We start from the raw sequence: 57,671 nt of genomic DNA on the forward strand, positions 1-57,671 counted from the left end.
ACCGCAATCGCAGGAGCCACCTCCAACCAGTCCTACAGCGCCACGCTGAGCGCTACCGGAGGAACCGCACCCTACACCTGGTCGGTCACCGGGCTCCCCACAGGACTCAGCCTCGGCGGCAACGGCGTCATCTCAGGAACCCCAACCGCAACCGGCAACTTCTCTGTCGCCGTTAATGTCACCGATAGTCAGAGCCCGGCCAAGACCGCATCGGCCAATCTCCCACTCTCGGTTACTGCGGCCATCGCGCCTCTCACCATCACCACCGCCACAATCGCAGGAGCCACCTCCAACCAGTCCTACAGCGCCACGCTGAGCGCTACCGGGGGAACCTCCCCCTACACCTGGTCGGTCACCGGGCTCCCCACAGGACTCAGCCTCGGCGGCAACGGCGTCATCTCAGGAACCCCAACCGCAACCGGCAACTTCTCTGTCGCCGTTACTGTCACCGATAGTCAGAGCCCAGCCAAGACCTCGTCCGCCACAATACCACTGGTCGTTACGGTTCCCGCGCTCACGATCACCTCATCCTCTCTGCCCTCAGGCACCGATGGCTCGACCTATTCAGCCGCTCTGCAGGCAAGTGGAGGAACACCTGCCTACACCTGGTCGATCAGTATCGGCAGTCTGCCCGCCGGACTCACTCTTGCGGCAACCACCGGCGTGATCTCCGGTACGCCCTCGGTAACCGGTACGACAAGCTTCACCGCAACCGTAAGCGACAACGGCAATCCCGTCCAGACTAAGTCAGTCTCGGTATCGATCAAGCTGAGTGCAGCGCAGCCGCCGCCTGGCCCGGGTACAACGTGGTACATCCGCCCCGACGGCGGGACCAACACGCAGTGCACTGGCAAGACCAACGCACCGTATCCCGGCTCCGGTTCAGGTCAGGCGTGTGCCTTCAACCATCCTTACCAGATGCTGAACTCCTCGGGCAATTGGACCAGCTTCGCGAGCGGTGACACGATCCAGTTCGTCAACACTTCTGGAACCTCAGATACCTATTTCATGGGTGAGAAGAACAGTGGTGTAGGTACAGACTGGAGCGCACAGATCTCACTCTGCGCTACGGGTGCGAATAACGCGACTGGCTGCATTCTCCCAGCCCCTCCCTCTGGCACTGCCAGCCAGCACACCCGGATTCTCGGGCAGAATGCGGGCAACTGCCACGACTCAGCTCACACCCATCTGGTCAATCCCACCGTGCTTAGCGGAATCGATAATGCCTTCGCGGTTCTCGATACCCGGGGAACCAACTACGTGGATATCTCCTGCATCGAGATAACCCAGCCCGACACCTGCACCGTCATCGAAGGTCCAGGCCAATGCTCTGACGCCAAAAACTATGTGAAGTATGGCGGTATTATTCTTAACTACCTGACCGAGCAAGGCCCCTCCAATCTGACCCTGCAGGATGTCGCCGTCGTCGGTGTAGCAGGAAGCGGCATTCTGGGAAGCCATCTCAACAAAACCAGCAGCGATATCTTTAGCGCAACCGATGTCTATGTGATCGGCAACGGAGAGGCGGGCTGGAATGGAGACGGCGGGGGCTGCGGCACATCCTGCGAGACCGTGGGAACCATGAATCTCTCCCACGTAATGATTGACTGGAATGGCTGTGTCGCGGTCAAGCCCTACGACATGACCAAGCCCGATACGCAGAACGCCTTCAACTACTGCTACGGACAGGAATCTGGAGGCTACGGCGACGGCTTCGTCCAGGTCGCTGCCGGCAACATGACCCTGAATGTGGATCACAGCTTCTTCCGCTGGAACACGCAGGACGGATTCGACTCGCTCCATCTCAGTGACGACATCAAGACTTCCCCGGCGATCCATATCTCCACCTCCTGGTCAGAGGGCAACGCCGGTCAAACCTTCAAACTCGGAGCAGGATCCGCCTCGTCTGCAATCAATAACGTCTCCATCAGCAACTGCCGCGTGCTGGCCACTGCGTCGAACTTCCCTAATAACCCCTCGGGCTGGGCTCTGGACAACGGCGACACCTGCCGCGCCGCCGGCAATCACTGGGCCTTCCAGCTGAACAACAACACCGTCATCACGCTCGAGAACAACACCTCGGTCGGATACGGCACCACGATGTACGACGTTGAATGTGCTCCTCTGGCTCCCAACTGCGCGGCCAGCGGCGCGACATTTATCTTCAGAAACAACATCAGCAAAGGCTATCCCGATCCCGGTGACGACAACAGGCTCGCATCTGGCATCTACCTTGGTGCCGGAAATATCTTCGCTAATGCCGGATCGGTGATCGATCACAACCTGTGGAGCACGATGAATACGGGATGCCCGGACGTCTCCGTTGGCGGCAGCTATGAGAAGATCTACACCTGCGGCGATCCCGATCTGGTGGGAGAGTCCAACATTAACGCGATCAACCCCAACATCACCTCCTCCAGCGCGGCGATCAACTCCGGTATCGCGATCTCCGGCATCACCACCGACTACAACGGAAATACCAGAGCCAACCCGCCAGCCATCGGCGCCATGGAACCATAAACCAACAAAACAAAGAAAAGCCGGTCGCGTCACTCCACGCGGCCGGCCTTTTTTTCCCCTCTAGTTAGCTATCGAAGCGACGGCTATCCCGAAAAGCAATCGATCTCGATCCCGAGCGACGGCCTCCCCTAGCAACGAACGATCTTCTCCGACTTGATCCCCTTCGTCGCATTCCGCGAGTCCACCACCAGCCGCGACTTGCTCACAATATCCTTGTAGTCGTAATCCGTATGGTCCGTCATGATCAACACGCAGTCATACTGCCCCAGGTCATCGAGCGGCGTACACGTCATATTCAGGTTGTAGTGGCGCCCCCTGCCTACTGTCGGGAAGTAAGGATCGTTGTACTGCACCTCCGCCCCCTGCTCACGCAACAACTCAATCACAGTCAGCGAAGGCGACTCCCGCAGGTCATCGATGTCCTTCTTGTACGCCATCCCCAGCATCAGAATCCGCGCCCCATTCACAGCCTTCTTATTCTGGTTCAATCCTTTCGCGACGTACTGCACCACATGCGCAGGCATCGCCTCATTCACCTCGCCCGCCAGTTCGATGAAGCGCGTATTGAAGTCGTACTCCTTCGCCTTCCAGCTCAAATAGAACGGGTCAATCGGAATGCAGTGGCCACCCAGCCCTGGCCCGGGATAGAACGGATGAAACCCGAACGGCTTCGTCGCCGCAGCATCGATCACCTCCCAGATATCCATCCCCATCTTCAGAGCCAGCACCTTTAGCTCATTCACCAGCGCAATATTCACGCAGCGATAGATATTCTCAAGCAGCTTCGTCATCTCAGCCGCGCGCGTCGACGAGACCCGCACCGAGCGAGTAAAGATGCCCTCATACATCACCGCCGCGAGTTCCGTCGCAATCTCTTCATGACCGCCCACAACCTTCGGAATGTCACGCCGCGCCACCGTTGTATTGCCCGGGTCCTCGCGTTCCGGCGAGAACGCCACATAAAACACTCCCTGCTCAGCGGCAGTCCCTTTGCTCTGCACCTTCAGTCCGTTGCGGTTCTCCGCCTCGAGGATCGGGATCATCAGATCCTCCGTTGTACCCGGATACGTCGTGCTCTCGAGCACCACCAGCTGCCCCTCCTGCAGCCATGGAGCGGCCGCCTTCGCCGTATTCTCCACGTAGCTCAGGTCCGGCTCACGATGCTCCGTCAGCGGCGTCGGCACGCACATGATGATGGCGTCCTGATCCGAAAGCCCGGCAAAGTCCGCCGTGGCCTTGAAACCCTGCGCGCGTGCGCTCTGAATCTCCTCCGCGGGAATGCGAAAGATATAAGACCGCCCAGCTTCAAGATCTGTAACCTTTTTAGTGTCAATATCAAATCCCGTCACCTTGAAACCCGCTTCAGACAGAAGCAGAGACAACGGCAACCCCACGTACCCAAGGCCGATCACTCCGATCTTCGCGGTACGGTTCTCCAGACGCGTCATGCGCACCTGTGCAATCTTCGGTAAAGCAACCTGACTCAATGTCGACATAGTCTCGATTATCGCATCCACCCTTCTGTGCTTCCATCTTCCGAAACTCGACAAAAACGATCGAATTCCCGAGAAATTATTCTGTCTGCCAACTCCATCCTCTTCGGCACTCAAACCGCGTGAAACAATACGGCATTCCCTTTGGAAAAGAGGCTTCAAGAAGACGCTACTCTCTTTCTATTCCATCTCCCTGCGAACCATCAGCCCTCTTCCGTCATCCGCGTCGCACAAAAGTCGCATTGACTTGAATCTTCCCGGTCGCCAAAGTTAAATAACGTGTCCAATCCGCGACCTGCACTCACTTTCATCCTGCGATCCCTGATAATAAGAGAAGCTCCCAGGCGCGACACACTTTTGAACATCCCAGCACGGTACGTCTGGGCGGAGGAAAGATGGCTCGTTACCTCATCACCGGAATCGCAGGCTTTATCGGCTCGTCACTGGCCCATGCACTCGTCGAACAGGGCCACGACGTACGCGGCATCGACAATCTCTCCACAGGAGATCTCGACAATCTCGCCGACATCCGCCGCTCCATCGACTTTCAGGAGATGGACCTTCAGGATGTTGCCGGAATGAAATCCGCCTGCGAAGGCATCGACTACATCCTCCATCAGGGCGCCCTCGCCTCGGTCCCGCGCTCGGTCAAGGACCCCCTCACCTCGCACGAGTCCAACATCAACGGCACCCTGAACCTCCTCATCGCAGCGCGCGATGCCAAGGTTCGCCGCATCGTCTACGCGGCCTCATCGTCGGCCTACGGAGATCAGCCCACCCAGCCCAAGCAGGAAGACATGCTCCCCCGGCCGCTCTCACCCTATGCCGTCCAGAAGCTCACCTGCGAGTACTACATCCAGTCCTTCTATCGCGCCTACGGCCTCGAAGGTGTATGCCTGCGCTACTTCAACATCTTCGGCCCGCGTCAGGCAGCCGACTCGCCTTACTCCGGCGTCATCGCTCAGTTCACCTTCAAGATGATGGAAGGAATCACCCCCACCATCTTCGGCGACGGCGTCACCAGCCGAGACTTCAACTACATCGACAACGCCGTCAGCGCCAATCTCCTCGCCTGCCTCGCGCCCAGCGAAGTAGCCACTGGCCGTGTCTTCAACGTCGGCACCGGAAAAAGCCACACACTCAACGAGGTCTACGCCGCCATCGCCGGCCAGCTCGGCTTCACAGCCAAGCCGCTCTACGGCCCTCCAAGAGCAGGCGACATTCAACACTCCCTCGCCGACATAACCCGCGCCACCCAGGAGCTCTCCTACCAACCCAGGGCCCACTTCCACGAAGGCCTGAAGAAGACCGTCGCCTGGTATCTGGAAGAAAAACAGAAAAAGGAAGCGCTAGCACTCAAGGCCTGACGAAGCGGCGCCCACCGGACGATCCAGCCACAGTCAAATCGACGTACTCTGACGGACCCATTGGGTTCGCTGACCGGCCCCTCCGATCGGCTGGCCTTACCAATAAATTTTTGTTATATCAACAACTTAGAAAGAAGACCGAAGACCTGGCGGCAGTCATTGCGTGGTGAATCTGTCAAAATGACAGGCTTTCTCCTTCGCCCGACTCATGCTGGCAGTCGGAGAGCTTCGCGATGGCCGCACCCAATCCGGCAAAGATCCCCATGGGCCTTTTCCAGGAGTTCTCCAACAACACCCTCTACCGGCGCCAGATAGCCCGACTTCACTAGCCGCCGCGCACTCCGTTTGTCGAAATTCAACACTGAATCACCCTCAACGTGTACCTTTAACCAATCGCACCAATCCCACGCTTCCAGAAACCATCCCAGGCGTGCAACTTTAAACGAGCACCATTACCAATGCAGTTCAATTCAGAAAGTCATCACAAAGGGTTCTCATCAGCATGCGTATTGCATCCGTCGGCACCGCCTATCCACCTCATCGCTACTCCCAGGCACAAATCTCAGAAGCACTTACGGCGCGCTGGCAAGACCGCATGGAAGAGCCTCGCCTCATCAACCGGCTCTTCGTCAACTGCGGGGTCGACTTCCGCAATCTCGTCTTCCCCCTCGACGTCTATGAGAATCTCTCCGGCTTCGGCCCAACCAACGACGCCTGGATCGTAGCCGCCGTCGAGCTCGGCGAAAAGGCCATCGACACCGCCCTCGCCCGCGTAGGCCTCACCCCGGCCGACATCTCCGCCATCTTCTTCGCCTCGGTCACCGGCATCGCCAGCCCCACCATCGACGCGCGCCTCATCAACCGGATGCCCTTCCCCACCAGCATCAAGCGCACGCCCATCTTCGGCCTTGGCTGCGTCGCCGGTGCCGCCGGCATCTCCCGCGCCTCCGACTACGTCCGCGCCTTCCCCAACCAGTACGCGCTGCTCCTCTCCGTCGAGCTCTGCTCCCTCACCTGGCAGGACAACGACCAGTCCATCGCCAACCTCATCTCCTGCGGCCTCTTCGGCGACGGCGCCGCCGCCGTCGTCATCGCAGGCTCCGAAACCGCCCTCGCCAAGCGCACCTGCGCCACCTGCATCTCCGGCCCCAGGATCCTCGACACCCGCTCCACCTTCTACCGACACACCGAGCACATCATGGGCTGGGACATCGGTGACATGGGCTTCAAAATCGTCCTCTCCCCCGACGTCCCCAAGGTCGTCAACGAGCATCTTCGTGGCAACGTCGAGTCCTTCCTCACCGACAACGGCCTGTCCCTCGGCGACATTTCGAGCTACATCTTCCACTCCGGCGGCCCCAAGGTCCTCGAAGCGATGGAAAACACCCTCAGCCTCCCGGAAAACGCCCTCGAGGCCTCCTGGCGCAGCCTCCGCGAGGTTGGCAATCTCTCCGCCGCCTCCGTCCTCGCCGTCCTCGAAGACGTCCTCGTCAACGCCCCCGGCAAGCCCGGCACCTACAGCATCCTCGCTGCCATGGGCCCGGCCTTCTGTTCCGAACTCGTTCTTCTGCAGTGGTAGCAGCCAGCCAGAGCCTCACCTTCAAAACCCACGGCTGAATCCACCCAGGATTCAGCCGTCTTCCTTTCTACGCCGCAACTCAAGGCACACTGCAACCAAACACCTTCCGTCACTCTCTCGTCCCGATTTCGTCATTTGCTTGTAAACCCAGCGTCCTCTTCATCCCAGCGACGTCCTATCTTCAGAGGACTCCGCTTTTCCATGCCATTGAGCAGCTTCACAACGCAACCTGATGTCCTCATCGTTGGCGCAGGCCCGGCCGGCCTCGCTGCCGCCATCGCCTCTGCAAACAAAGGCCTCCACGTCGAAGTCGTCGACGCCATGCAGCCCCCCATCGACAAGGCCTGCGGCGAAGGTCTCATGCCCGACGCCATGCGCTCTCTAGCCCACCTCGGCTTCAACCTCAACATCGATCTCCGCAAAGTCGAAAACCATCTCCTCCGCGGCATCCGCTTCCTCAACCAACAGGCGACCACCTCCGCCGAAGCCAGCTTCCCAGCAAGCCCCGGCCGAGGCATCCGCCGCATCGTCCTCCACCAGCTTCTGCTCGACCGCGCCCTCGCTCTCGGCGTCCGCTTCCACTGGCAGAACTCCGTCCAAAGCATCGAGCCCACCTCCACCGGCCATCTCATCCGCACCAATCGCCAAACCCTCCGCACCCGCTACCTCATCGGCGCCGACGGCCACCAATCCCGCATCGCCGCCTGGGCCGGCCTCTCCAAGGCCACCATCCACTCCCGCCGCATCGGTCTCCGCCAGCACTACGCCATCGCCCCCTGGACCAACTACGTCGAAGTCTATTGGAGCGATCACGGCCAGGCCTACGTCACCCCAACCTCCGCCAACGAGGTCTGCGTCGCCTTTGTCTCCAACAAAAAATTCCCCACTGTCGACCACGCCCTCACCCACTTCCCCGCTCTTCAACGCCAGCTAGCCTCTGCAACACTCAGCGGCTCCGCTCGTGGATCCATCACACTAGGCCGCACTCTCCCCCGCGTCACAACAAACAACATCGCCCTCATCGGCGACGCCTCCGGATCAGTCGACGCCATCACCGGCTCCGGCCTCGGCCTCTGCTTCCATCAAGCCATCGCGCTCGCCAACTCTCTCCACACCGAAAACCTCGCCCTCTATCAATGCGCCCACCGCCGCATCCAGCGCCCTTCCCGCATCATGTCCCGCAGCCTGCTCCTCATGGACCGCTTCCCCCACCTCCGCGCCCTCACCCTCACCGCCTTCCAGCGCCGCCCTCTTCTCCTCGAATATCTCCTCCATATCCACATCGGCTACCGACCTTGCTCTTTTGGTGTATTGACGAACCGCTTGCAGCCGGATTACACCTGCTGACAAGCTAAAGTTAATCAGGGTGGCGCCCATAACCTTTACAGCGGCCCTCGCATCCCTGTAAGTTGGGGCTATCCCAGGACGCCGGAGCAACATGAACGACATCGCCACACGCTGCATCGACATCATCGCCAAATCAAAGAGCATTCCTGCGGACACCATCTCCCTGGCCAGCACCTTCGACGAACTCAACATCGACTCCCTCGACAAGATCAACATCTCCTTCGAGGTCGAGGAAGCCTTCAACATCGAGATTCCCGACGAAGCCCTCAGTACCCTCCGCACCGTAGGCGACATGGTCGAAGGCGTAACAAAGCTCACCGCCACAACCCCATCCACCATCACCACCCACTAGCAAATTCCTCACCTGAGCCTAAAAAAGCTCGTCATCTCGACCGAAGTCACGCAAGTCTCATCGCGCGACGCAGCGGAGAGACCCCCGCATTTTCGCTTTTGCAGTTACAGTTGCCTCTGTCTTTCTTGTTGTCATCCCCGCAGGGGATCTGCTGTTTCCACCTTCTTCAACCTCATCAATACTCGAATGCCGGCCGCCCCGCCCACCCGTGTATCATTCGCTCGTATGTACGTAGGCGACCCCCAAATAACCGCCGGTCAGGTCCTACGGACCTTTCAACACGACGAACTCTACCTCTTCCTCGGCGCAGCCTTCACCTCCGTCGGCCTCGTCTCTATGGCATTCGCCTTCCTCAGTCGTAAATTTGACGCAGTACTCTTCTGGCTCGCCGTCTTCGCAATCTTTTATGGAACGCGCTTATGGCTCAATGCGGGATTTTTTCGTCTGCTCATGCCACACGAAGCCTTCTTCTACCGGCTGCCGAACGTTGCCAATTATCTAGTCCCCATCCCTGCCTTCTTTTACTTCGCAGAGGCAGGATTCCTGGGTCCGAGCGGACGCAAAATCGCTATCGCCCTTACGCTTCCGTTTCTCTGCATCAGCATTGGAAACCTCTGGTTAGGTAACTCGCTGGTCTTCGTCTACATCAATAATGCGATCGTAATCATCATGCTCGCCGCCCTGACCATTGAATCGATCCGACGCAAGCAAGTCGACAAAGACTTCACCATCGTCAGGGTAGGCATCATGGTCTTCGTTGCATTTGCGCTCTACGACAATATCGCCGGAGTCTTCGGACGTTTCCCGCAAAAAGAGCCCATCGGTTTTGCCTTCTTCCTCGCTGCTCTTGGCTACGTCGCCGCAAAACGCAGCCTCCATCGCGACCAACAGTTCAACGACCTGCAAAAAGAACTGGAGATTGCACGCCGCATCCAGACCTCGATCCTCCCGTCCGCTTATCCACAATCCGCCCACTTCCACGTCGTCGCCCGGTACGTCCCCATGACCGCCGTAGCCGGAGACTTCTACGACTTCCTCATCGCCAATGAAACTGAAGCAGGCCTCCTCATCGCCGATGTCTCCGGCCACGGCGTCCCCGCTGCTCTCATCGCCTCCATGGTCAAACTCGCCGCTACCTCCCAGCGAACCAACGCCGCCGATCCCGCCCTGCTCCTCTCGGGAATGAACTCCGTCCTCTGCGGCAACACGCAGGATCAGTTCGTCACCGCCGCCTATGTCTACCTCGACGCCGCGTCCTCCACCCTGCGCTACTCCGCCGCCGCTCATCCACCCATGATGTTGTTCCGCGCCGGAGACGTCATCGAACTTACCGAAAATGGCCTCATGCTCGCAGCTTTCTCCTTCGCGACGTACACCACAGCCGAGTACGCACTTCAACCCGGCGACCGGCTCCTCCTTTACACCGACGGCATCCTCGAAGCCACCAACCCCCAGGGCGAAGAGTTCGGATCGACCCGTCTCCACACCCTCCTCAAAGACGCCGCCCATCTCAGCGCCGAAGATTCAGCCGACAGGATCATCTCCTCCCTCGAACAATGGTCCTCCAGCGCCCGAAACGACGATCTGACGCTCCTCATCTGCGACTACCAAAGCAACGCCAACACCCTCCAAACAACCAACTGAATCCTTATCACTGTTGCTATTGCCGTCGCCGTTGCCGCTGCTGTTGTTGTTGCCCTTGCTGTTGCCGTTGCCCTTGTTGTTGCCGTTGCAGTTCTGGTTGTCATCCCCGAAGGGGATCTGCGGTTGCCGTGCGGTTGCCTCTCTTGCGGTTGCCTTTCTTGTTGTCATTCCGAAGGGAACCTGTTGTTGCCCTTGCCTTAGCTCTGACCATTCACCAAACCTGTCAAGCCCCAAACCACCCAAACCCCGCGCCAATCCAACAGACTCGCGTGGCGTATGAGTTTCACCCACCCAGCTATAATGAAATAAGACACCCGAAAGGCCCCTGCCACTAACAGGGGCCTTACTTATTCTGGCAGCTCTAACCCATTTAGATTGAATATTTTGCAAGCAACCCCTTTCAATACAATATTTTACAGACATACGCCACCCGCAAACTCATCAAAATAAATAACTTACCCACAAAATACCCCGAGGGGAGGGGGGAGGGGGTAAGCTTGTCCTCCGAGAGAATCTACAATCACCAGAGCACTACCAGGGAGAAGAAGTGAATCGTGTCGTAGTCACCGGCCTCGGATGTATCACCCCAATTGGCAACACCGTCGCAGAGTTCCGCACCTCCCTCTTCGCCGGGTCGACCGGCATCGCCCCCTTCCCCCCCTACCCCGAAGCCCCGCCCCGCGAAGCTCATGACAAGACCCAGGGCCTCCGCTTCACCCGGACCGCCGCCGTCAAAAACTTTGACGCCAGCCAGCACCTTGACTCAGGCGTCATCACCGCCACCGACCGCACCGTGCACTTTGCCGTCGTGGCCGCCCGCCAGGCCGCCGCGGAGTCCCAGCTAACCAACCACTACGCGCCGGACAAGATCGCCATCGTCGTCGGCTGCGCCTGCGGTGGCCGCCAGGCCGAAGAGACTGAGACCAACAAGCTCTATACCCGCGATGCCCGCGTCCATCCCCTCACCGTCGTCCGCACCATGGCCTCAGCCGGCGCCAGCAACATATCCATCGACCAGAAGATCACCGGCCCCTCCTTCAACATCTCCACTGCCTGCGCCTCCGGAGCCCACGCCATCGGCCACGCCTTCCAGATGATCCGCGCCGGAATGATCGACGCCGCCATCGCCGGAGGCCACGAAGCCCCCCTCACCTTCGGCTTCCTCCGCGCCTGGGACTCCATGCGCGTCGTCTCCCCCACCCAATGCCGCCCCTTCTCTGCCGACCGCGACGGCATGACGCTCGGCGAAGGCGCCGCCATGTTCACCCTCGAAACCCTCGACTCCGCCCGCGCGCGCAACGCCCACATCTACGCCGAGATCGTCGGCACAGGCTCCTCCGCCGACGCCAGTCACGTCACCCAGCCTCACCCCGACGGCGCTGCCGCCGCCATGCGCAACGCACTCCGCGACGCCAGCGCCTCCCCCAACGAGGTCGGCTACATCAGCGCCCACGGCACCGGCACCCAGGTCAACGACACGACCGAATCCGGCGCCATCTATCAAGTCTTCGGTCCCAATGCCGCCAAGATCCCCGTCAGCTCCACCAAAGCCCTCCACGGCCACTCCATCGGAGCCAGCGGCGCCCTCGAAGCCCTGGCCACCATCCTCGCCCTGGCAGGGGGTCGCCTCCCAGCCAACGCCGGCGTCACCGAAATCGACCCCGCCATCAAATTGGACATCATCCTGGGCTCCCCCCGCGACATTACCCCCCGACTCGCGCTCTCAAACTCCCTCGCCTTCGGAGGCCTCAACGCCGTCCTGGCCTTCCGCCCCGCCAAGTAATTTCTCCACACCGGATGCCGCACACAAAAAAGCTCAGCTAACTCGCTGCGGCTTCGCCTTCGATTCAATCAATGCCGCCGCACTCAACGAACTTGCCACCGAAAGTCCCACCGCAATCCACAACACCACCCCATAAGCCCCAACAAACGACTCGCCGATCAGCCGCTGCACCCGCACATCCTCGCTCCGCGCAGCCGCCAGCTTCGCCCTCTGAGCCTCAACCCCCTGCCGCTCCGCCGCAGGCAGACCCAACCCGTCCAGCCCCCGCTCCAGCCGCCCATAAAAGACAGTCGAAAACACCAGCCCCATCGCCGCAATCGCCAGCAATCCTGCCACGCGCGACACCGCATTATTGATCCCCGACGCCACACCCGCCCGGCTCTGATCGATCGAATTCATCACCGTAGTCGTCAGCGGCGCAACACTGACCGCCATCCCCAGCCCCAGCACAATCACAGCCGGAAACACCGTCACCCAGTAAGATCCGCCCACCCCACCCCGGCCAAGCAAGCCAAACCCCACCCCAGCAATCAACGGGCCCACAATAAGCGGCAGCCTGGCACCATACTTCGCAACCAACCCACCCGACCACCGCGACAATATGAAGACCAGCAAAATAAGCGGGAGCAAAGCCCCACCAGCCTCCGTAGCCGAGTAGTGCTGAACCTGGATAAGATTCAACGGCAAAAAGAACAGCACCCCACTCAGCGCACCATACAAAAACAAAGTCATCAGATTCGCACCGCTGAACGTCCGCGAGCGAAACAGACCCAGCGGCAACATCGGCGCCTCAGATCGCGACTCCACCACAAAGAACAACCCAAGCGCCACCACGCCAACTACACCAGCAACGAGCGCCCGCTCCCCACCCCGCCCAGCCTCGATAAGGCCAAATATAACCCCGCACAGTCCCACGGTAGCCAGCACCGCGCCCCAACCATCCAGCCTCTGAACCATCTTCCCGTCGCGGCTCTCCGGCACCCTCGCCAAGGAAATCAACACCACCAGACCAGCCAGCGGTAGGTTGATAAAGAACGCCCATCGCCACGAAAGACGATCGATCAACCACCCGCCCAGCACCGGCCCCACAGCCATCGTTATCGCCGTAAACCCAGACCAGGTCCCTATGGCTCGCCCGCGCTCCTCTTCGCAGAACGATGAACTGATCAACGCCAGGCTTCCCGGCACGAGCAATGCCCCACCCACTCCCTGCAGACCACGAGCCACAATCAACGCACGGATGTCAGAAGCAAATCCACACCACGCCGAAGCCGCTGCAAATATCGCCACCCCAATGATAAAAATCTTCCGGCGCCCATAAAGATCACCCAGCGATCCGCCTACGAGCAGGAGTGCCGCCAAAAACAGCGCATAGGCCTCCACCACCCACTGCACATCAGTCACCGTAGCATTCAGAGCACGTTGCAACGCCGACAGCGCGACGTTCACCGCAGTCCCATCGATAAACACCATGCTCGACCCAAGGATCGTAGCGGCGAGAACCCACTTCCCTCTGCGCGTTTGAGCCGGTGCTTGGGCCATATTGCGGATCGCGCCTTCTTCACAGGGCAAATTCGGCATGGTCCTTCCCCCCACCGCCGCCGATCATACCAGCAGTCAGCAACGAAGCCGGCTGGCGCAGAATCGTTTCTGCCACTTAAGTGAAGGTCTAAAAATACTTACGGCGGGCTATACTGCTCGCAACGGAATTGGTTTGTAGGCTTCCGGATGGGCCCTCGTTACATGGAGCAGCAGATGCCTCTAAAGCAGATCGCACTGAAGTACCTTCCCGATGCTGTCCTGAAGCCAGTTCGTACCCGTCACTACCAGGATCAGTTGAAGCACTACGATCTCAACGCTGAGCCCGATCTCCTTGGTTGTAAAGCACTCCTGCGTGCCGGTGATATTGTATTCGACATCGGCGCCAACATCGGTGTCTACACCCGTTTCTGTTCGGAGTTTGTCGGCCCAACCGGACAGATTCACTCGCTCGAACCCGTCCCCGAGACCTTCTCTTACCTCACCTCGAACGTCCGCGCGCTCGACCTCTCCAACGTCACCTGCTACAACCTTGCCGCCTCGGACCGTGACCAGGACCACGCCGCAATGAGCATGCCGCAGTACGCCGCCGGAGGCGCAAATATCTACGAGTCCACCCTCTCTGATACTGGCGACATTCCCGTTAAGGTCACGCGGCTCGACACCCTCTTTCCGACTCTCAACCCGCGGCTCATCAAGTGCGATGTCGAGGGGCACGAGATCCCATGCATCAACGGCGCGCTCGAATTGATCGCTCGTTCCCGTCCCATATGGGTAGTTGAAGTCTCCAGCGCTCGCACGTTCGAACTCTTCGCCTCGCTCGCCTACGATGCGTATATCTACGAACACGGTACCTTCCGGATCGCGACTCCCGCCGACAAGACCCCAAACTACTTCTTCCTTCCTCACGAGCAAAGCTCTTTGGTGAGCAATCCCGCCTAGGGCTGAGCAAATGTGATATCGGCTGCTGCCCCGCCTCGGTATTTTTGAGGCAGAGCCGCAGCGCGCGAACGGGACGACTCCTCAGCTCCCCCGCATCCGAACATCCTCCATGGCCACTTCATCGGCGTCGCGGGGAGCGGAACTCCCTCCCTAAACTCAACTCCTGACGAGCTTGCTCATACATCGACCAAAGTCCGTTACTTGTGCAGCATAAAGACTTACAGCTACCGTTACATTATGGACTGCAAAAAGATATTCCTCCCTTTCGCTCTATTCACGGCTCTCTCTTCCATTCTCCACGCGCAGGCAAAACTCGCGATCTACGGAACAGTAGGCGGCGAGAAGACTGAGGTCGCAAACGAGGGCTGGACCACCGCCGGAACCTTTGGCCTCTACTACGGACTCTTCAAAGCCGGTCCCATCAGGATCTCCGTCGATGCCCGCGGAGATCTCTCCGACAACATCAACAGCGGTCTCTTCGGCCCACGCGTCGCCCTTCAGCTTCCGCTATTCCCGCTCAAACCCTACGTCGAAGTGCTCGGCGGATTCTCCTCCTACAGCAGCACCAACAACGGCGCCAAAGACACCACTAGCGCAAACTACCGCTGGGTAGGCGGCGTCGATACGACCATCCTCCCCCATCTCGACTGGCGCATCGCAGACTACAGCTACAGCGCCGCCGGCATCTCTCAACAAGGCGTCACCCGTCACCCACAAAGCCTCACTACCGGGCTCGTAATTCGCTTCTAGTCCTAACCGGAGATCGTCGCGATACCATACCCGATAGATGATCTCCGTTCTCATCCTCACCCGCAACGAGCAGCGCGATCTCCCCGACTGCCTCTCTTCGGTCTCCTGGTCCGACGACATTCACGTCTTCGATTCACACTCCACCGACAACACGGTAGAGATCGCCAAAGCAGCAGGCGCCCATGTCCACACGCGCACCTTCGACGACTACGCCACTCACCGTAACGCCGCCCTCGCCACTATCCCCTTCAAACACCCTTGGGTCTTCCTCCCTGACGCCGACGAGCGCCCCACCCCGGATCTTGTCCGCGAGATGCAGCAGATCGCTCTTGCTGCCCCTGACCAGACCGCAGCATTTCGTGTACGCCGCCGCGACTTCCTCTTCAACACCTGGCTCCAGCACGCCCAGATCTCGCCTTTCTACATCCGCCTCGTCCGACCCGAACGCGCCCGCTACGCCCGCGCCATCAACGAGATCCTCGAGATCGACGGCCCCGTCGCCGAACTCAGTTATCCGCTCGATCACTTCCCATTCTCCAAAGGCATCGCTCGCTGGGTCGAGAAGCACAATCTCTACTCAACCATGGAGGCCGAGTTGATCGTCCGCAACCAGGGCCTGCAAAATCCATCTCTCGTCACAGCCCTCCGCGACCCAGACTTCCACACCCGCCGCCTCCACCAGAAGGCCATCTTCTACCGCCTTCCCGGCCGTCCTCTCATCAAGTGGCTCTACATGGTCTTCCTTCGCGGCGCGATCCTCGATGGCGCTGCCGGCCTCACTTACGCTACTCTCCAAGCCTTCTACGAGTACCTCATCGTCCTCAAGACCAAAGAGCTTCGTCGCGGCGGCGCATAGTTTCACACATCAGGATGATGGACCCGAAAGATCAGCGAAGCATTCGTTCCACCAAAGCCGAACGAGTTCGACATCGCATACTCCATCGGCGCACTGATCGCTCGATCCCTGACCAATCCAAACTGACACACCTCATCAAGATCTTCGATGTTCGTTGTTGGCGGAGCGATCTGGTCTCTCAATGCCAACACGGTAATCCCAGCCTCAAGGCTGCCCGCCCCACCTAGGAGGTGCCCCGTCATCGACTTCGTGGAACTCACCAAAAGATCCTTCGCATGAGCGCCAAACGTCTCCGCGATCGCCCTTGCCTCAGCCCTGTCACCCAGCGGTGTAGACGTAGCATGCGCATTCAAATACTGAATCGCACTTGGCTCAAGGCCGGCATCTTTCAGCGCCAGCTGCATCACTCGGCGAACTCCACGCCCATCCTCCGGCGGAGCATTCGTATGAAACGCATCTGAGTTCGCCGCATACCCCACGATCTCAGCCAGTATTGTGGCTCCCCGCTTCAGCGCGTGCTCTCGCTCCTCAAGCACAAGAATTCCCGCGCCCTCGCCCACAACAAACCCATCGCGCCCGCGATCCCAGGGCCGCGAAGCCCGCGCAGGATCCTCATTCCGTGTTGACAGAGCCCGCATCGCGCTAAACCCACCCACCGACAGCGGCGTAACAGCTGCTTCGCTCCCGCCACAGATCATCGCATCCGCATCGCCCCGTTGAATAATGCGAAACGCTTCGCCCACTCCATGCGCGCCCGTCGTGCACGCAGTCGCACAAGTTAAATTCGGCCCTGTAGTCCCATAACGTATCGCGATCTGTCCGGCCGCCAGATTCGCGATCGTCGCCGTAATAAAGAACGGCGAGATCTTATCCGGCCCGCTGCTCTCAAGTTTCGTGTGCTCGCGCTCGATCACCTCGAATGCGCCAATCCCACTCCCTACATACACGCCGACGCGCTCCGCATCTTCCGCAGACATATCCAGCCTCGACTGCTCCATCGCGAACTGCGCCGCCGCCATCGCAAACTGGATGAAGCGTCCCATCTTCTTTACATCTTTGCGATCAACAAAGTTCTCTGGCGCGAATCCCTTCACCTCACCGGCAAACTGGCAGCTGTATTTCTCTGCATTAAAGAGTGAAATCCTGTCGATGCCCGAATCCCCCCTCTGGAGCGCGACCCAGCTCTCCTCAGTGCCAATTCCCACCGGGCTCACTAGTCCAACCCCCGTCACGACAACGCGAAACTGTTCTCTCATCTTTGTCTTCGAAGTCACGTAACTCCCTCTTTTTGCTGAGACCAGCGGTCCCCTCACTTCGTCCTCAGTCGACAAACCGATGCAGCCGACTTTTTTATTTACATGACAATCATAATTTATTTACGTAAAGCATCGTTCTCTAAACCCCAAAGCAAGATGGCTCAGCCAACTCTCTGACCTCAGCACACGAGGAGACTCATTAAAACCTCCCGAAGTTACAAATCTCCGGCTGACACGTGATACCCAATCCTGAAATCCGCTCAATCTCATTGCGTAATATCTCAAAAAAATTCTTGCAATATTCGTGAAAGCCATTTACGGTTGGCTCACTCTTTCTTAATTTGCCGTTTTCGCCACACTTCTAGCAGCCGTTTGGCCCTTGGAACACAGTGACGTACTCGTAGCATTCCGCTGCGACGCAGGCTTGTTTTTTAAAACGACCTCAAAAAAAATCGCTTCGAGCGATCAAGGAGATTCTTTGTCTTTTTTCGGAGGTTCTATGCGTAGGTTATCGGTAACGCCCTTACAGGCTGTCCTCTACAGTCTCGCCGCCATTCTGCTAACCATCCTCGGAACATCGTTTGCGAACGCTCAGACCTACCGCGGCGGAATCAATGGCACAGTGACTGACCACACCGGCGCCGCCATAGCCAACGCAACAGTCTCTGCGATCGATACCGCAACCAACCAGACCTACACGACCGTATCCACCAGTGCCGGCGACTTCAGCTTCACCAACCTCCCCATTAGCAGCTACACCGTCACCATCTCGTTCAGCGGCTTCTCCACCGCCAAGTACGACAAGGTCCAAATCGAGGCCGGCAGCAGCTACGTTATCTCCGCGAAGCTGGACCTTTCTTCTACCAGTCAGACCGTTGAAATCACCGCAGCGGCAATCACACTCGACACCGCCTCCGACGTCCAGACCACGGTCCTGCCTGAAGTCGTTGTGCAGAACATCCCTAACAGCGGTCGCGACTTCACCCAACTCATCGCCCAGACCACCGGATTCGCCGGCCTCAACACTGGTGGTGGCGGAGGCGACTCCAGCGTCAACGGAACCCGGTCGAACTCCGTCAACTGGCAGATCGAAGGAACCGACAACAACGACTTCTGGTGGAACATTCCCGCCGTCAACCAAGGCGGTGTCTCGGCCATCGCCGGCGTCATCTTTCCCATCGATGCCATCGAAAGCTTCAACTTCGTCACGACAGGCTCCACGTCGCTCGGACGCAACCCAGGCGGCACCGCAAACCTCATCATCAAATCAGGAACCAACTCCCTCCACGGGTCCGCCTACTACTTCAACCACAACGAGTTCTTCGAGCGCCAAAACCCCTTCTCCGACGTCAAGCCCGCATCCAGGCTTCAGGACTACGGCTTCTCCGTAGGCGCGCCTATCATCCACGACAAGTTCTTCTTCTTTCTCGCCGGAGAACATCAGAACTTCCTCATCGGCGCTCTCAACCACGCCACTGAGCCCTCGGCCGCATACCAGACCGCTGCTTACTCGGTCCTCGACTACTACGGCGTTCCTCATAGCACCGTAGCCGCCAACCTTCTCAATGGAAACGGAACCCTTCCCGGCCTCTGGCCCGCAGAGGCACTCACCGGAGGAGCGGACCCGGAGAACTATCAGGCCACTGGAAACCTGACCGGACACAGCTTCAACGGACTTATCAAACTGGACTACAAACTCTCCGACAAAGACCACATCTCCGCGCGCTGGTTCGTCGCACAAGGCACCCAGACCGCGCCAACCTCCTCTGACCTCACTCCGTACTTCGAAAACGCTCCTATCCACGTCCAGAACTACTCCATCATCTACAACCGCATCATCAGCCCAACGATCGCGAACCAGTTGTCCGCAGGCGTCAGCTACTTCAACCAGGTCTTCGCCGACTCTGATACTGGCTTCGATCCCATCGGCCTTGGTCTGAACACCGGCGTCACCGATCCCGCTCTCCCCGGTTCGCCTCACCTCATCATCGGGCCCACCGGCAGCGGCTCCGGCCTCACTGCCGGGAACACCGGCTTTGACCCACTCGGCCCCACCGCACCTTCAGGTAGAAACGACATCACCGGCCACCTCGACGACGACCTCACCTGGACCAAGGGCGCTCACCAGCTTCACTTCGGCGGCGAATTCCGCCAGGCGCAGGTCGATGACTTCTACCAGACCGGACAGCGTGGCACCATCTACTTCGATGGCTCCCAGGGCCCGTGGCAAACCGCGAACTTCGCGCCCGGAACGCTTGCGGCGCAGACGCCATGCGCTGCTCTGGCAACCAAAAACCAGGGAGTAGCCGCCCCCGACGGAACTCCATCGAACGTCCTGTTCCTCGCAGACTTCCTCGCAGGATGCATCAACCCATCGGCATCCAGCATCATCCTCGGGAATCCAAAGCGCCAGGTCTTCGGGAACTCCTGGGCCCTCTATGCGCAGGACGGTTGGCAGATCAACAAAAAGTTCAACTTGAACTACGGCGTGCGATACGACTACGCTGGCCCTGTCCACTCCAACTATCCCAACCTCTCCATCTTTGATCCCACTCAACCCTCCGGCCTCGCCGTCGCCGGGCAAGACGTCTCCAACATCTATCCCAAGTTCTGGGGCGGCGTCAGCCCTCGCGTCGGCTTCGCCTATCAACTCGATGACACCGGCAACACTGTCCTTCGTGGAGGCTACGGCTACTACTACGACTCGGTCTATGTAAAGTCCATCCTCCAGAACAACGGAATCCAGAACATCTCCGTCTTCGGCCCCGGTCTCAATCCAGCAGGCAGCAATCTGGTCGTCAACGCTCAGGGACTCAATCAGGCAATCCAGCCAGGCGTTGACATCTATCCCACCATCGACGTCGCCAGCCAGAACCCCTCGCCCGGCAGCCAGAGCATCTCCACCTTTGACAAACACTTCAGACCCTCCGACACCCAGATCTGGGACCTCAACCTCCAACACAGCATCACAAACTCCGTCATCATGCAGATTGGCTACGTGGGCTCCAAGGGCACACACCTGATGGGCATGTTTGATATCAACGCCGCCTCTCTCGGCAGCGCCTACATTCCTTGCCCGCCCGCTGAATCCAACGCTGACGGCTCCTGCAACATCAACACCCAGCAGGAGACCCGCCCGTTCAATGCGCAGTTTCCGAACTTCGGTGTCATCGACCAGGCCCGAAGCAATCTGGGCTCCATCTATCACTCCCTCCAGACCACCCTCCGCGTGCAGAACTGGCACGGCCTCACCTCGCAGCTCAACTACACCTGGTCTCATGCGCTCGACTATGAGACCGGCCTCCTTCCCTACCTTCCACAAGACCCAACGAACGAGAGAGCTGAGTACGGCAACTCGGACTTCGACGTCCGCAACACCTTCACCGGTTACTTCAGCTACGCCGTTCCCGTCTTCCGCGGGCCCGAACGCCTCACCCACGGCTGGGAGCTGACCTCCGGCTTCTCCTTCCATGGCGGGACCCCCTACACCGTCGTCGCCAGCTCCAACGTCAGCGGCAACGGCGAAGGTGCCGACCGCGCAGTCCAGGTCCTCGCAAACCCCAATAACGTCTCCCACTCCATCGTCAGCGGCTCTGTTCAGTGGTTTGATCCGAACGCCTTTGTCGATCCCGCAATCGGAACCTACTCACCCACACGTCGTGGCCAGAACCACAACCCCGGCTACCAGGACTTCGACCTGGCCGCCTCAAAAACGACTGCAATCACCGAGAGAGTGCAGATCAAGTTCACAGCCAACATGTACAACCTCGTCAATCACACCAACCTTGCGCCAGTCGGATTCCCCTCGACTGGCGAAGGTGGAACCATCGGCTCAACTCTTGGGCCCTACCTCGGCAACCCAACCATCGGACCCGGCGAACCCTTCAACACAGAGTTTGCGTTGAAAGTTCTCTTCTAACCAACCACCAACCGAAACAAAAGCCCCATCCGCAGAACATCGTCGGATGGGGCTTTTGCATGCCAGATGCTTCAATCTACAAAGGCCATCTCCACTCCCGAATCTCCTTGCTGTCGATGCCGTTCTCATGCGCATAGTTCACCGCTTCAATGATCTGTCCCTTCAACCACTCCTTCGTATGCGCCGCCGTCAACTGTAGTCGCGGCACTCGATCGATCACGTCGATAGCCAAATCGAATCGGTCAATCTGATTCAAAATCGCGAGCTCAAGTGGAGTGTTGATATTCCCCTTCTCCTTGTATCCACGCACATGAAAGTTCTCATGGTTCGTCCGCTTGTAAGTCAACTTATGGACCAACGAAGCGTACGCATGAAAATTAAAGATCACCGGCTTATTCGTCGTAAACAGGCTATCGAACTCTTTCTCCGAAAGCCCATGCGGATGCTCGGTCTCTGGCATCAACCGGAACAGATCCACCACATTCACAAACCGAATCTTCACATCCGAACAACGCTCTCGCAGAATCGCCACCGCCGCCAGCGCTTCCTCTGTCGGAATATCTCCCGCGCAAGCCATCACCACATCCGGCTCATCTCCCGCATCGTTACTCGCGAAATCCCATATACCAATCCCCTTCGTGCAATGCTTCACCGCATCATCCATGTTGAGATATTGCATGTGCGGCGCTTTATCCGCGACGATCACATTCACATAGTTCGAACTCCGCAAGCAATGGTCACCAACGCTCAACAAACAGTTGGCGTCCGGTGGCAGATAGATCCTCGTTATCTCCGGGCTCTTATTCGTCACCACATCCAGAAACCCCGGATCCTGATGCGTAAATCCGTTGTGATCCTGCCGCCACACCAGCGAAGTAATCAGCAGATTGATCGACGAAATCGGCGCCCGCCACCTCAGCTCCAGCTTGCTCTTTTCCAACCACTTCGCATGCTGGTTGAACATCGAATCGATGATGTGCACAAACGATTCATACGACGAGAAGAATCCGTGCCGCCCCGTCAGCACATAGCCTTCGAACCATCCCTCCAGCGTGTGCTCGCTCAAAATCTCCATCACGCGGCCATCGCGTGCGAGATCTCCGCCATCCGCATCCTCTGGCAGCAGCTTTGCCATCCACGTCTTTCCGCTGGCCTCATAAATAGCCTGCAGCTTGTTCGAAGCCGTCTCATCCGGCCCGAAGACACGAAAGCTCGTCATATTCATCTTCATCGCATCGCGCAAAAAGTGCGCCAGCACATCAGTCGGCGAAACCTCGATCTGCCCAGGCTTCTCCACCTTCACCGCATAATCGCGAAAGTCCGGCAGCTCCATAGGCTTCCTCAGCAAACCTCCATTCGCATGTGGATTCGCAGTAATCCTCCGTTTTCCTACCGGCGCCATCTCTCTCAACTCAGCGATCAGCTTGCCCGATTCATCAAACAACTCCTCAGGCTTATAACTCTTCATCCACTTCTCAACCAGCTTCAAGTGTTTCGGATTGGTAACGGGATCTAAAACCGGCATCTGATGCGCGCGCCACGACCCCTCCAGCTTGTGTCCATCAATCTCCTTCGGGCAAGTCCATCCCTTCGGCGAGCGCAGAACAATCATCGGCCATCGGGGCCGCTCCGGCTCAGTTCCCTTAGGAGCACTCCGCGCCTTCTTCTGAATCGCGCGAATCTCCGTCACGCATTGCTCCATCACTCCCGCCATCAGCTGATGCATCGTCGCCGGATCATCTCCTTCGACAACATGCGGCTCCCAGCCATATCCCTTGAACATCCACTCCAACTCTTCCGGCGAAATGCGCGCCAGAATCGTAGGATTCGCTATTTTGTAACCGTTAAGGTGCAGTATCGGAAGCACAGCCCCATCCCGCACCGGGTTCAGAAACTTATTCGAGTGCCACGAGGTCGCCAACGGTCCCGTCTCAGCTTCTCCATCCCCAACCACCACCGTAACAATCAGGTCCGGATTATCAAACGCAGCACCAAATCCATGCGACAAGCTATATCCCAACTCGCCGCCCTCATGAATTGATCCCGGCGTTTCAGGCGTGCAGTGACTACCGATCCCCCCGGGAAATGAGAACTGCTTGAAGAACTTCTGCATCCCCAAAACGTCTTCGCTCTTATCCGGGTACACCTCCGAATAAACGCCCTCCAGGTAGCTGTTCGACAACGTAGCCGGCGCCCCGTGGCCCGGCCCCGACAGATAGATCAAATCCAAATCGTACTTCTTGATCAGACGATTTAAGTGCACCCACACAAACGTCTGCCCCGGATCGGACCCCCAATGCCCCAGCAGCCGATTCTTGATATGCTCGGCCTTCAACGGCTCACGCAGCAGAGGATTCGCCCGCAAATACAACATCCCAACACAAAGGTAGTTACACGCCCGCCAGTAAGCGTCCATCTTCCGTAGTTCGTCAGCCGAAAGCGGCTTACCACCCTGGCTCTTATCTTTAGCCAATTCTTTAGTCGCGCTGCTCATAAAAGCTCCTTGAGTCGAAATCAACAAATTGGAAAAGAGAAAATCAAAATTTGTAACTTTAAAAGATCTAATTAACGGGCCCCGCCATTTGGCGCACGTGGATCGCGATCATCCAATCCTCTTTCGTCGGAACGACAAGCACCGCCGTTAAGGAGTCTGATGCACTGACGGCCCGCACAGCGTCGCCCCCGCCTTCGTTCAGCTCAGAATTCATCGAGATCCCTAAGCCCTCCATCCCCGCAACAATCTCTTCCCTCGACCGCGCATCATGCTCCCCGATGCCACCCGCAAATACAACTGCATCAATTCCGCCCATTAACGCAATAAAGCCACCCAGCGCCTTCTTTACACTTCGAGTAAAGATCGCGGTAGCTAGGCTCGCCCGCTTATCGCCCTTCGCCGCAGCCTCACGAACAGCCTTCATATCGTTCGGCATCCCCGAAAGAGCCACCATCCCAGCGTCATGATTCAGCATCTTCTCCAGCGCATCCACCTGATTGCCCTTCTTCTCCCGCAGCAGATAGAGCACTAGCCCCGGATCGAGATCTCCCGGCCGGGTCCCCATCACCACGCCCCCCGTCGGTGTCAGCCCCATCGTCGTATCGATCGAACAGCCATCCACCAATGCCGTCACGCTGCATCCACTCCCCAAGTGTGCAATCACCATTCGCTTCGGAAACGAAATCGTCTCCTCCGCTCGCAGCCTGTGCACAATCGACTCACAACTCAGGCCATGAAACCCGTACCGGCGAACGCCCCGCTCCCGATATTCAATCGGAATCGGATACGTCGTCGCCTCCTCCGGCATCGTCTGGTGAAACACCGTATCAAAGCAAGCGTAGTGCGGCACACTCGGAAACTTCGCCATCATATCTTTGATCACTTCAATCACCGCAGGGTCATGCAGCGGCGCAAAAACCACTGCCTCCTCAAGATCCTTCAGCACCTCGTCGGTGATCCTCTGATGTCGGTCCAGCTTCGCCCCTGGATGCACCACCCGATATCCAACCGCATCCACCCGCGGCAGACCCTCCCCACTCACAGCCCCAACCACCAGCCCGATCGCCTGAAGCGGCGTCTTCGCCTCCACCTCGCTACGCCCACCGCTCAAATCCCGCCCACCCGCATCCCGAAATTTGAAGGCCCCCTTCGTTCCGCCTATCCCGGTCACCTCTCCCTCAAACATCGAGCGAGCCCCATCTCCCCCCGCTTCAAACAGGGAAAACTTTATCGACGAAGACCCGCTATTGATGACGAGTATGTGCACAGCACCTCACTCTATTGCTACGGTACACCGAGAACCGCAACCACCCGTAAATTCCCCGTAAAACCCTATTCCTCCTATCGATGCTTCTCAACGTCGCGAACACTTCGAGCGATCAGACCACCGGCATGAATCGTTGCAAATCGTTGACAAGATACTGACAAAACAGCACAGCAGCCGACGTAGGGTTGATATATCGGAGGTTCGGCATGATGCTCCCAGCCCGGCATGATGCCCCGTCTATCTGATGGTAGAGAGGATTTCATCAACAGAGACCTCTGACGATGCCTTGCATCTAAGCCGCCCTACGCCCATTTACAGAATCCTGTTCTTTCTTCTTCTTTCGGGGCCACCTAAGTTTCGGTTGCGAGACGCCACTGACTCCCTGTCGTACACCCTTGATTGGGTCATCCTGCTGCAGGTGCTCGTCTGGGGAATAGCAGGTTGCTGGTTATTTCTCGATACGTCGTATCACCCCGAAGCTGACTCGGCAGATCGGTTCCGCCTTTCCAATCTGCAGATACTAACCATCATCTTGATTGGCCTGTTGGGAGTGTCCATATTCTTCTCCGAGTCGATGGGCTTTTCAGCGTTCAAAGTCTATCAACTCGGCGTAATGATCGCATTCATCATGCGTTTTACTGGCAGATTCGGAATCGCGGAGACTCTGAACAATCTCTTCCTCGGATGCGGCATTTTGGCGATTGCGGACGTAGTCGCTGCATTTCTAATGCCTGACCTGGTCTTCGTTCCAACCGAACTAAGAACGCTGCGTTTTCGAGGCGATCTGATCGCACAAACCGGGACCGTTTCCGTTATCGGACTGATCCTGTTACTGACTATCAAGAGCGACTTGCCTCGAAAGAAATTCTTCTTTTGGGCGGTCACCTTTGGTGGTGTTCTTGTCTTTTCTTTGGCGAGAACAAGCTACTTAATATTGCTGGCATTCCTAATACTTGCGGTTCTCAAACGACCGCCAATACCAGTCCTTCGAAAGGTCGCTACGCTGGCTCTTTTAACTGTGCCTTTTGCAGCTGATAGCCTCATCACGGCATTGAACGCTCAACGCAAGGTCGAGGACATCTTAACCATTAGCGGACGTCTTGAGCTCTGGACACACTTGATCGAAACAACCCTCGCCAAAGGACCATGGTTCGGATTGGGATACGCCGCTGCGTCCAGGATCTACGGGCCCGAGATCAATCCGGAGTTGGGCACTGCACACTCAGCCTTTGTCGAAATATATGCCGGCGGCGGTCTTGTGAGTCTAGTAGCGTTTCTGTTGATCTGGGCGGTTCTAGGTTGGGCAATACTGAAGTTATATCTCAGCCGTCCTGGAAAAACGGGCTTCGCGATCGTTGGCTTATTCTGTGCCTCACTGTTTCTCAATGCGGTCGGAGGCGAGCTCCAGGCCGAACCCACAGGCGTCTGCTTTTGGTGTGTCGTGGCGGCAGTCGTATATCTCCCATTTGAGAATTTGTCTCCAATTGCTGCGACTCTCCGTTCTCCGCTTTTAACAACGGCCGCCCAACGACCTCAAGAATCGTAGGAGTCATTCTTATTCAAACCATTCCACACTTCGCCAACCTATCCGGCCCATCGAGACAGTAATGCCATAGGAGTCCGCACGTTGTTCAACTTTCGCAACCGCCCTCCTCGAGACAACAACATCATGACGCACTCCATAAGACACTCCATCCGCTCCGTCGTCGAAGCCACCGGCCATCAGATTCGGAAGACTGACGTCTACAGCTCACAAAAACTCCGTTACCGCCGCCTCTTCTCTCTTCTCAACCTCAACCTAATCCTCGACGTAGGCGCCAACGCCGGCCAATTCGCACAGCTCTGCCGCACCGTCGACTACCGCGGCAAAATCCTCTCCTTCGAACCCAGCAGCAGCGCCTATCAGAGACTCCAAACCGCCGCCGCATCCGATCCCCTCTGGACAGTAGCCGGCATCGCCCTGGGAGCCACCACCGGCGAGACCGAGATCAACGTCTCTGCCGACTCCTTCTGCAGCTCCATCCTCCCCATGCTCGACTCGCACCTCTCCGCCGCGCCTCGCTCTGGCTACCTCCGCAAGGAAAAAGTCCTCATCCGCCGCCTAGACGACGTCCTCCCTCCCCCCGCCTTCAAAAGCCGCACCCTCCTCAAGCTCGACGTCCAGGGCTTCGAGCTTCAGGTCCTCACCGGAGCCCCCAGAATCCTCTCCCAGGCCCTCGCCGTGCAGTTGGAGATGTCCCTCCTGCCTCTCTACCAAGGCGAAACCCTCATGCCCGAGATGTCCGCCGCTATGTCCGGTCACGGCTTCCATCTCTGGGACCTCGAGCCCTCCTTCCGCGACCCCACCACCGGCAGGCTCCTCCAGGTCGACGCCATCTTCGTCCGCAACTCAGCCCTCGCAGAACCCCTCCCCCAAAAGTCCCAGCCCCTCCCTGAGGCAGAATCGGTCGTCGCCATCTAAACTCATTCCATGTGTGGAATCGTTGGATACATCGGCCCTCAGTCTGTCGTCCCCGTCATTATTGAAGGCCTTCGCCGCCTCGAGTACCGCGGGTACGACTCCGCTGGCATCGCCGTAGCCGGAGGCCCCAAAGGCCTCGAGCTCCGCCGCGCCCCCGGCAAGCTCCGCAACCTCGAAACCGTCATCCACGACTCCCCCATCGACGGCTCCTTCGGCATCGGCCACACCCGCTGGGCCACCCACGGCCGCCCCACTGAAGAGAACGCCCACCCTCACCGCGACGGCTCCGGCACCCTCGTCGTCGTCCACAACGGCATCGTCGAAAACTATCTCTCCCTCAAGAGCGCTCTCATCGCCAAGGGCCACAAGTTCGTCTCCGAAACCGACACCGAGATCATCGCCCACCTCATCGAAGACGAGCTCGAAATGGCCGGTGGACATGCTCACGTCGTCCGCTCTCAATCTGCAAATGAGTCCGAAGCAGTCGTCTCCGATGGGACCTCCCCGACGCGCGAGACGCGCGAAGCGCTTACGCCCGTGCGGCCAGCACTCCCCCTCGAAGAAGCCGTCCGCCGCGCCGTCAAGCGCATCACCGGAGCCTTCGCCATCGGTGTCCTCTCCGCGCACGAGCCCAACAAGCTTGTCGCCGCCCGCATGGGCCCACCCGCCGTCATCGGCATCGGCGACGGCGAGTTCTTCCTCGCCTCCGACGTCCCCGGCATCCTCCACCACACCCGCAACATCCACTTCCTCGCCGACGGCGAAGTCGCCATCCTAACCAAAGAAGGCGTTCACCTCACCGACTTCGACTCCAACCCGCTGCCATTAAAAGTCCAGCGCATCACCTGGGACCCCATCCAGGCAGAAAAGTCCGGCTACAAGCACTTCATGCTCAAAGAAATCAACGAGCAGCCCCGCGCCATCCGCGACACCACCCTCGGCCGCGTCTCCCTCGACACCGGCAAAGTCCATCTCCCCGAGATGCAGTTCTCCGAAGCCGACTTCCGCAACGCCAGCCAGATCACCATCGCCGCCTGCGGCACCTCCTGGCACGCTGGCCTCGCCGGCAAGTTCATGATCGAGCGCCTCGCCCGCCTCCCCGTCGAGGTCGACTACGCCAGCGAGTACCGCTACCGCGACCCCATCGCCGACCCACGCGCCATCGGCCTCCTCATCACCCAATCCGGCGAAACCGCCGACACCCTCGCCGCCCAGGCCGAGCTCGCCGCCAAAGGCTCCAAAACCCTCGCCATCTGCAACGTCGTCGGCGCCGCCATCACCCGCAAAGCCCAGGGCACCCTCACCACCAACGCCGGCCCCGAGATCGGCGTCGCCTCCACCAAGGCCTTCACCGCCCAGCTCACCGCCCTCTTCGTCCTCGCCCTCCATCTCGCGCAGGTCCGCGGCACCATCTCCGACGAAGAATCCCTCCACCTCGTCACCGAGCTCTCCAAACTCCCCACCAAGCTCGCCTCCCTGCTCAACATCAACTCACCCGACGCCCCCGGCTCCTCCGAAGGCGTCGCCGCCCCCATCCGCCCCTCCACTCCCGACCGCCGCTCCACCACCCGCCAGCCACTCTCCGTCCAGTGCGAAGAGCTCGCCCGCCTCTTCCACACAGCCGACGACTTCCTCTTCCTCGGCCGCGGCATCCACTACCCCATCGCCCTCGAAGGCGCACTCAAGCTCAAGGAGATCTCCTACATCCACGCCGAAGGCTACCCCGCCGGCGAGATGAAGCACGGCCCCAACGCCCTCATCGACGAATCCCTCCCCGTCGTCTGCATCGCCACCAAGGACCCCAACGATCCCTCCAGCGTCCTCAAGTACGAAAAAACCCTCAGCAACATACAAGAGGTCACTGCCCGCTCTGGCCGCGTCATCGCCATCGCCATCGAAGGCGACACCGAGATCAGCCAGCTCGTCGAGCAGACCATCTACATCCCCCAGGCCCCCGAACTACTCCTACCCATCCTCGAAGTAGTCCCCCTCCAACTCCTCGCCTACCACATAGCCGTACGCCGAGGCTGCGACGTAGACCAACCCAGAAACCTAGCAAAAAGCGTCACCGTCGAATAGCTTATGCAAAACTCCGGTCCAGAGCAGTTTTTCGATCTAGTTCTTCAGCTAGCGGAGTACATGGTTGAATACATAAGACAACAGGCTTTAGCGGAGAAATCCTTCGCAAAGCGCAAAGACTTTCCTGAAATAGCGTTCCGAGACAATGGGATGCCGCAGCTGAATGTTTTGCACGAAGGGCCCATTGATTACGGAAAGCTATTCGAGCGTAGCTCTTGGGGATCAATATATTCGGCTCTCGGCGGTGCGCAAGAAGAATCAGCTCAGATCGAAAGTCGACATGAATTCAAGGCTCTGCAATCATTTTTTAGAGAGAACTACTGGAGCAAATTCTTAGCATCGCAGGTTGGTGAAGAGGATGATTTTAGTATCAGGATGTTTGAAATCGAGGTGCGGTTATTCATTGCCGACTTGATTGACATGTATGTCAGTCGTCACGGTTATAACGAAATCGATACTGCAGAATTACGGAAAATATTCGAGCCAAAACACAGGGCATATTCCTTGGATCATGTCCCTGTGGCTATTTGGGTACCTTTTCTTTTTCTACCCTGCGATTTTGATCAGTGCTCGTTAGATGAAGCAATCTCCCTGAAAAAAATCCCCGATGAATTGCAGCTTAGCCGTAGTTCAACAAAATCGACCGCCGCCGCTGTACACGATAAAGTACTCGAGTCAGCAAGTCACGCCCTAGTGCTAGAAAATTACACTGTTAAAAATATAAAAAATGGTGATATGTGGGAATCAGCATCCCAACCCACGGCATTTCCGCTCGACACCATTGATACTTTAATCGGTTTATTGAGAGTCGCAAGTGGCATCCAAACAGGTTACGCGCAACTGCTAATCGAACCCGTAGATACCGTTACGAAATATGGCGGTATAGGCCGCCAAGTGATAGGAACATCAGTTCGAAAGTACCCAAACTATTTTGAAAACTATTATTGGGACGAGAACAGTTTTAAAAAGCTGAGCTACGCGGAGGCCTCACATGTTCGAGACCTCTGGCATTCGTTCTCCGCTCTTTCCGAAAGCAACAAGAACAGAGTTGCTCTTGCGCTCAGAAGGCTCAATCAGAGTTATCTTCGTGAATCACAGGAAGATTCAATATTGGATCTAACAATGGCATTTGAGGTGCTGTTAGTACCGAATGAAACGCAAGAATTGACCTACAAACTTAGTATGAGATTAGCTGGGTTGCTGGGCAAGTACGACAAAACTCTGTCTGTAAAAACCGTGTTCTCACAAATGAAGCAGATTTACAAGCATCGATCCAACGTGATCCACGGAAACATTGGTCAGGTTTCCAAATCGCGGGAAATAAAGGTTGATGAATCCACTTCAGTACCGACCGTTGATCTCGCGATCAAGTATCTTAGAAAGGCGGTAGACATTCTAATTCAATCGCCTGAACTTCTTAACGCTTCCTTGATAGATACCGAAATCTTACTCAATCATCAAAACCCTGGCCAACCTTAAGGAGTGGGTGAGGCAGGCGGGTGGCCCATACATAAAACCTTGGGTGCCCCATTCATGCAGTCTCACCGCATGAGTGGGCATTTGTGCGAACGCGCGAACCGCCTTCCCTCCCCAACCGATAAAATCCGACTTACAAAGGTGTCCATGCTAATCTTGCCTGAAAGTAAATCAAAGAGGCACAGCCATGGCGCAGAGTCTCAGCCTATCCTCAGCTGTTAGTGTCTTCCCTTGCCCGAACTGCAAAGAGACTATCAACACCTCGATGCAGGAATGCTCCTTCTGCCACACTCCTATCGACCGAACCGCCGCGGAAGAGTCCGCCGCTGCAACAAGCAAGATCAGTCAGGCCTGTAGCGACGCAAGCTATCTGAAGATTATGGCTGGCTCCGCCTTAACCTTCTTCCTAATTGGGTTCATACCAATCTTGGGCTCGGTCGGCAGCTTGGGCTTTCTGTTCCTCGAATTCGCCATCCCGATAATGACGATTCGCTGGTGGATAAAATTCGGCAAGATCAAGACCGACGACCTCGAATTTGCCCGCGCAAAACAGACCGCGATGTTCGTAGGAATCGGCGCCATAATATTCTTTATCGCCATCTCGATTCCCAAACTGCTTCTGCTGTAGCTAGAGCCGGGTGCCCCATATCTCGATTCTGAGATGTGGGTATTCGTGCGAAAGCACGAACCGCATCTAACCCACCATCTGCACTCCCAAAGGTGGGCCACATGGTAGAAGCCGTCCTCTCCGACATCGACGGAACCCTCGTCGAAAGCAACTGGCTCCACGCTGCCGCATGGAGAGACGCCTTCGCCGTCATCGACATCCCCCTCGACATCGAAACCCTCCGCAAACAGATCGGCAAAGGCGGCGACCAGCTCATCCCCGTCTTCGTCCCCTGGTGGAAACGCCCCATGGTTTAGACGGAGAATTCGAATCGTCTTTCGGGTTTGCGTCACAGCTTCGCTATGAGATTCACTCGAAGAGGGAGATGGCGACACGTAGGTCGTCGGCAAGGCGCCGATATAACTCCTGTATCGTCCGTAGCGCGAGTAGCTGGTCGGATGTGTCCAGCGGCTCCGAGTTGATCAGTCGGTCGATGGCGTCAATGTCGACCGCGACAGCGTCCAGCTTCTCGGTCAGCAGGGTTGTGGCACCGTGTGGCATGGCAGAACAGTCTACCATTTGGCCAGCGTGCCCCATATCTCGATTCTGAGATGTGGGCCTCCGTGCGAAAGCACGAACCGCCGATCAGCGAACTCGTGTGATGTCCTGCACCCAGTTTGTCTCCCAGGTCTTGCCCTCGTCTGGCGAGTCCGCTTGCTCCCAGTGGCCCGATGTCGGAGTGATGTTGGACCAGAGGAAGCGCGCCCGAACTCGCTTTCCCTTGACCGTATCCTCCCCATAGAAAGTGCCGACGCCATTGTGGAAGCCTCCAACCATGGGCGGATCCAATGGGTCGGATGGCGTCCTGCTGTCGAGCCACCAGATTGACCACTGCTGGGTCTTCGGGTCGAAGGAGCGCAGAGCGACACCGCGATAGGGAGCACCGGGAACGCCGAGCACTGTATCGTCCGTATTGCTGTAGCTCCCCATAAGCGGTTGATTCAACAACGTGCCTTCGAATTCAATCCACTCGTGATTATTGGCGAGTCGCTGCTTCAGCTTTCGATGATGGGCCTGCCATTGACCAACCAGGAAGTCGAAGTCGTGAAGACCGGAAAGACCGGGGACTGCACCGTCTGTCTGATTCATCCCCGGGCCTGAATCCTGGTGAGATCGTGCTGCCAACTGTCCAGGCGCTGCCAGACACAGACTTAGCAATGCGATCATGACTGAAGGGTGATGAATACTCACAATGCCCCCTTTTGAACTGCGGCGGTAGTCAATTCTCACCAATGCTTGAACTCCTCTTCGCCGATACGCGTTCATCGTCCCCTCCGGAATCAGCCTGAACTAACGCCACCCTTTGAGATTGACTCAGCTTGTGGCATTTGTGCATACCCACTTTCAATGGAACTCTAGATACCACTTTCGAAGCCACACGAGTGGGCATTCGTGCCAAAGCACAAACCGCATCTAACCCACCATCTGCACTCCCAAAGGTGGGTCACATGGTAGAAGCCATCCTCTCCGACATCGACGGAACCCTAGTCGAAAGCAACTGGCTCCACGCCGCCGCATGGAGAGACGCCTTCGCCGTCATCGACATCCCCCTCGACATCGAAACCCTCCGCAAACAGATCGGCAAAGGCGGTGACCAGCTCATCCCCGTCTTCGTCCCCTGGTGGAAACGCCCCATGGTCGAGGAGCCCCTCAAAACCTACCGCAGCTTCCTCTTCCATCAGGACTACTTCGCGCAGGTCAAACCCTTCCCCCGCGTCCGCGACCTCTTCCTCCGCTTCAAACAATCCGGAATCCGCACCGCCCTTGCCTCCTCCACCGACAAAGCCGACCTCGACACCTACATGAAGATCGCCAACATCTCCGACCTCATCGACGAGACCACCTCAGCCGACGACGCCGCCCGCTCCAAGCCCCACCCCGACATCTTCTCCGCCTCCCTCCATAAGCTCCACGCCAAACCCACCAGCGTCCTAGCCCTCGGCGACACCCCCTACGACGCCGAGTCCGCCGGCAAAGCAGGCATCCGCACCATCGGCGTCACCACCGGCGGCTGGTCCCGCCAGGAACTCCTCGACGCCGGCTGCATCGAGGTCTACCAGGACGTAGCCGAACTCCTCGAACGCTTCGACCAGAGCGCCCTCACCCACTACGGCCCTCGCTAAACACCTTCCTGACCACACTCATTCCCAAAACAGGAAGCCCCAGAAAATAAATCTCAAAAATCTGGCGCATTTTTCCACCCCGAAAAAGTGACTGCCAAAACACCACGTTTACCACGCATTCCACCACGTTCTCACCATCAAAAAACCACCACAAAAACACCCTTTTTCGCAAAATCCCCCACAAAAACACCACAACTCCCCATCCAAAAAAAATTGCACGAATAACCCATCCATAAACCCATCGTCGAACTCCAATTGTCGTGATGGATGCCTGTCTCACAAACGATCGCAAACTCACACAAGCACATTCACCCCTTCGTGCAGTGGCCTCAACAACTTGGAGGTATTTGTGCTATGTTGAGCAAACTAAGGTCGCTCAGGAGGTGCTATGTTCCGCTTCCCACTAACCAAAAAACCACAAACTTCTCGGAAACCGTTCAGCGTAGAAACGCTTGCGAAGAATTCGCGGCTGCGCGGCGCCAATGTCACCCAGGGCATCTGTCCTTACTGCGCCGTCGGCTGCGGGCAACTCATCTACAGCAAGGGCGGCGAACTCATCGACATTGAGGGCGATCCTGATAGCCCCATCAGCACGGGCCACCTGTGCCCCAAAGGCGCCAACGCCTACCAACTCTCCGTCAATTCACATCGCGTCCGCGATGTCCTCTACCGTGCCCCCTACTCCGATCAATGGGAAACGAAGACGCTGGAGTGGGCGTTGGATCAAATTGCCCAGCGCGTCAAGACGACCCGCGACGCCGATTTCGCGACTCGCGACGAGCAGGGCCGTCTGCTCAACTCGGTGCGCAGCATCGGCTCGCTAGGCGGGGCAACGATTGACAACGAGGAGAACTACCTCATTAAGAAGCTGCTCGGCGGCGGGTTGGGAGTGGTGTCGATCGAAAACCAGGCGCGAATATGACATAGTGCCTCGGTGCCCGGTCTGGGCGCCTCGTTCGGCCGCGGCGCGGCCACAAATTATCAGCAGGACATGGCCAACAGCGATTGCATCCTGTTTATGGGATCGAACATGGCTGAGGCTCAACCTGTCGGCTTCCGCTGGCCCATGGAGGGCAAGCTGAAAGGCGCGACGCTGATCCATGTCGATCCGCGCTTCACCCGCATGTCGGCCGTGTGCGATCTCTACGTCGGCATCCGCTCCGGGAGCGACATTGCCTTCCTCGGCGGCCTGGTGAATTACGTCTTAACGAACGACCGCTGGTTTCATGAATACGTCCTGGCTTACACCAATGCTTCGACCATCATCGACGAAGGTTTCCGGGATACCGAAGATCTGGCAGGGATGTTTAGCGGCTTCGATCAGCAGCACGACTCCTATGATTCCAAGAAGGGCCATTGGGGCTACGAGGAATCCAGGCCCGGCAACGCGGAGCAGGACGGTTCGAAGCATACGCCTGAGGTGGAGTCCGCAAAAGACCCGCACGTTCCTCAGGGCTACAGCAGGATGGGCAGCAGCGAACCATATACCTCGCCGTACGAGGACATAATAAACGCACCGCGCGACCCGACCTTGCAGCATCCTCGTTGCGTTATGCAGATTCTGCGCCGGCACTTCGCCCGCTACACCCCTGAGGCCGTTTCCCAGGTGTGCGGCTGCAAGCCGGAAGAGTTTATACGTGTTGCGGAGTTGCTCTGCACCAACTCCGGACGCGAGCGGACCACTTGCATTGCCTACGCGCTGGGCTGGACGCAACACACCACCGGCGTGCAGATCATACGCACTGCAGGCATCCTGCAACTGTTGCTCGGCAACATGGGCCGGCCAGGCGGCGGCATCATGGCCCTGCGCGGCCACTCTACCATCCAGGGCGCGACCGATATCGCGACTTTGTACGACTCACTTCCCGGCTACCTGCCGCAACCCGCTGTACACGACCCCGAGCACGAGGATTTGAGTTGGTATATCGAGTATGGAAGGATGCCCACCGGCTACTGGGCGAACTTTAGCAAATTCATCGTCAGCCTGCTCAAGGCCTGGTACGGCGACGCAGCAACGCCGGACAACGACTTCGGGTTCTCCTGGGTGCCGCGCGTCGATGGCGACTATTCTCAGCTGGCCTACTTCGATCGCATGTCAAAGGGTGGGGTAAAGGGCTACTTCCTGGCTGGTCAGAACCCTGGCGGCGGCGGACCCAACGCCGGTCTGCACCGTGCTGGTCTGCGCAACCTCGAGTGGCTGGTGGTTCTCGACTGGTTCGAGACGGAAAGCGCCGTCTTCTGGAAGAATGACCCGAATGCGCCGCCGCCCTCCGAGATTGGGACAGAGGTCTTCTTTATCCCCGCGGCAGCCGCGCAGGAGAAGGAGGGCAGCTTAACCCAGACGCAGAGGCTCATCCAATGGCACAAGAAAGCCATCGATCCGTCCGGCGATTGCCGTTCCGACGCATGGTTTTTTTACAACCTGGGTAAGCGCCTCAAGCAGCTCTACGCCGGCTCCACCGATCCCAGGGATCAGGGGTTGCTGAACCTCACCTGGGACTACGACTTCGACGAGCAGCCGCGTCTGCCCGATGGAACGCTCAGCCGTATTGAAGGGGAACCGGACCTGGAGAAGGTTCTCATGGAGATAAACGGTCACAGGCTGAATGAAATCGACCCGCGCACCGGGGAGCCTCATCTAGTAAGCGGCTACTCGGAGTTGAAGGACGACGGCACGACGGCATGCGGCTGCTGGGTCTACAGTGGCGTCTTCCCCGAGCCGGGTCGCAACCGTGCGGACGAACGCAAGCTCTCGGATAATCCCATCCAACCGGAATGGGGCTTCGCCTGGCCAAACAACGTCCGCGTCCTGTACAACCGGGCCTCGGCCGACCCCGAAGGACGGCCCTGGTCGGAGCGTAAGAAATTGGTCTGGTGGGACTCGGAGAAGCGGAGTTGGGTCGGACTCGACAAACCGGACTTCGAGCTGACCAAACCGCCTGATTACCAACCGCCCCTTGGCGCGACGGGCATGGACGCCATCGCCGGCACACACCCCTTCATCACCAAGGCCGACGGACTCGGCTGGCTGTACTCCCCCGGCATTAAAGATGGGCCTCTTCCGACGCACTACGAGCCGGTCGAGTCGCCGTTTGGCAACCTGCTCTATCCCAAACACAGTACCAACCCAACGGTACGCCTTTTCCCAGGACCGCTGAACCACATCGCCCACATGCCGACAGCCGAGTATCCCGTGGTGGCCACGACGTTCCGTCTTACCGAGCATTACCTCAGTGGTCCGATGAGCCGCTTCAACAGCTGGCTTAATGAATTGCAACCGGAGATGTTCGCCGAGCTGAGTTTCGAGCTGGCCGCCGAGCGCGGTATTGTTCACGGCGGCTGGATGACGATCCACACCCCGCGTGGTCAAATCGAGGCTCGTGCGATGGTGACCCGGCGGCTGCGACCTTTTGTCGTCGAGGGACGCGTGGTCCACCAGATCGGCCTCCCGTTCCACTGGGCCTTCGCCGGAGAGGTTGTCGGCGGCAACGCCAACGACCTGACCGCGCTCGTGGCCGACCCGAACGTGAGCATGCACGAAAGCAAAGCGTTCACCTGCCAGGTCCAAGCCGGCCGGCTCGAAGGCCAGGCTCTGCACCCGACAGCGCCCACAGCGCACTGGCCGACCCTCGATCCCATCCCGGACACGCCGGCCAGTGCTCAACCAGAAGGAAGGATCGGACATGGCAAGTAGAGAACACGAACTGTCCGCTTTGCCCCAGACCAGCGATCCGCCGCGCGGCCGGCTGTCACAGCTGCTGGCACGCTTGATCTCTCCGTACCTGCATGGTGAACCGCGCGGCCCGGTGCCGGAGGTGCTTGGACGGCTAATCTATCCGTTCGTGCGTGGCGAAGCGCCTAAGCCCCAACAGGCTACTGGTTTTTACACCGACACCACCGTCTGCATCGGTTGCAAGGCTTGCGAGGTGGCGTGCAAGCAGTGGAACCAACTACCTTCGGATGGCTTCAACTGGTCCGGCAATAGTTACGACAATACGAACGAGTTGTCGGCGACCACTTGGCGCCATGTGAAATTCATCGAGCAATTCTCCGAACAAACGTCAAACGTTCTTGCTCCCATGGGCACGGTGTCCGACGAGTCGCCTCTTAACCGCTGGCTCATGATGAGCGACCATTGCAAGCACTGCCTGGCGGCCCCTTGCCATCAGGCTTGCCCAACCGGCGCCATCATTCAAAATGAGTTCGAGAACGTTTATATTCAGGCTGACATCTGCAACGGTTGCTCGTCGTGCATAGCGGCCTGCCCGTTCGGCGTCATCACTCGCAGCGAAATGGGCGGTCATTCGCACAAATGCACGCTCTGCTATGACCGACAGCGCGATGGCCTGGAGCCAGCATGCGCCAAGGCATGTCCAACCCAGTCCATCCATTTCGGGCCGGTCGAGGAGCTTCGTGAGCAGGCCAGCAAACGTGTGGACCAACTTCACGAGCGCGGTGTCCCGCAGGCGTACCTTTATGGTGATGTCCCCAGTGAGACCTATTCCGCGATGCACTCGTTCTATCTGCTTGTTGATCGCCCTTCCGTTTATGGTCTGCCGGATGCTCCATTCAATCCGTGGCTGCACATGATGGGAGATTACGTTCGTTCCGTCGCTGGCGGCTTGGTCGCTATCGCCGTACTGCTCGTCGTTGTGTTCCTTTTGAAGCCCTGAATGCACGCAAACTCCAGCTCGCAGCACGCGTCCACCAAACCTCCCTTGCCGGAACAAGGGGGCCAGATCGGCTACGAAAATACGACAGTGACCAAGGTGCCGGGGTGGCACGGCATCATCGCCTGGGACGCTTTGCTCAACGGTATGGCGATGGGACTGTTCCTGGCCGCCGCGGTCAGCGAGTTGGCAGCGCCTGCAGTCTTCATCGGTGTGGCGAAGGTGGCTTATCCAGTCGCTCTCGTGCTTTTGCTCGTTGACCTAGTATTGCTCGTGTTGGATCTGGGCGATCCTTTGCGTTTCCATCACATGCTCAGGGTTTTCAAGCCCAGCTCGCCCATGTCGTTGGGCACGTGGTGTCTGACGATCTTTTCGCTCCCGCTGACCGCGGCGGCGGCGCTCAGCGTGCTGGCCAAACTGGGGTGGGACTTCGAGCGGGCTCGCTTACTCGCGGTGGTCGTGGGACTGCTGCCTGGCTTCGGCGCTGCGGCCTACAAAGGCGTCCTGCTCAGCACAAATGCGCAACCAGGTTGGAAAGACGCGCGCTGGCTGGGAGGTTATCTCACCAATTCGGCGCTCCTGATGGGCTGCGCCGAGCTGCTTGTCCTGTCCGCCGTGATGCGGCAGACGCAGGCGATCGCCATCCTCCGCACCGCCTTTATCGTGCTCCTCATACTCAACATGATTCCCTTAGGGTTGTTGTTTGCAAACCTTAGGACCATCCATGCGCAACTCTATACCCGCGGGCAACAATGGCGCGTTGGCGCGCTCATCGCTGTCGGGGCGCTCATCCCTTTGGGTCTGATACTCCTCAACGGCGGTCTGCTGTCCATATCGGTCGCCGTGATTTTTCTTTTAGCGGACAGTTGGCTCGTCCGTTCCGTCTACGTCAAGATACCTCACACTTCGCCGTTGGAAGTCCGAAGCGGCGAATAGTCTAGGGAGATTGTGATTAAGGATTTCCCAACGCCTTCTGCAGGGCTGTCGCCAGATCTTTGGGATGAAACCCGAATGGCCCGGGTTTGCTTTTATAGAGAACACGACCGTCTGCGATCAGATACATTCGATCCGGCCATCCGGTGTACGCGGTCTCAACTTGATTGTCGAAGCCGTCAATGACAGCGGGAAATTTGATCCCCAGCCTCCTCACGCATGCACCAGCGACTGAGACGCGCTCCTCTTCATCGCGTGGGCTGCGGAACAGCACCTTGTCCTGCACATTGCTTTGCATCTCCCATACGTCAGTGGGATGAGCTTCAAGAATGTAGACCGCGTAGAAGTCAACCTTGCCCTTGTACTGCTCGGCCAATTTGTTCAGGGCGGGAACCTCCCGCCGAAAGGGCGGTCAAGTAAAACTACCGAAGATCAGAACTGCCGGCTTATCTTCCCAAAGCGATGCCAGCCTCATAGGCGTTCTCGTATCGAGTGTCTCGACGGTAAAATCGGGCGCGGGATCGCCAACCTTAAGGGTGCCTTTCCGTGCATCTGTCCACATCGTCTCAAACGGAAAGAGAAAATATGCAGGCATCGGCATTCTTGCCATGACATGCCCGAAGACTTCGGGTGGCTGGCGCATGGCCCAATTGATATATCCGACGAAGCCGAGCCAAAGGCAGAAGAGTCCTGCAAATAGGCCACCCAACAGCCGCTTTGTGTTTTTCTTCATAGCCTCAGCCTAACCTCACTTGGTCAGCGCGTCACTAAGATACCTCACACTTCGCCACTGAGGTTCGAAGCGGCGATTAGTCCAGCGACCTAGAACCCTGGAGCAGTCTGAAGACCTTCTATCTAACCGCCGAAATATCTGGCGGAAGCGCGTGTGAGTCGAACACACCGTTGCCCGAAACGGACGACCACCGGTTTTGAAGACCGGGGGGATCACCGGATCCCAGGCGCTTCCCTGCGCCGTCGATTAGCCGGCCTTGGCATCTATTATGACGCATGGGCTTTACTTCCGATCTCACCGCTGCAGTCCCCGCCATCCGGCTCACCCAGCATGTAAAAGCTGGCGGCTGCGCCAGCAAGCTCGCCCCGGGTACGCTCAGCCATGTGCTCTCGCGTCTCCCCAGACAGCACGATCCGAACCTGCTTGTAGGCTTCGAGACAGCCGACGACGCCGGCATCTATCGCATCAGCCCCGAGCAAGCTCTGGTGCAGACCGTCGACTTCTTTACTCCCATGGTTGACGATCCCTTTACCTACGGCCGCATCGCGGCGACCAATGCCCTCAGCGATATCTATGCCATGGGCGGCCGCGCCCTCACCGCCCTTACCCTGGTCTGCTTCCCCCAGGATGGGGACATGGGAGTGCTCGAGCTGATCCTGTGCGGCGGCCTCTCCGTCATGGAGCAGGCAGGCTGCACCGTGCTCGGCGGCCACAGCGTCCGCGACGCGGAGATTAAATTTGGGTATGCCGTCACAGGGCTCATCCACCCCGACCGTATCCTCAGAAACACTACCGCCCGACCTGGCGACGCGCTCATCTTCACCAAGGCCATCGGCACCGGCGTCATCACCACGGCCCTCAAGCAGGGCAAAGCGCAACCGGCGTGGGTCGAAGCCGCTATCGAGTCGATGACCACCCTCAACAAAGTCGCCGGCGAAATCATTAGCCGCCCCGAGTTCAAGGTGCACGCCGCTACTGACGTCACTGGCTTCGGCCTTATGGGCCACGCTCGCGAGCTGGCCTTCGGCAGCAACGTACGCCTCCGCATTGACCCCGCCTCCATCGCCCTGCTTGACGGCGCGATAGAAGCCGTCCGCCTCGGCTGTATCCCGGGTGGCCTCCTCGCCAACCGCGACTTCGCCGATTGCGTCGTAGAAGAAACCGTCGCAATCGAACCCAACCTGCGAACCCTCCTCTTCGATCCCCAGACCGCCGGTGGCCTTCTCCTCTCGGTCCCAACGGAGCAGGCGCAACCGCTCATCGCCGAGCTGCGGGCCGTGGGCTATCCGCACACGCACCAGATTGGCGCAGTCCTGGAAGGCCCGCCCAAAATCCTCTTGGAACTCTGAATCACCACCGAAGCGGAGTGGAGGAACCTAATATTCTCAAATCTGAAACAGACTCATCGAGTGCCCTCTTCGTCCACAGTTGGCCAAGACTGGGTGACCACCACAACCCCTCATTAGCCTTATCCTGACCATAGGCAGTCAACCCATGCAGACCCACCCTTCCGACCTCTATCGCAAACTGCCCCAGGTGGGCGAGCTCCTCCATCGCTCGGATTTTCTCCGACTCCAACAAACCTACTCCCGCGAGCTCGTCGCTGAGGCCCTCCGTTCGACACTGCAAGAACTCCGCGGCGAAATAAACGCAGGCCGCCACACCGAAGATTCCCTCGACCTCGAGCTGCAAAGCCTCAGCACCAAAGTCGCCCACAGCCTCCGCCACGCCACCCGTCCCTCGCTGCGCCCGGTACTCAACGCCACCGGAGTCATCCTGCAAACCAACTTGGGTCGCGCTCCGCTCTCAGAAGCGGCAATTCAACGTATCGCCGAAGTTGCCCGCGGCTACTCGAACCTCGAATTCGATTTGGAATCCGGTGAGCGCAGTCGCCGCGACCTCCATGTCGAGCGGCTCATTATCAACGTAATCGCCCTCAAAAGCGGCCAAAGCCCATCAGACTTGGCCCACAAATCTGCAGTTGTGGTGAACAACTGTGCCGCCGCCAACTTCCTGGCCCTCAACACTCTGGCAGAAGGCGGTGAAGTCCTCGTCTCCCGCGGCGAACTGGTCGAGATTGGCGGCGGTTTCCGCGTCCCTGACATTCTGCGCAAGTCCGGAGCCATCCTCCGCGAGGTAGGCACCACCAACCGCACCCGTCTCTCCGACTACGCCGCCGCCATCACTCCACAAACACGCCTCATCCTCCGCGTGCATCGCTCGAACTTCCGCATGGAGGGCTTCACCGAGCGCCCTGCTCTCGAAGAACTCCTCGATCTCGGCAACCGCGCCTTGCTCCCCGTCTTCGAGGACCAAGGCACCGGCTGCATCGTTGATCTAGCGGAGGCCGGCATACACGATGAGTCTTCGTGGATCCAAAGCGCCTCGAGCGACCTCGCCCTCGTCGCGTGCAGTGGAGACAAGCTGCTCGCCGGCCCGCAGTGCGGCATCCTCGTTGGCTCCAAGCCCCACCTTGATCGCATCCGAGCCAACCCGCTCTTCCGCGCCCTGCGTGTGGACAAGCTCACCTACGCCGCGCTCGAAGCTACTCTGCTCGCCTATCTCACCGCGACCGAAGAGACTCTGCCGGCCATCGCCATGCTGCGCATGCCCGCCGAAGCCATCCGCGCCCGCTGCGTCGCCATGGCCGAAAGGCTCCGCTCCACCAGCGCCGCGATGGAGGTAGTCGAGACCCGCAGCGTAGTTGGCGGCGGCACCACCCCCGGAGCTTCTCTGGCCAGCTTCGCCGTGGCCCTGCTGCCTTCTCACATATCGGAAACAGTGTTTGCGGCAAATATGCGCCACCTCGATCCTCCGGTCGTCGTGCGCATCCACGAGGGCCGTGTCCTGCTCGACCTGCGGACCATCCCTCCCGCAGAAGATGCCCTTCTCACTCAACTCCTGCGACAAGCGCTCGAGCCGGAGCAGCCATGAAGTCCGCAGCCGCGCGCTCTGTGGTCCTCGGCACCGCCGGCCACATCGACCACGGCAAAACCGCACTCGTCCATGCCCTCACCGGCACCGACACAGACCGCCTCCCCGAAGAAAAATCCCGCGGCATCACCATCGACCTCGGCTTCGCGTCTCTCGATCTTCAAGATCCCGCCGGACACTCGATCCAGCTCAGCCTGATCGATGTCCCCGGTCACCACGCCTTCATCCGCAACATGCTCGCCGGCGCCGGCGGCATCGATTGCGTCATGCTGGTCATCGCCGCCGATGAAGGCATCAAGCCGCAGACCACCGAACACCTCGCCATCTGCACTCTCCTTGGCATCCGCCACGGCATCGTCGTCATCACCAAGCAGGACGCCGTTGCCCCTGAGCGGCTCGAAGCCGCGCATCAAGAGGTCCGACGTTTCGTAGAGCACACCTTCCTCGAGGATGCTCCCGTCATCGCTGTCTCCGCACGCACCGGCGCGGGAATCCCCACCCTCAAGCGAGCCCTCTCACAGCTCGCATTGAGCGTGCCCGCTCGCAATGCAGACGCCATCCTCCGCCTTCCCTTGGATCGTGCCTTCTCCGTGCGCGGCTTTGGCACAGTCGTCACCGGCACGCTCCAGGCCGGCAGCTTGCATGTGGGGGACGCCGTTCATCTTCAGCCCGAGGACCGTAGCGTCCGCGTCCGCGGCATCCAGGTTCACGGCTCACAGGTAAGCGAGACTCACGCCCCCAGCCGCGTGGCGCTGAACCTCGTCGGCGTCGAGGTAGCTGAAGTGCACCGCGGCCATACCATCGTGCCGCCCGAAACCCTTTCGCCGGTAGACACCGTAGATGTAGAGCTAACCGTCCTACCCGGCATGCCCGCGCTTCGACACCGCACCACCCTGCGCCTGCATGCCTTCACATCCGAAACCACAGCGCGCGTCCTTCTCTACCCCCCCGGCGAAAACTCCGCCGCTCCACTGGCTCGCCTGCGTCTGAGCAAACCCCTGCTCCTCACGCCCGGCGATCGCTTCGTGCTCAGGCAACCTTCGCCCGCAATCACAGTAGGCGGTGGCCGAGTACTTGATGCGCATCCGCTGCCCCGCCTCAGAAAAGCAGCCGCGAACGCATGGCTGGAACAGCTGCGCGAAGCCGCGCCCGAACAGCAAATTCTCCTGCGCGTGCGACGCCGCGGCCTTCACGGAATCTCGATCACAACCCTCAGCCGCGAAACCGGTCTCCACCCTGACGCTATCCGCCCGATCATCGCGCCACTGATCGCAAGCAAGCAACTCATCGGTGCCTCGATGGGACACGCCACCGTTGACCACTTTCTTTGGCCAGAGGCTCTGACCGAGGCCGTCGAGCTCCTCTTCAAAGAGTTGGAGCGAACCGAAGCCCGCTCCCTCTCCCGCGCCGAGCTGCGCTCCCGAACCAAATTGGAAGACTGGGTCTTCGCTCTTGCCGCCGTGCGCTTAGTTCAAGTCAAACCCGTCCAGACAGTCGGCAATCAATTCACCCTGCGCGGAGCTGGCGGCAAAGAGCCCACAGAAGCACTGGCCAAAGTCGAGGCTCTCTACCGCACCGCAGGCCTCGCCTCCCCGATCGTCAGTGAAGTAGCCGCCACCCTGCAACTTCCCCACGAAGAAGTGCCCCCGCTGATCACCATCCTCATCCGTGCCGGCAAGTTAGTCCGTATGGGCGCCGACAACCTCCTGATACACGCCGAAGCGCTCGTCCGGCTAAGAACTGAGCTCCAAAAGCAGCGCGGCCAGACCTTCGACGTAGGCCGCTTCAAAGCCTTAACTGGCCTGACCCGTAAACACGCCATCCCGTTGCTTGAGTATCTCGACGGCGCCCAAATTACGCGCAACCAAAACGGCATCCGCACCGTGCGCTAGCCCGATATCTACCGCCGCTCTCCAGGGTCAGTAGACGCGCCTTCCGGTGATGGTGTAAATCGCGTCGGGAGGATCCTCTGAGACGATCACCTTCTCCTCCGCAGGTTTCTTCTCCTCCGCAGCTTTCATCGCCGGCTCTGCGGGTTTCATCGGCTCCGCAGCTTTCATAGGCTCCGCAGGTTTCATCTCCTCTGCAGCTTTCATCACTTCCGTAGGTTTCATCTCCTCTGCAGCTTTCATCACTTCCGTAGGCCTCATCGCCTCTGCAGGCCTCATCACTTCTGCAGGCCTCAACTCCTCTGCAGGCTTCATCGCGTACGCAGGTTTCAATGCCTCTTCAGGCTTCTTCGCCTCTGGAGGCTTCTCTGGGATCATCGCCCACGCGAAGCCGTGCGCCACCCACAAAACGAAGCTGGCGAAGAGGCACACAAAAAAAAGACCAGCGAAGAGGAATACTACCTGGCCTTTCGTGTTGGCGGCTTCATACAACCCGATTGAGAAGAAGGCGACAGTTGCGAATGAGAAGCCACCCGCGAATCGCCCAAGTCGACGCGACAAAACAATCATGCGATTACTCACTTATGTCCTCCGTCGCTTGCGAAATAGACCCGGAGAGCTTATTGAACAGAGCCGTTTACCTGTCCAGATAGATTGCACCCTCCGTCTAGGGCTTCAAGTCTATCCCGATTCTTCGAAGAGGGTTAGTGTCGAATTACCAGTTCGTGGAATTCGTGAAGAGGCAGAGGTTCTCTATCTTCCAACGTGGCACCAGGAAACAGAAATATGGGTAGGCCCGCCGCCATCTGAACGAGATCGAAGTTGCCGAAAACGCGACTTTCGAGGAACTACACTTTTGCAAGCGATTGAAGCATATGGAAAAGCGCGGATGGCGATCTATTTGAGATAAAGAGTCTGCGGTCACACTCTTGGAACTGAGGGCCACATGGCAGAAGGATCAGGAATCTTTGCAGAGAGACGTCTTCATCTTCGGGCGGGAGTAGAGGATCGCGAGGTGCTAGTGCAATTTGGACCTGTAGTGAAAAAAGACGATGCCGCATCTTGTCGTTATAGGCTGACTGGGTTTGACGAGCCTACCAGCGTAGAGATTTGGGGCCTAGATGAAGTGCAAGCTGTTCAACTCGCGATGGCATCGGCCGGTTCTGAGTTGGATAGGCTGGCACAAGATGCAAAGTACAGGATTGCCGGTGATTCCAACGGTGAGACAGGGCATGGGCTTCCATCTTTCAATGTGCATCATGCCGCTCCTTGAAAACGGGGTTATGGGAAACTACGATCTTGACTCTGCGGGAACTAAGGTCGATGTTGAGAAGTTAGGCTTGGGTTAGTAAACAGAAGCGCCTTTTATAAGGATGAATCCTCCTTCGTTTCTGAGATCCGCAGGTTCTCGATCTTTGGTGTAATTTGAAGTTGCCGAAAAGCCGACTTTCCGCCGTTCAATTACAAGCATGAGACGTGCGAGGGCGGCATGCGCAAAATCACTTCGCGTTCTCGATGAAATGTGTGGCAGTTTCAACCACCTCGTCTCGACCTGCCGCCAAGCCTTTGATGGGTATGACGACGATGTCAGGGACAATGCCGATGCGTTGGGTGGGCCGGTGATCGGGATAAAAGATGCCGAGGCCGCTAATCATGGTGTTGAGCTGGCCTGGCAGCGAGATAGAAGAAACATTACCGTCAGCACCGGCCGTGGTGCTGCCTATTACAACGGCTCCAGGCATCACCCGCAGAGCCATGGCGGTGTATTCGGCTTGGCTCCGCGTGGTTTCATCTACCAAAATGACGATCCTCCCGTTGAAGTGAACGGGGCCAGGTGCGATGATTGGGCCGTCACTGAAGTGGAATGCGCCGGGATTAGCCAGATCCGCGGATGTAAAAGCAACGAAGGGTGTGGGTTTTGTGGCCAGGTAGGCGCCGATGGCGAACGGCACAAATTCCGAGGGATAGTTGCGGATATCGACGATCATGCCCTTCGCGTTTTTCGCCTTTTCGAAGTAAGCTGGCAAATCGGCAGCTTTAATGCTCGATAGCTTAATGTAAGCAACTTGCGGCGTAAGCAGGCGAAAGGTGTCACCGACAAGGTCGTGTGTGACGACGGTTTGTTTCCCGGAAAGACGCATCACGGAATATCCAGTGATGTGAAAAACGATGACCCTCTCCTCCAATGAACACTTCCAAACAAGGGTTGGAGGCAACTTCACCGGTAAAGTCGCCGTCTGGAGGCGCGTCGGGGGCGTCATTGAAGCCGGCGACTCCGTCGGCGTAGTCGTAGTCAGAGACGGAGGGAGCCGCCTAGTTGACCACGCAAGAGTTGGGCCCGGTTGGAGTGACCGTCCCGGTGTTCGTGCAGTTAGAGGACATCCACCAAACTTGACTCCGTCTCGTACAGGAGCAGTCGAGGTTACGGTGGTGCCAGGGGATAAGTCGCCGTGCAAACCGACCTTGCCGATGTCGCCTACTGCGGTGAAGTCCAGCTCGGCAGGAATGGCTCGGTGGCCCGGATTGCCTTCGAGTTCGCATTGGGTGGCCGAACTTGCCTAAATCGTGACTCAGTCGACGCCAACGTCTTCGACGATGCGGGCGTTGTAGAGAATCTCTTCTCGTTTCAAACCTTGTTGATCAACAAAGACGGCGACCAGAGCGTCCCACACACTTTGTGGTTGACCCAGGGAGAACTTCCGGCAGGGCTGGCAGCGGCGTGTGCGTGGAAAGAAACAAGAACTTCTTTTCCTTGTCCATTAATTGTGGGAAGCTTTGTCGAGGTGACGGGGGATTGAGCGGGGTCACATTCAACTTCCGACAGATCGGGTTGTAGAAGTCCTCTACAGCACCGACAGCAGCAGCTTCGTCGCCTTCTATGGTTATGACGAACAGTTCTTCACTGCGCATGACAATCTCTACGGCGTCGAGTCCGATCGGTAGAGGTTAGTCTGCTCGGGTATGTGTCCCATTCTCATCCGGTCCAGACTATCAGCTTATGGGTTATTTATTTGAGGAAGCGCTCTGGGTTGCGGCAGTCATCGCCACAAACTCTAGCCATATCAACCAGTACCTCCAAGCAAAGAAGTGAATAGAGCTTCTGGTTTTAGCTGGAGATTATTCGGAGGCCACTCACAAAGCTAGCTACTTTAGGCAATGAGGTATCCGTGAGCTCGAAGGCGCTTCTTACCAATTAGACAGTGTTGCGGGATCCGTTCGGCTAGCCTCGTTATCGGACCCAGCCGACGCCAGCTACACCACTTAGCAGACAAAACCGAGCAGCCCTCCTTTACGAGACAAGCTGCATCTAAGCGAAATTCACGCCGTCATACATGACTCTGTATAGAGCCAGCCGGCAATTGCAGAATCGCGCACGCTCTACGCATTGCCAGCTGTCTAGTGAACAGCTTAAGCTGCTAAGTGCAGCAGTACGGCCATTTACGCGCTCTACTGCATTGCATGAGGAAACCAATGACGCACAGCATCAAGAAGCAAATGTTTTCAAGGGCCCCGTATCTACGCATCCGTTCAAAAGCGCAAGCTGTTTTATTCAGCGGATGCCTCGCTTTCACAGTTACACCTTTCCTATCAGCACAGAGCACTACAGGCGACATAACTGGAACAGTGACCGACACCACCGGCGCAAGCGTACCTAACGCCACTGTGATACTCACTAACTTAGGAACAAAGGAATCAAGGACTATACATTCAGGCGGATCAGGCGATTACACTTTTACCCAGCTTGGCCCTGGTAACTATTCGGTACAAATCCAAGAAACTGGCTTTCAGTCCTTTATTATCCCATCCATCGCCCTGAACGCCGGGGACCGCGCTCGCGAAGATGCCAAGCTTGCGCTGGGATTAGAATCCACCACGGTGACGGTGACCGCACAAACTCCTGCACTGCAGACAGACAGCTCTAGCATCTCGCACACGGTGACTGATCAGTCTGTGCAGGATTTGCCGCTTAGCGGACGCAACTACATTAACCTCGTGCAGATCACGCCCGGTGCGAATGAAGGTCCAGGTAACGGACTAACAAGCGGCGCGCGTCCGGATGACCGTCGTCAGACCTCGGCGGTAGTAGCGAATGGCCAATCGGAGATTCTGAATGACGAGCTCGTCGACGGTCTCGATAACAACGAACGCATCATTGGTGGTATCGGTATTCGGCCTTCCATTGAAGCAATCAAGGAAATTAACGTTCAGACGAACAACTACTCGGCAGAGGTAGGGCGTACTGGTGGTGCGGTTATCAATATCATCACCAAATCAGGCACAAATGATTTTCACGGTTCAGCGTATGAGTTCTTTCAAAATGACGCGCTGAACGCAACACCATTTGAGTTCGGCGCGACGCAGGCGAATGGTCAGCCCCTTGCGAAGCCTGAACAACGTCAAAATCAGTTTGGGGGTTCGTTTGGTGGACCAATCGTGAAGAATAAGCTCTTTTTCTTCGGCGACTACGAAGGCTTGCGTCAGGTTTTGGGCGCCAACCCACAGACATTCCAAACATTGCTTCCATCGCAGTATGCACTTCTCCATAGCGGAAATATGGCGGCGATCAGTGCGCAACTCGCTGATGGCGGCCCGATCGATAAGGCCGGCCTGAACTACGCTCTGCTCTACCCGCTGGCCAACACCCCTGCAAGTCCGGGCAATCCAAACACACAAGGCTTTACGGCCTCTCCGGTAACTACCCGCAACTCGGATACGTACGATGGACGTGTTGACTGGCAGATTGACCAAAAGGATCTGGTCTATGGTCGTTACACATATAACAAGGTTCCATCGAACTTTCCGGGTCTTTTCCCGACCGTTAATTTAGCCGGTCTGAACATCGCTCCAGGCGGAGCGATCTTCAACTACTATGGCGCGGCAATCGACACGGCGCAAAATGCGCAAATTAACTTTGTGCGCACCATCAATTCGAATGTTCTTCTCCAACTCGGCTTTGGGTTCACACGCGTCAACAATCAATCACTGCCTCTCAACTATGGTGTAAATGCAAGCGAAGCGCTGGGTTTGCCCGGAATTAACCTCGATGCCACCACGTCGGGTCTTACGCCAGCTTCAACAGCTGGTTACGGCGACATCGGCGACGGTGCCTTTATTCCAATTAAAGATATCGACAACACCTTCCAGGAGAACGGCTCACTCACGATCAACCATGGCAAACACAGCGTCAAGGTCGGTGCAGCTTTAATTCGGCGCCAGGCCGAGAATCTGCAAAACAACTATGGCATCGGCGACTATACGTTCAATGCTCTTAACCAGGATGCCACGGGACTCGCAGCTCTGCTCCAAGGCAACTTCGCCAATGTGCAACGTTCTAACGACCTCGTCCCACCGCACTATAGGAATTGGGAGCCAGACGTTTTTGTTCAAGACGACTTTCACGCTGCGTCGAATCTAACGCTTAATATCGGCCTGCGTTATGAAGTGCTGACCCCCTTTACCGAAGTGAAAAATGCACTGACCAACTTCGATCCCGTGAGCGGTATTCTGCTGGTCGCTGGTCAGAATGGTGTCAATAAATACGCAGGACTCAACCCCACCTACAGCAACCTTGGCCCTCGGTTCGGTTTCGCTTATACGCCAAAGCCAAACCTGGTGCTCCGCGGGGGCTTCGGAATGTCTTACTTCCAAGGAAACTACACATCGAACGGGTCAGAAAAAGCCCAGCCGTTCGTCTCTGACTACCAATGCAATAACGGTGGCTGCCTGGTAAACCCTGCAACCGGCGTTGCTCCAACTCGGTTCTCACAAGGTCTGCCTCTACCCACAGAATCCAGCGCCACGAATCCCTCGGGAAGTGTCAACGGCGTTCTAAATGCAGGGTTCCGTACGTCATACCTCGAACAATTCAACCTTGGCCTGGAACGGAGCTTTGGCGCTAACGTGTTAGAGATTACGTATGTCGGTGAACTCGGCCGGCATCTGGCGCAGATCACCAATGACCAGAACTCCCCAGTTCTGATCTCCAATTCTGCGCTCGCCGCATTGGCTGTCCAGCAGGGGACAACGCCTGCAGCTTCCTTTAACACTTTGCGTCCATACCACACCACTTTGCCCAACGCAACGCAGATTGCCCAGTTCACAAGTACGGGCGCTTCCAACTATCAGGCACTACAGATTTCGTTGACCCGACGTGCTACGGCGGGCCTGACGGTCGGGGCCAACTATACATGGGCGCACAGCCTTGACAATGTTCTGGGATACAGCAACGAGGTCAATGATGGCTATGGAGCCGTTCCTACCCAACTCAGCACGATCGAGTACGGCAACAGCGACCTTGATCTCCGGAATCGCCTGAACTTCACTGCGAATTACGAACTGCCGTTCGGCAAGAACCTAAAAGGCGTCGCAGCATTGGCTGGCAAAGGTTGGCAGGCAAATACTCTGCTGCGCTGGTCAAGCGGCCTCCCCTTTACAGTGCTTCAAAATAACGGCGTTGTAAGTACAACGAACGGCTCTACAGGCAATTCGCGTCCGAACCAAATTCACAGTGCCAACCGCAGTGGATTTAACCTCAACGAATTCTTTGACACGACGGCGTTTCAGCCGCAGTTTTCTGGAACGTTGGGCTCCGAAGCCAGAAATCCCCTTTATGGGCCACACTTCCGTCAGATTGACTTTTCGGTCTTCAAGAGCTTCCCTGTCTACAAAGAGTCCACCCTTGAGTTCCGTGTAGAAGCATTCAACATCGTGAACACAACAAACTTCGCCAATCCAAACAATACCTATAATGCTGTACCTACCGCCGGAAATCCGGACCAGTACACCTACACAGCAAACAATGTCGGGCAAATCACAAGCGGCTCAGCCAACTATGTTCCGCGGCAGATCCAGTTTGCGCTCAAGTATCAGTTCTAATTCATGCTCAACATTAGACGCCCAGCGAGTGCTCGCTGGGCGTTTTGTTTTTGGATTACGAGCTGCGCCCTTACGGACAGCGAGCAACACGCCATCGTCGCTATAAACATGAGGATGCTGAACGGGTGGTCCGGCCTTTTCATAGGGGTTCCCTTGCAAGCGTGAGAGTCAGAATGGCTCACCAAATCATACGGGCTGGCGAAAAACGGCGTTGTCGGCAACTTCAACCGAACTTGCAAAAACGAGAGGCCGTAAGGACACCTATCAATCGCCTGTCAGATAGTGCGATCGTAGAGTTGCTGCTGGTAACTCTTAACCCATTCTTCCGACGAAGGAGGAAAGATGTTGAGAAACTTCCCCTCGCGAGAAGGAATCACTTCAATCATCTTTGCGATCATGTCCTTTGGATCGAGTCTTCCCTCAGGTTTACCGAGCAGCCCATCGACCACTTTCTTGAAGGCGTCGCGCTTGATAAAGTTCACGTCATCGTCGAGCCAGCGCAGACCGGCTTCAACCACAGTCTCGTTGAAACCGGTAAGGTAGGGTCCGGGATTGATGGTTTGAACCTGAATCCCGAACGGTTTCAACTCCTCGTACATTGCTTCAGCGATAGATTGCACAGCATGTTTGCTCGCGGCATACGCGGGAATTGGCGGGACCGTGAGTAGTCCAACAACTGAGGACGTGAATACCACCTTTCCCTTAACCCCCGAGGCCACCCAGTTCCGCACCACGCGCTGGGTAAAATCCAAAGCCGAAAAGACATTCGTTTCGAAGTTCTCCCGCACCAGATCAACCGGAATCTCGGACATAGGCCCTCCCTCGCCTATGCCCACGTTATTCACCAGAATGTCGAACTTGAATTTGAGCGCGTGCGCCACATCATACTTATCGAGCAGGTCCAACTTCTCGACTCGCAATGTTTTGAGGCCGAGCGAGCTGGCTTTTTCCCGCATAGCTGTCACTTGTGGCCAGCTCTGAACCGCTGCTATGACGTTGTGCCCTTTCTGCGCCAGTCCCAAAGCGGTTCCTTCACCAAATCCGGAGCCTGCTCCCGTGATCAATATCTCCTGCATATGAGTGATCTCCTTTCTTGTTAGTTAGACTTTCAACGCCGATTGGCCGCTTTGAGCGACCACATAGTCTTGAGCCGACGTCCCTCCCGACACACCGATGCTCCCGATCACGTGCCCATCGACGTTCTTGAAAGGAATTCCGCCGGCAAACGTAACGAGGTTGCCATTGGTGATCTCCATTCCATGCGCGTCTCCCCCTGCTTTGCTGTAGTTGTCAACGGTTTGCGTCTCCATTTCAAAGAGGGCCGACGTCTTCGCCTTCTTCATGGCGATATCGATCACTCCAAGCCACGCTCCATCCATGCGATGAAATGCTTTCAAGTGGCCTCCCGAATCAAGGATTGCAATGCAAACTGAAATCCCGAGTTCTTTCGCCTTCAGTATGGAAGCCTTCAAGACCCGTTCCGCCTGCTCCGCCGTAATCTGCATCCTCGCTGCTCCTTTGGGTTTACTTAGACGCCTTGGCCCCGCCGCAACACTCCACGAACGCGCCGTTCACAATCAGGCTCCATCCAAAGATTTGAACTTCAATGCGGCTACGAGACAGATGCCGGAGGCAGCTGCCTTGATTCCCTCCTCCATGTATTTCGCAAAGTCATCCCCTGGCCGATCCCATAGCAACGATCAGAGCGTCCGAAGAGCGTAGCCCTCGTGGTGTTCGGCAGCATGTAGTAGGAGCGAACGGAACGCCTGCAAGGGATTGGTATAGTAGCGGAGCGGGTATCCCATGCGACGTCGCTCCGTCCTGCTCTTGTCGAGTCTGGTCGCGTTATCTTCGGCGGCGATCCATGCCCAGGATCTGTCGCCGCGAGCATACGTCATCACCCCCATCCATTCGAACGCAGTCATCCTCACCTGGGCCTACTTTGATGGCGGCGTGGATTTCAACGGAACAGTCCCCATCTCAGGCGCAACCGGAACCTACAACGTCCCTATCTTCAGCCTCTACCACACCTTGAACTTCTTCGGACGTTCTGCGAACCTCACCGCGTCATTGCCCTACGCAGTTGGAAACTTCACAGGCACAGTGATGGGCCAACAGCAAGCCATCTATCGCTCCGGCCTGTTAGACACATCCATCCGCTTCTCCGTAAACCTGAGGGGCGGTCCCGCGATGACGCCGCAGGTGTTCTCAAAATGGAAGCAAAAGACATTGATCGGCCTAAGCGTAAAGATCATTGCTCCAACCGGGCAATATGACCCCACGAAGCTCGTAAATTGGGGCATCAATCGCTGGGCCTTCAAACCGGAACTAGGCTATTCAAAACGCTGGAACCACTGGGTTCTCGACGGCTACGGCGGAGCGTGGTTCTACACCACCAATCCCGCGTCCTTCGATCAACCCACCCCGAAGCCTCAGACCGAAGCACCGATCGGTTCCCTGGAAGGCCACTTGAGCTACGATTTGAAGCCGCGCTATTGGGTATCGCTTGATGGCAACTTCTGGTTTGGCGGCGTCACAACACTCAACGGCATTCAGAATCTGCAGACCAAACAGACTGGCTCCCGCATCGGAGGCACAGCCTCCGTCCCGATCGGCAAGCACCAATCCATAAAGATCAACTATAGTAATGGTACATACATCCGCTTCGGCGGGAACTATCAGAACGTCTCACTAGCGTGGCAATACTCCTGGCTCGGCAAACCAAACTAAGCATCACGGCGCCCCAATAAATTGGCCGCTACGCTATCACCGCTGCTCCTCAGCTGTTATCATCAAAGAGACAACTCAGCAGCGCTCAGCGCTCCGACGACGGCATCCCAATTTTGCAATGTAAATGACCGAATCGGTACCGATACCGCGGCCCACATGAAGGTCTCCCTTCCGGCTGGCTAGCCCTGATAAAGCACCTGTGATCTTCAACATAAGCCGAGTAACAAACACTCACGACGGTCGCTTCGTCTAAAGAATGATGAATGCCTGAACCCTTCGGTAAGGCTGCCGCATCTTTTTTAGTAGACCAACGCTAAAGGCTAATCTAAATGCGCTTCTGCCGACTTTTATTGACACTCATCCTGGGTGTCGCTCCGATCACCGCGTTAGGCCAACAGGCCCTCGCGCCCGGACCCCAGCGCGGAAGCATCAGCGGCGACGTGACCGATGTCGATGGGCTCGTTATTCCCGACGCCACAATCACATTGGATGAGCCGTCTTCAAGCGACTCCCAGACAGTTACAGCGAACGAGACAGGATTTTTCGTCCTTAAAAGTGTCGACCCAACGACCCCTCACGAGATTGTCATAAAAGCGAATGGGTTCGGCGATTGGACCTCGCCTCCCGTCACAATCAGTCCTGGCCAGTCATTCGAACTGACCGACATCAAGCTCAAGGCAGCAATCGTCGAAACTACCGTCTCCGCCGTCACAGTAGAACAATTGGCTCTCGAAGAGGTGAAGGCTGCAGAGAAGCAACGCGTCTTTGGCATCATTCCCAACTTCTACGTTTCTTACGACAAGAACCCTGTCCCGCTTACGTCGAAGCTGAAGTATGAACTCGCCTTCAGAGCCGGCACCGATGTAGCCAGTATCGCCGGCGATTTCTTCATCGCAGCAATCAATCAAGCAGCCGACTATCCCGACTACCAGCAAGGTTGGAAGGGCTATGGTCAACGCTTCGGTGCCGCCTATGCCGACAGCTTCTCTAACATCATGATCGGCGGCGCCGTTCTGCCTTCGCTTCTCCATCAGGATCCGCGCTACTTCTACCAGGGCACCGGCACCAAGAAATCTCGCGCCCTTCACGCGATATCAGCTCCATTCATCTGCAGAGGGGACAACGGCAAAAACGAGGTCAATTTTTCCAGCATGGGCGGCGATCTGATCGCATCGTCCCTCACCAATCTTTATTATCCGGATAGCAATCGCGGGCCAGGGATCGTCTTCACCAGCTTCTTCGTCAACTCCGGCGGCCGAATCGCCAACGCCTTGGTACAGGAGTTTCTCCTGCGCAAGTACACCCACCACTCAGATAAAGGTGACTAACGGGCGAGCGGCCCATCCAGAAAATCAGCACGATAGAATAGGCTCTCAGAGGAGCACTCATGTCTGTCGCCACCCCGCCACCCTTCACGCTCGAGATTGAAGATCGCGGCAGCACAGCCGTCGTCCGTTGTCACGGCAAACTACTAGCCGGCCACACCGAGCTGCTTTACGCTCCTGTCTCCCAGCTCCTCCCCACACACCAACGCGTCATCCTCGACCTCTCAGACCTTACCCACATGGACAGCATGGGACTGGGCGCACTCGTCCGCATCTACGTCTCTGCCCGCACTAAGGGCTGCGAGCTCGAGCTGCGCCACATCGGCAAAAAGGTTCGAGATCTGCTCATCATGACCAATCTGCTCCCCGCCTTCACCATCGTCGGAGAACACGACATAAGAATGTGACACAGCAGGCTCCAGAGGTCTAACCTGACTGCGCATCAGGGGCGACCGTTTTGTCAAAAATAACGACAACTAAACCTCAACTCCCCTGTTCATAACTGCAACGCGAGTTTCTCTCAGGAGCAAACACCATGCGCACAAAACCATCCATTCGAAATCTTCTACTCGGCTTCCTCTTAGCAGTCATCTCCTCGACTGCCTTCGCTCAGGTCGGCATCTCCGTCTCCTTCGGACCACCCGCACTTCCCGTCTACACGCAGCCCATCTGCCCGGGCGACGGCTACATCTGGACCCCCGGCTACTGGGCCTGGGACGCTGACTACGGCGACTACTATTGGGTTCCAGGCACCTGGGTCCTCGCCCCCGAGGTCGGCTATCTTTGGACCCCTGGCTGGTGGGGCTGGGGCGGCAGCGGATACCTCTTCCATCAGGGCTACTGGGGCTCGCAGGTCGGTTTTTACGGCGGAATCAGCTACGGCTTCGGCTACTTCGGCAACGGCTACGAGGGAGGCCGATGGGACAATAATCACTTCTTCTATAACCGCACCGTCAACAACATAAACGTCAACAACATTCACAACACCTACAACACCACCATCGTCCACAACACCACCGTCATCAACCGAGTCAGCTACAACGGTGGCAACGGGGGCGTCGAAGCACGTGCTACCCCACAAGAAGAAGCGGCAGATCGTGAGCGCCACATCGCACCGGTCCCCGCTCAGGTGCAACACTACCAGGCAGCACGCTCCAACCCACAGCTCCGCGCTTCGACAAATCAGGGCAAGCCTCCAATCGCCGCAACCGCGAGACCCGGAGAGTTCAACGGCCATGACGTCGTCGCCGCTCACGAAGCTGGAGCGCCCTATCACCCACCAGCCAATCGCCCGAACACAGAATCTCAACCCGCGAACTTTAACCACGCAAGCGAGGTACAGCCCCACCAGGCGCCTGCACCTCCAAATACTGGAAGCGCGAAACTCGATCAAAAATATCAGCAGCAGCAGAATCAGCTGATCGCAAAACAGAACCAGGAGCACCAGCAGCTTCAGCAAAAACAAGATGCCGAGCATCAGCGAGCTACGCAGCAGGCTGCAAACGACGCGCAAAAACAGCAGCTGGAGCACCAACACCAACAACAGACCCAGCAAATGGAACAGCGCCACACCGCGCAACAGCAACAACTGCAACAACACCAGCCGGAAAACCACAACGAAGGGCATCCAAAATGACACCGGTGTGAGCAATAGCGCCGTCGATCCC

44 protein-coding genes, 1 tRNA gene and 1 pseudogene are annotated in these 57,671 nt (G+C 57.6%); 31 read left to right on the forward strand and 15 right to left on the reverse strand.

Going from position 1 to position 57,671, the window contains the following annotated elements; all coding sequences use genetic code 11:
* On the forward strand, positions 1-2,520 hold a 2,520-nt coding region (locus HDF14_RS15590), incomplete at its 5' end, for a putative Ig domain-containing protein (RefSeq protein WP_183978353.1).
* 128 nt (positions 2,521-2,648) lie between these two features.
* Here the strand turns inward: HDF14_RS15590 and HDF14_RS15595 are convergent.
* Positions 2,649-4,016: a nucleotide sugar dehydrogenase gene (locus HDF14_RS15595; RefSeq protein ID WP_183978362.1), complete on the reverse strand. Its 1,368-nt coding sequence runs from the start codon at positions 4,014-4,016 to the stop codon at positions 2,649-2,651.
* Between the two features lie 392 nt (positions 4,017-4,408).
* On the opposite strand from HDF14_RS15595, the gene HDF14_RS15600 reads away from it, so the two are divergent.
* From HDF14_RS15600 to HDF14_RS27220, 6 genes are all read left to right on the forward strand, one after another.
* On the forward strand, positions 4,409-5,380 hold the full coding sequence (locus tag HDF14_RS15600) for an SDR family oxidoreductase (RefSeq protein WP_183978364.1): 972 nt from the start codon (positions 4,409-4,411) through the stop codon (positions 5,378-5,380).
* 502 nt (positions 5,381-5,882) lie between these two features.
* Entirely contained in the window at positions 5,883-6,959 is a 1,077-nt protein-coding gene (locus HDF14_RS15605) for a type III polyketide synthase (protein WP_183978366.1), read from the forward strand.
* Between the two features lie 201 nt (positions 6,960-7,160).
* Complete coding sequence (locus tag HDF14_RS15610; protein WP_183978368.1) at positions 7,161-8,306, forward strand: NAD(P)/FAD-dependent oxidoreductase; 1,146 nt, start codon at positions 7,161-7,163, stop codon at positions 8,304-8,306.
* Between the two features lie 91 nt (positions 8,307-8,397).
* Positions 8,398-8,658 carry an acyl carrier protein gene (locus tag HDF14_RS15615; protein ID WP_183978369.1) on the forward strand — a complete coding sequence of 87 codons (261 nt, stop codon included), beginning with the start codon at positions 8,398-8,400 and terminating at the stop codon, positions 8,656-8,658.
* A 186-nt stretch (positions 8,659-8,844) separates the two neighbouring features.
* Complete coding sequence (locus tag HDF14_RS15620) at positions 8,845-10,302, forward strand: PP2C family protein-serine/threonine phosphatase (RefSeq protein ID WP_183978371.1); 1,458 nt, start codon at positions 8,845-8,847, stop codon at positions 10,300-10,302.
* Between the two features lie 547 nt (positions 10,303-10,849).
* Positions 10,850-12,085 (forward strand): beta-ketoacyl-[acyl-carrier-protein] synthase family protein, encoded by a 1,236-nt coding sequence (locus HDF14_RS27220; protein ID WP_183978375.1) that lies wholly within the window; start codon positions 10,850-10,852, stop codon positions 12,083-12,085.
* A 33-nt stretch (positions 12,086-12,118) separates the two neighbouring features.
* Here the strand turns inward: HDF14_RS27220 and HDF14_RS15630 are convergent, their stop codons facing one another.
* On the reverse strand, positions 12,119-13,666 hold the full coding sequence (locus tag HDF14_RS15630; RefSeq protein ID WP_183978377.1) for an MFS transporter: 1,548 nt from the start codon (positions 13,664-13,666) through the stop codon (positions 12,119-12,121).
* A gap of 174 nt (positions 13,667-13,840) precedes the next feature.
* Here HDF14_RS15630 and HDF14_RS15635 point away from each other — a divergent pair, with 174 nt between their 5' ends.
* From HDF14_RS15635 to HDF14_RS15645, 3 genes are all read left to right on the forward strand, one after another.
* The gene (locus HDF14_RS15635) at positions 13,841-14,566 is read left to right on the forward strand and encodes an FkbM family methyltransferase (RefSeq protein ID WP_183978379.1); all 726 of its coding nucleotides are present in this window, start codon (positions 13,841-13,843) and stop codon (positions 14,564-14,566) included.
* A gap of 237 nt (positions 14,567-14,803) precedes the next feature.
* On the forward strand, positions 14,804-15,316 hold the full coding sequence (locus tag HDF14_RS15640; protein WP_183978381.1) for a hypothetical protein: 513 nt from the start codon (positions 14,804-14,806) through the stop codon (positions 15,314-15,316).
* Between the two features lie 37 nt (positions 15,317-15,353).
* Positions 15,354-16,172, forward strand: a complete 819-nt coding sequence (locus HDF14_RS15645) for a glycosyltransferase family 2 protein (protein ID WP_183978383.1) — start codon at positions 15,354-15,356, stop codon at positions 16,170-16,172.
* A 2-nt stretch (positions 16,173-16,174) separates the two neighbouring features.
* Here the strand turns inward: HDF14_RS15645 and fabF are convergent, their stop codons facing one another.
* Positions 16,175-17,428: a beta-ketoacyl-ACP synthase II gene (fabF, locus tag HDF14_RS15650; protein WP_183978385.1), complete on the reverse strand. Its 1,254-nt coding sequence runs from the start codon at positions 17,426-17,428 to the stop codon at positions 16,175-16,177.
* A gap of 499 nt (positions 17,429-17,927) precedes the next feature.
* Between fabF and HDF14_RS15655 the strand changes: the two genes are divergently transcribed.
* Positions 17,928-21,347, forward strand: coding sequence for a TonB-dependent receptor (locus HDF14_RS15655; RefSeq protein WP_183978389.1), 3,420 nt, complete (start codon positions 17,928-17,930; stop codon positions 21,345-21,347).
* Between the two features lie 76 nt (positions 21,348-21,423).
* Here HDF14_RS15655 and HDF14_RS15660 read toward each other — a convergent pair whose 3' ends face one another.
* Positions 21,424-23,841 carry a phosphoketolase family protein gene (locus tag HDF14_RS15660; protein ID WP_183978391.1) on the reverse strand — a complete coding sequence of 806 codons (2,418 nt, stop codon included), beginning with the start codon at positions 23,839-23,841 and terminating at the stop codon, positions 21,424-21,426.
* Positions 23,842-23,908: 67 nt separating this feature from the next.
* Positions 23,909-25,108: an acetate/propionate family kinase gene (locus HDF14_RS15665; RefSeq protein ID WP_183978394.1), complete on the reverse strand. Its 1,200-nt coding sequence runs from the start codon at positions 25,106-25,108 to the stop codon at positions 23,909-23,911.
* 532 nt (positions 25,109-25,640) lie between these two features.
* Here HDF14_RS15665 and HDF14_RS15670 point away from each other — a divergent pair.
* The 6 genes from HDF14_RS15670 (at position 25,641) to HDF14_RS15695 (ending at position 32,048) form a co-directional block, all read left to right on the forward strand.
* A complete protein-coding gene (locus HDF14_RS15670) occupies positions 25,641-26,654 on the forward strand; it encodes an O-antigen ligase family protein (protein ID WP_183978396.1) in 1,014 nt (337 codons plus the stop codon).
* A gap of 123 nt (positions 26,655-26,777) precedes the next feature.
* Positions 26,778-27,569: an FkbM family methyltransferase gene (locus HDF14_RS15675; protein ID WP_183978398.1), complete on the forward strand. Its 792-nt coding sequence runs from the start codon at positions 26,778-26,780 to the stop codon at positions 27,567-27,569.
* A gap of 9 nt (positions 27,570-27,578) precedes the next feature.
* On the forward strand, positions 27,579-29,648 hold the full coding sequence (locus tag HDF14_RS15680; RefSeq protein WP_183978400.1) for a glutamine--fructose-6-phosphate aminotransferase: 2,070 nt from the start codon (positions 27,579-27,581) through the stop codon (positions 29,646-29,648).
* A gap of 60 nt (positions 29,649-29,708) precedes the next feature.
* Positions 29,709-31,127 carry a HEPN domain-containing protein gene (locus tag HDF14_RS15685; protein WP_183978402.1) on the forward strand — a complete coding sequence of 473 codons (1,419 nt, stop codon included), beginning with the start codon at positions 29,709-29,711 and terminating at the stop codon, positions 31,125-31,127.
* A 184-nt stretch (positions 31,128-31,311) separates the two neighbouring features.
* Complete coding sequence (locus HDF14_RS15690) at positions 31,312-31,752, forward strand: hypothetical protein (protein WP_183978404.1); 441 nt, start codon at positions 31,312-31,314, stop codon at positions 31,750-31,752.
* Positions 31,753-31,853: 101 nt separating this feature from the next.
* The gene (locus HDF14_RS15695) at positions 31,854-32,048 is read left to right on the forward strand and encodes an HAD family phosphatase (RefSeq protein WP_183978406.1); all 195 of its coding nucleotides are present in this window, start codon (positions 31,854-31,856) and stop codon (positions 32,046-32,048) included.
* Between the two features lie 52 nt (positions 32,049-32,100).
* On the opposite strand, the gene HDF14_RS15700 is transcribed toward HDF14_RS15695, so the two are convergent.
* The gene (locus tag HDF14_RS15700; RefSeq protein WP_183978408.1) at positions 32,101-32,292 is read right to left on the reverse strand and encodes a hypothetical protein; all 192 of its coding nucleotides are present in this window, start codon (positions 32,290-32,292) and stop codon (positions 32,101-32,103) included.
* A gap of 84 nt (positions 32,293-32,376) precedes the next feature.
* The gene (locus HDF14_RS15705; protein WP_183978410.1) at positions 32,377-32,880 is read right to left on the reverse strand and encodes a DUF1579 domain-containing protein; all 504 of its coding nucleotides are present in this window, start codon (positions 32,878-32,880) and stop codon (positions 32,377-32,379) included.
* Positions 32,881-33,239: 359 nt separating this feature from the next.
* Between HDF14_RS15705 and HDF14_RS15710 the strand changes: the two genes are divergently transcribed.
* From HDF14_RS15710 to nrfD, 4 genes are all read left to right on the forward strand, one after another.
* Complete coding sequence (locus HDF14_RS15710) at positions 33,240-33,914, forward strand: HAD family hydrolase (protein WP_183978412.1); 675 nt, start codon at positions 33,240-33,242, stop codon at positions 33,912-33,914.
* 388 nt (positions 33,915-34,302) lie between these two features.
* The gene (fdh, locus tag HDF14_RS15720; protein ID WP_313899599.1) at positions 34,303-37,608 is read left to right on the forward strand and encodes a formate dehydrogenase; all 3,306 of its coding nucleotides are present in this window, start codon (positions 34,303-34,305) and stop codon (positions 37,606-37,608) included.
* Positions 37,598-38,587, forward strand: a complete 990-nt coding sequence (locus HDF14_RS15725; protein ID WP_183978418.1) for a 4Fe-4S dicluster domain-containing protein — start codon at positions 37,598-37,600, stop codon at positions 38,585-38,587. Before fdh ends, HDF14_RS15725 begins: the two co-directional genes overlap by 11 nt.
* Positions 38,588-39,520, forward strand: coding sequence for an NrfD/PsrC family molybdoenzyme membrane anchor subunit (gene nrfD / locus HDF14_RS15730; protein ID WP_183978420.1), 933 nt, complete (start codon positions 38,588-38,590; stop codon positions 39,518-39,520).
* Between the two features lie 16 nt (positions 39,521-39,536).
* Here nrfD and HDF14_RS15735 read toward each other — a convergent pair.
* The 3 genes and pseudogenes from HDF14_RS15735 to HDF14_RS15745 form a co-directional block, all read right to left on the reverse strand.
* A pseudogene (locus tag HDF14_RS15735) lies at positions 39,537-39,917 on the reverse strand (deiodinase-like protein); the annotation flags it as partial.
* A 12-nt stretch (positions 39,918-39,929) separates the two neighbouring features.
* Positions 39,930-40,250, reverse strand: a complete 321-nt coding sequence (locus HDF14_RS15740; protein ID WP_183978422.1) for a hypothetical protein — start codon at positions 40,248-40,250, stop codon at positions 39,930-39,932.
* Positions 40,251-40,389: 139 nt separating this feature from the next.
* Positions 40,390-40,484, reverse strand: a tRNA-Sec gene (locus tag HDF14_RS15745).
* Positions 40,485-40,525: 41 nt separating this feature from the next.
* Here HDF14_RS15745 and selD point away from each other — a divergent pair.
* The 3 genes from selD to selB all read left to right on the forward strand — a co-directional run bounded on the left by selD (position 40,526) and on the right by selB (position 45,076).
* A complete protein-coding gene (gene selD, locus HDF14_RS15750; protein ID WP_183978423.1) occupies positions 40,526-41,599 on the forward strand; it encodes a selenide, water dikinase SelD in 1,074 nt (357 codons plus the stop codon).
* Between the two features lie 145 nt (positions 41,600-41,744).
* Positions 41,745-43,184 carry an L-seryl-tRNA(Sec) selenium transferase gene (gene selA / locus HDF14_RS15755; RefSeq protein ID WP_183978425.1) on the forward strand — a complete coding sequence of 480 codons (1,440 nt, stop codon included), beginning with the start codon at positions 41,745-41,747 and terminating at the stop codon, positions 43,182-43,184.
* Positions 43,181-45,076, forward strand: coding sequence for a selenocysteine-specific translation elongation factor (gene selB, locus HDF14_RS15760; protein ID WP_183978427.1), 1,896 nt, complete (start codon positions 43,181-43,183; stop codon positions 45,074-45,076). Before selA ends, selB begins: the two co-directional genes overlap by 4 nt.
* Positions 45,077-45,103: 27 nt before the next feature.
* Here the strand turns inward: selB and HDF14_RS15765 are convergent, their stop codons facing one another.
* Positions 45,104-45,655 carry a hypothetical protein gene (locus tag HDF14_RS15765; RefSeq protein WP_183978429.1) on the reverse strand — a complete coding sequence of 184 codons (552 nt, stop codon included), beginning with the start codon at positions 45,653-45,655 and terminating at the stop codon, positions 45,104-45,106.
* A 364-nt stretch (positions 45,656-46,019) separates the two neighbouring features.
* On the opposite strand from HDF14_RS15765, the gene HDF14_RS27600 reads away from it, so the two are divergent.
* Positions 46,020-46,346 carry a DUF6968 family protein gene (locus HDF14_RS27600; protein WP_406707228.1) on the forward strand — a complete coding sequence of 109 codons (327 nt, stop codon included), beginning with the start codon at positions 46,020-46,022 and terminating at the stop codon, positions 46,344-46,346.
* A 226-nt stretch (positions 46,347-46,572) separates the two neighbouring features.
* Here the strand turns inward: HDF14_RS27600 and HDF14_RS15775 are convergent, their stop codons facing one another.
* Complete coding sequence (locus HDF14_RS15775; protein ID WP_260698327.1) at positions 46,573-47,214, reverse strand: S41 family peptidase; 642 nt, start codon at positions 47,212-47,214, stop codon at positions 46,573-46,575.
* 28 nt (positions 47,215-47,242) lie between these two features.
* Here HDF14_RS15775 and HDF14_RS15780 point away from each other — a divergent pair, with 28 nt between their 5' ends.
* Positions 47,243-47,635: a hypothetical protein gene (locus HDF14_RS15780; protein WP_183978435.1), complete on the forward strand. Its 393-nt coding sequence runs from the start codon at positions 47,243-47,245 to the stop codon at positions 47,633-47,635.
* Positions 47,636-47,713: 78 nt separating this feature from the next.
* Here HDF14_RS15780 and HDF14_RS15785 read toward each other — a convergent pair whose 3' ends face one another.
* Entirely contained in the window at positions 47,714-47,983 is a 270-nt protein-coding gene (locus tag HDF14_RS15785) for a hypothetical protein (protein ID WP_183978437.1), read from the reverse strand.
* A gap of 510 nt (positions 47,984-48,493) precedes the next feature.
* On the opposite strand from HDF14_RS15785, the gene HDF14_RS15790 reads away from it, so the two are divergent.
* Positions 48,494-51,949 carry a TonB-dependent receptor gene (locus HDF14_RS15790; RefSeq protein ID WP_183978440.1) on the forward strand — a complete coding sequence of 1,152 codons (3,456 nt, stop codon included), beginning with the start codon at positions 48,494-48,496 and terminating at the stop codon, positions 51,947-51,949.
* Between the two features lie 275 nt (positions 51,950-52,224).
* Here the strand turns inward: HDF14_RS15790 and HDF14_RS15795 are convergent, their stop codons facing one another.
* Positions 52,225-53,025, reverse strand: coding sequence for an SDR family oxidoreductase (locus HDF14_RS15795; protein ID WP_183978443.1), 801 nt, complete (start codon positions 53,023-53,025; stop codon positions 52,225-52,227).
* 24 nt (positions 53,026-53,049) lie between these two features.
* Entirely contained in the window at positions 53,050-53,454 is a 405-nt protein-coding gene (locus tag HDF14_RS15800) for a GlcG/HbpS family heme-binding protein (protein ID WP_183978445.1), read from the reverse strand.
* Positions 53,455-53,752: 298 nt separating this feature from the next.
* Here HDF14_RS15800 and HDF14_RS15805 point away from each other — a divergent pair, with 298 nt between their 5' ends.
* From HDF14_RS15805 to HDF14_RS15820, 4 genes are all read left to right on the forward strand, one after another.
* Complete coding sequence (locus tag HDF14_RS15805) at positions 53,753-54,679, forward strand: transporter (RefSeq protein ID WP_183978447.1); 927 nt, start codon at positions 53,753-53,755, stop codon at positions 54,677-54,679.
* Between the two features lie 329 nt (positions 54,680-55,008).
* A complete protein-coding gene (locus HDF14_RS15810) occupies positions 55,009-56,007 on the forward strand; it encodes a carboxypeptidase-like regulatory domain-containing protein (protein WP_183978449.1) in 999 nt (332 codons plus the stop codon).
* A gap of 59 nt (positions 56,008-56,066) precedes the next feature.
* The gene (locus tag HDF14_RS15815; protein ID WP_183978451.1) at positions 56,067-56,411 is read left to right on the forward strand and encodes an STAS domain-containing protein; all 345 of its coding nucleotides are present in this window, start codon (positions 56,067-56,069) and stop codon (positions 56,409-56,411) included.
* Between the two features lie 128 nt (positions 56,412-56,539).
* Positions 56,540-57,640, forward strand: coding sequence for a YXWGXW repeat-containing protein (locus tag HDF14_RS15820; RefSeq protein ID WP_183978453.1), 1,101 nt, complete (start codon positions 56,540-56,542; stop codon positions 57,638-57,640).
* Positions 57,641-57,671 lie beyond the last annotated feature (31 nt).

It is taken from the genome of Tunturiibacter gelidiferens (assembly GCF_014201335.1).
Lineage (GTDB): Bacteria > Acidobacteriota > Terriglobia > Terriglobales > Acidobacteriaceae > Edaphobacter > Edaphobacter lichenicola_E.

Bases quoted from the DNA above. Each gene is read 5' to 3' on its own strand.
- HDF14_RS15775 (WP_260698327.1), bottom strand. From the start codon at position 47,214: ATGCGTCTTTCCGGGAAACAAACCGTCGTCACACACGACCTTGTCGGT.
- HDF14_RS15645 (WP_183978383.1), top strand. From the start codon at position 15,354: ATGATCTCCGTTCTCATCCTCACCCGCAACGAGCAGCGCGATCTCCCC.
- HDF14_RS15640 (WP_183978381.1), top strand. From the start codon at position 14,804: ATGGACTGCAAAAAGATATTCCTCCCTTTCGCTCTATTCACGGCTCTC.
- nrfD (WP_183978420.1), top strand. From the start codon at position 38,588: ATGCACGCAAACTCCAGCTCGCAGCACGCGTCCACCAAACCTCCCTTG.
- HDF14_RS15780 (WP_183978435.1), top strand. From the start codon at position 47,243: ATGACCCTCTCCTCCAATGAACACTTCCAAACAAGGGTTGGAGGCAAC.
- HDF14_RS15700 (WP_183978408.1), bottom strand. From the start codon at position 32,292: ATGCCACACGGTGCCACAACCCTGCTGACCGAGAAGCTGGACGCTGTC.
- HDF14_RS15595 (WP_183978362.1), bottom strand. From the start codon at position 4,016: ATGTCGACATTGAGTCAGGTTGCTTTACCGAAGATTGCACAGGTGCGC.
- HDF14_RS15620 (WP_183978371.1), top strand. From the start codon at position 8,845: ATGCCGGCCGCCCCGCCCACCCGTGTATCATTCGCTCGTATGTACGTA.
- selA (WP_183978425.1), top strand. From the start codon at position 41,745: ATGCAGACCCACCCTTCCGACCTCTATCGCAAACTGCCCCAGGTGGGC.
- HDF14_RS15685 (WP_183978402.1), top strand. From the start codon at position 29,709: ATGGTTGAATACATAAGACAACAGGCTTTAGCGGAGAAATCCTTCGCA.
- HDF14_RS15680 (WP_183978400.1), top strand. From the start codon at position 27,579: ATGTGTGGAATCGTTGGATACATCGGCCCTCAGTCTGTCGTCCCCGTC.
- HDF14_RS15725 (WP_183978418.1), top strand. From the start codon at position 37,598: ATGGCAAGTAGAGAACACGAACTGTCCGCTTTGCCCCAGACCAGCGAT.
- HDF14_RS15785 (WP_183978437.1), bottom strand. From the start codon at position 47,983: ATGCGCAGTGAAGAACTGTTCGTCATAACCATAGAAGGCGACGAAGCT.
- HDF14_RS15655 (WP_183978389.1), top strand. From the start codon at position 17,928: ATGCGTAGGTTATCGGTAACGCCCTTACAGGCTGTCCTCTACAGTCTC.
- HDF14_RS15805 (WP_183978447.1), top strand. From the start codon at position 53,753: ATGCGACGTCGCTCCGTCCTGCTCTTGTCGAGTCTGGTCGCGTTATCT.
- HDF14_RS15740 (WP_183978422.1), bottom strand. From the start codon at position 40,250: ATGAAGAAAAACACAAAGCGGCTGTTGGGTGGCCTATTTGCAGGACTC.
- HDF14_RS15705 (WP_183978410.1), bottom strand. From the start codon at position 32,880: ATGAATCAGACAGACGGTGCAGTCCCCGGTCTTTCCGGTCTTCACGAC.
- HDF14_RS15635 (WP_183978379.1), top strand. From the start codon at position 13,841: ATGCCTCTAAAGCAGATCGCACTGAAGTACCTTCCCGATGCTGTCCTG.
- HDF14_RS15630 (WP_183978377.1), bottom strand. From the start codon at position 13,666: ATGCCGAATTTGCCCTGTGAAGAAGGCGCGATCCGCAATATGGCCCAA.
- HDF14_RS15690 (WP_183978404.1), top strand. From the start codon at position 31,312: ATGGCGCAGAGTCTCAGCCTATCCTCAGCTGTTAGTGTCTTCCCTTGC.
- HDF14_RS15795 (WP_183978443.1), bottom strand. From the start codon at position 53,025: ATGCAGGAGATATTGATCACGGGAGCAGGCTCCGGATTTGGTGAAGGA.
- selB (WP_183978427.1), top strand. From the start codon at position 43,181: ATGAAGTCCGCAGCCGCGCGCTCTGTGGTCCTCGGCACCGCCGGCCAC.
- HDF14_RS15710 (WP_183978412.1), top strand. From the start codon at position 33,240: ATGGTAGAAGCCATCCTCTCCGACATCGACGGAACCCTAGTCGAAAGC.
- HDF14_RS15820 (WP_183978453.1), top strand. From the start codon at position 56,540: ATGCGCACAAAACCATCCATTCGAAATCTTCTACTCGGCTTCCTCTTA.
- HDF14_RS15600 (WP_183978364.1), top strand. From the start codon at position 4,409: ATGGCTCGTTACCTCATCACCGGAATCGCAGGCTTTATCGGCTCGTCA.
- HDF14_RS27600 (WP_406707228.1), top strand. From the start codon at position 46,020: ATGGCAGAAGGATCAGGAATCTTTGCAGAGAGACGTCTTCATCTTCGG.
- selD (WP_183978423.1), top strand. From the start codon at position 40,526: ATGGGCTTTACTTCCGATCTCACCGCTGCAGTCCCCGCCATCCGGCTC.
- HDF14_RS15810 (WP_183978449.1), top strand. From the start codon at position 55,009: ATGCGCTTCTGCCGACTTTTATTGACACTCATCCTGGGTGTCGCTCCG.
- HDF14_RS15610 (WP_183978368.1), top strand. From the start codon at position 7,161: ATGCCATTGAGCAGCTTCACAACGCAACCTGATGTCCTCATCGTTGGC.
- fabF (WP_183978385.1), bottom strand. From the start codon at position 17,428: ATGAGAGAACAGTTTCGCGTTGTCGTGACGGGGGTTGGACTAGTGAGC.
- HDF14_RS15675 (WP_183978398.1), top strand. From the start codon at position 26,778: ATGACGCACTCCATAAGACACTCCATCCGCTCCGTCGTCGAAGCCACC.
- HDF14_RS15660 (WP_183978391.1), bottom strand. From the start codon at position 23,841: ATGAGCAGCGCGACTAAAGAATTGGCTAAAGATAAGAGCCAGGGTGGT.
- HDF14_RS15605 (WP_183978366.1), top strand. From the start codon at position 5,883: ATGCGTATTGCATCCGTCGGCACCGCCTATCCACCTCATCGCTACTCC.
- HDF14_RS15615 (WP_183978369.1), top strand. From the start codon at position 8,398: ATGAACGACATCGCCACACGCTGCATCGACATCATCGCCAAATCAAAG.
- HDF14_RS15800 (WP_183978445.1), bottom strand. From the start codon at position 53,454: ATGCAGATTACGGCGGAGCAGGCGGAACGGGTCTTGAAGGCTTCCATA.
- HDF14_RS15815 (WP_183978451.1), top strand. From the start codon at position 56,067: ATGTCTGTCGCCACCCCGCCACCCTTCACGCTCGAGATTGAAGATCGC.
- HDF14_RS15695 (WP_183978406.1), top strand. From the start codon at position 31,854: ATGGTAGAAGCCGTCCTCTCCGACATCGACGGAACCCTCGTCGAAAGC.